Source organism: Peribacillus sp. NPDC097224 (genome assembly GCF_044761985.1).
Classification (GTDB): domain Bacteria; phylum Bacillota; class Bacilli; order Bacillales; family DSM-1321; genus Peribacillus.
The window spans coordinates 1-53,169 of record NZ_JBIWDK010000017.1 but is presented as its reverse complement, the minus strand read 5'-3'; the positions used below and the strand labels follow the sequence as shown (position 1 = coordinate 53,169).

The window sequence follows — 53,169 nt, the reverse complement described above, 5'->3', positions numbered from 1 at the left end:
AGAAATGTTTGACTTGCTCATTTTGCTTTTTTATAGTGTGTGCTCACTCAAAATTTACGTTGGCGCTTTGTTTTGTTCAGTTTTCAAAGAGCAATACCTTACGACAGCTTATTTATTATAACATCTTGTTAACTCAGAGTCAAGAACTTTTTAAAACTTTTTCGAAGTTTGTAATCCGTGTGAAACTCGTTCGTAACAACAGATATAAATATAACATCATTACGCAAACTGCGCAATACCTTTTTTAAAGTTTTTTTGAAATAGCAAAAGTTTTTATTTAAAAGCTAAAAATCAAACCCTAACAACCTAACAAAATTATAATCAAAAAACAAAAAACCGATTTAGAACAGTGTGCCATGAGTCGCTGCTCATATACACACTTCCTAAATCGGTTCTGATTCACCGGTTTTCCTTATGGCTTAACGATGTCTCATTAACGGGAATAACAGAACATCACGAATCGAAGGCGAATTCGTCAGCAACATAACCAGACGGTCGACCCCAATTCCCAATCCTCCGGTTGGCGGCATACCATATTCTAAAGCCTCCAAGAAGTCCTCATCCATTTCATGAGCTTCGTCATTTCCTTGCTCACGCTCTTTCAATTGTGCCTCAAAGCGTTGGCGTTGATCAATTGGATCGTTTAATTCCGTGAATGCATTCGCATGCTCTCTTCCCACTATGAACAATTCAAATCGATCAGTAAATCGATCATCCTCTGGGTTTTTCTTCGCTAAAGGTGAAATTTCTACTGGGTGTCCATAGATGAATGTAGGTTGGATTAACTTATCTTCTACTTTTTGTTCGAAGAATTCGTTAACGATATGACCAAATTCCATGGACTCTTTCACTTCAATCCCATTTTCCTTCGCAAGTTGTTGCGCTTCTTCTTTGCTCATAGTAGTCCAAAAGTCTACACCAGTATATTCTTTTACAGCATCAACCATATGGAGTCGTTTCCACTCTGGTTTTAAATCGATCTCATATTCTCCGTACTGGATAGTTGTGGTTCCAAGAACCTCTTGTGCAATATGGGCAACCAAGTTCTCTGTCAAGCTCATGATATCCTTATAATCCGCGTACGCCTCGTATAATTCAATAAGAGTGAATTCCGGGTTATGTCTAGTGGAGACCCCTTCATTCCTAAATACTCTACCGATTTCATAGACTTTCTCTAAGCCGCCGACAATCAGGCGTTTCAAGTGAAGTTCAATGGCAATCCTTAAGTTTAAGGGCATATCCAATGCATTATGGTGAGTCAGGAATGGGCGTGCAGCCGCTCCACCTGCTACAGAGTGCAATAGCGGTGTTTCCACTTCCAAATATCCTTGATCGTCTAAGTAACGTCTCATAGCCTGCACAATACGACTGCGCATGATTAAAGTGTTTTTACTTTCTTCATTTGTAATTAAGTCAACATAGCGTTTCCGGTAACGCTCCTCTACATCCTTCAAACCGTGGAACTTATCGGGAAGTGGGCGCAATGCTTTAGAAAGGAACACATATTCTTTAGCTTTAATGGAAAGTTCGCCGACTTTCGTTTTAAAGATGACACCCGTGATTCCCACAATATCACCAAGATCCGTTTGATTGAAAATTTGGTATGACTCTTCTCCAACCTTATCTAAGCGGACGTATATTTGGATTTGGCCACTTATATCTTGTATATTGGCAAAACCAGCTTTCCCTTTACCACGTTTGGTCATGACACGACCTGCAATGGTAACTTCTATTTCTTTCTCCTCTAACTCTTCTTTTTCCAATGCACCATATGCATCAACAATCTCCTGCGAAGTATGGGAACGCTCGAACCTACTGCCGAACGGGTCTTGTCCATTGTCAATCATAGCCTGCATTTTGTCGCGTCTTACCTGCAGTTGGTCATTCAATTCTTCATGACTCACGAAAATCATCTCCATCTCTATTAATCAAAGCCTCATATAACTATTTGAACTTTCTAATTGCATACCTATTTATTCTTACATAAAGTAAAGGATTTCAACAGCTTTTTATCTTAAATTCTAATATATGGACAGATAAAAACTGCCAGGTTCACTGGCAGTTTTCGATAAACGTATTATAGAAAAACAGGAAGGTAATGTCAAACATCAAACCATTTGGATGTTTTGTTCCCTCGCTTCACATTCATCAACGAGTCCATACAGAAGTCGCGTAACATCTTCTCTAGTCTCACATTCATTAATACCTTTACGTGCTTTTGCATTGCCTTTGACACCTTTAAGGTACCAGGCAGCATGCTTGCGCATTTCACGGACAGCAACATGCTCATTTTTCAACGCTATCAGACGATCCATATGAAGAATGCATACATCCATCTTTTCACGGACTGTCGGCTCATCCATCAATTGTCCAGTTTCCAAATACTTCACTGTCCTGTATATCATCCACGGGTTCCCTAAGGCCGCCCGACCAATCATGACTCCATCAACGCCAGTTTCCTTTAGCATTCTTTCAGCATCTTGCGGGGTTTCCACATCACCGTTTCCAATCAAGGGAATGTTAATGGAATTTTTCACTTCTCGAATAATGTCCCAATTAGCTTTCCCTTCATACAATTGAACCCGGGTTCTGCCATGAAGGGAAATTGCCTTGCCCCCTGCACGTTCTACCGCTTTGGCATTCTCAACAGCAAATACATGTTCATCATCCCAGCCAATGCGCATTTTAACAGTAACAGGTTTATCTACGGCATCCACAACTGCCGAAACCATCTCATATATCTTATTTGGGTCAAGTAACCATCTTGCACCGGCATCACATTTAGTGATTTTCGGGACAGGGCATCCCATGTTGATATCAATGATGTCTGCCGTTGTATTTTTATCTACAAACTTCGCTGCCTCAACTAGATTTTTCTTTTCACCACCAAAGATTTGCAAGCTTAGCGGTTTTTCTCTTTCATCTATATAAAGCATATTCAGCGTTTTGGCATTTTGAAGAACGATTCCCTTGTCACTTACCATCTCTGCGCATACCAATCCTGCACCGAACTCTTTGACAGTCAAACGAAAAGCCGAATTACATACCCCCGCCATCGGAGCCAGAACTACCCGGTTCTTCATTTCAATATCGCCTATTTTTAACACATCGTGACCCCCTATACCACTCTTTCATTTATCCTCAAGTGGTTGCAGATCCTCAATTGAAACTTTAAGAACATCCACCACTTCTAGTAAAAATTCCTCTGTGGGATTTCGGTTCCCTCTTTCAACTTCACCCAACAAAGAAACAGAAACACCCATCTCTTTTGCGAACTCCTCTTGGGTAAAACCTTTTAACTTTCGAAAAGCGCGAATACGCCTTCCCCATTTTTCAGCTTCCATAATCGAACTCCTTCTTTATCCGGAATCTTTTCAAGCAGGTCGCTCAAGGATGTATTCATTTTCGGAAGAATTATATCTGGTTCCAATTCCATTAAAGGAATAATCACAAATGCTCTTTCATGCATCCGAGGATGAGGGATTGAAAGAATCTCCGTCTCAACATTTTCATGATTATATAACAAAATGTCAAGGTCTAACGTACGAGGACCCCATCTAACATTCCTTTTTCTTCCTAATTCTTGTTCAACTTGCATGCATGCTCGCAATAAGTCCTCTGGTGTTAAATCGGTTTCCACCTTAATGACAGCATTCAAAAAACAATCCTGGTCAGTATATCCGACAGGGTCCGTTTCATATAATGATGAACAAGAGACAAGTTTAATATGTGGATCTTCACTCAATAATTGGAAAGCCCTTTGAAATGTATCGAAGCTCTCCCCCATGTTCGAACCAATTGATAGATACGATATATTTTTCATTTTAGCGTCCCCTTACAATCTCTATGGCAACCGATTCATAGTGTCCTGCTATAGGAGGGTCTGGTTTATATATCTTCACTGTACACACCATGATCTTCGGAAACTTGGTGAGTAACTCCGATGCAATCCTTTCTGCAACAGCTTCCACCAGCTTGTACGGTTCCCCTTCAACAATACCTTTACAGACTTCATATAATTCACCATAATTAATGGAGTCTTCGAGATTATCGCTCATGCCCGCTTTGGCCAAATTCGCTTCTACAGTCAGATCCACCCTAAATCGCTGGCCAAGCTTTGTTTCTTCCGGAAATACACCATGGTATCCGTAGAATTCCATCTTATTCACAAATATCTTATCCATTAAACTCACCTTTTCCTATAAGAGCATCCATCATTTTAGCTGTACGTCCCATTTCCTTTACATCATGCACCCGGACCATTTGGCAGCCCTGAAGAATCCCATGACATATCGTTGCTGCCGTCCCTTCCAAACGTTCATGTGCCGGTAGATTAAGAACTTGTCCGATCATGGATTTTTTCGATGTAGCGAGCAGTACTGGATACCCTAATGATACCAGCTTATCAAGATTCCTCATCATTTCCAAATTCAGTGTCAAATCTTTTGCAAACCCGATACCTGGATCTAGAATGATATTCTCATCCAAGACTCCCTCTTTCTTCACAATCCTAATGCTTTCGAATAGATCTTGCAAAGAATCACGGATAAATTGTTGGTACTCCATATTGTCTCGGTTGTGCATTAAAATAATCGGAACTTGGTACATAGCCGCTACCTTTGCCATATGTGTATCTGCTTTTGCTCCCCAAATATCGTTCAGGATGTGCGCTCCTGCTTTCAATGCCGCTTCTGCAACTTTGGACTTGTACGTATCAACGGAGATAGGAATTTCAAAAGTACGGGAAATCGCTTCAATGATAGGTACGACACGTTCTATCTCTTCCTCATCCGTTATCCGTTCATAATTAGGCCGGGTCGACTCACCACCGATGTCCAAGATATCCGCACCATCTTCAACCATCTGCTCAGCATGTCTTAATGCAGCATCTACCCGATTATATTTTCCTCCATCGGAAAATGAATCAGGCGTAACATTTAAAATCCCCATAATTAAAGTCTTTTTGCCGTAATCCAATTCTAATGAACCGCATTTGATCTTCGATGTACTAGCTAATGACATAGGACGTTCTCCTTCATTAAAAAATCTACGTATATATATGAGTTTACCTATATACCCAGGCAAAGCGCAAGCACCTTAAAATCCAGAACCTCATTACTACACAAAAAAGAGAAGCAAAGCACCCTAGAGGTGCTTTGCTTCTCGGTTAACTTTTACTCTTATTCAAAGTTATACAAAGGTGTACTTAGGTAACGCTCACCATTACTTGGAATGATTACAAGGACTTTCTTGCCTTTTCCTAGTTTCTCAGCAACTTTAACAGCGGCAGCGATAGCCCCACCGGATGAAATACCACCTAGGATACCTTCTTCTTTTGCAGCACGACGGGCGTATTCAAAAGATTCATCCGTGTTTACTTGAATAACTTCATCATAAAGATCTGTGTTTAAAATGCTAGGAACGAATCCTGCACCGATTCCTTGAATTTTATGTGGGCCGGGGTTTCCTCCTGACAATACAGGTGAATCGGCAGGCTCTACAGCGTAGATCTTAATATCAGGATATTTTTCACGAAGTACTTCACCTGCACCAGTAATCGTACCGCCCGTTCCAATTCCTGCGATAAATGCATCCAGGCCATCTTCACCAAACGCTTCAATGATTTCTGGACCGGTAGTATTACGGTGAACTTCAGGGTTCGCTTTATTTTCGAATTGTTGTGGAATGAAGTATCCGTGTTCTTTAGATAACTCAGTCGCTTTAGCAATGGCACCCTTCATTCCTTCAGGTCCAGGCGTTAGAACTAAATCAGCTCCATAAGCACGAAGCAAGTTGCGACGTTCCAAGCTCATCGTTTCAGGCATTACAAGGATTGATTTATACCCTTTTGCTGCAGCTACCATCGCAAGGCCAATCCCAGTGTTACCACTTGTAGGCTCAATGATCGTATCGCCTTGTTTAAGATCTCCACTTTTTTCTGCGGCTTCGATCATAGCAAGAGCGATTCTGTCTTTAACGCTGCTCCCTGGGTTAAAATATTCAAGTTTCAAATAAATATCTGCACTATTTTCGTTTTGAAGCTTGTTTAATTTTACTATAGGCGTTTGCCCGATTAATTCCGTTACTGAATTAACTATACGTGCCATGTTCTCCACTCCTTTTATTAATACCGAGTATGTTTATTGGTTTTATTAATTTAAAGTTACCAGTTTCACTAGTTCGTTGTCAATGTTTATCTTCAATTTTCTAAATTTTCTTTTATATCCTTTTACCTACTTTTGATCTTCTGATCCATATACCCAATCTACATCAAACTCATCCCAGAAAATCTTACCGGATACCGGCGCCTGGATTTGTTCCAAGGCTTTTTGGCGGCGTATTTGCTCTTTTACTTCCTTATACGAGTATTGCCTACCGTCAATTTTCTCATGTAAATAGAGAACAGCCCATCCTTCATCCGTCTCAACCGGTTGGCTCCAATTTCCCACCTTTAACTTTTCGGCAGCGGAAATATATGCTTTCGAGATTTGTTCATTATCCTGCGATATATACCCCATGTCTCCCCCTTGATTTGCTGTGAATTCATCAAGAGATTTCTCCATGGCTAACACAGGAAATGAAACGCCTTTATTCAGTTCTTTTATTATTTGCTCTGCTTGAGCCTTAGTCGATGTAGTTATTTGAGAAATATGATAGGTAGTGGGTATTCGATAGATGTCCTTATTATTCTCATAATAGTCCTCCATGGTCGCTTCGGAAACTGTGACATCCTTTGTAAGCAGCTTCTCGAGCAGGAGATTCGATTGAATTTCCTGCTTCCATTGGGCTTTGCTTTTACTTAGATTCTGACCAGCAGTTCCATACATCGTTTTCATCATCTTCAGTTCCCGATCCACTTCATCTTCGGATATGGTCACTTTGTATTTTTTCGCTGCTTGTCCCACTACTTCTTTATCAACCATTTCCTCAAGCACGTCTTTACCATATCGTTTTTCAAGTTCATTGATCCATGCTTCCCGGGAAATATCTTTAGAGCCAATCTTCGCTGCCGTTTCCTCTCCTAAAGTGATTTTGGAAGCGATGAATGGCCAGATGACAAAGATTAGGATTGTCAATAGGTTCAACAAGGCAAGACCAGCAATGATTGCCCTAAGCTTTTGTTTAGACAAAACCCTTTTCTCCCGTCTTTTTTTATTTTTGTGTTTCCTTTTCTAGTTCTTCAAGGTCCTCTTTGGAAAATTGGTATGTCTCATTACAGAAATGGCATTGGGCCTCTGCCTGTCCTTCCGTCTCGATGATATCCCTGATTTCCTCTTGCCCAAGGCTTATTAAGGCATTAGAAATCCTTTCCCTTGAACATGGGCATGAGAATTCTACATCTATTTTTTCTAGAACCTGTACATTTCCTTCCCCTAATAGTTCTGTTAGGATTTCTTCCGGAGTTAAACCATTTTGAATCATTTTAGAAACAGGAACGATGGTGCTTAGACGTTGTTCGATTTTCGTAATTGTTTCGTCAGAAGTACCGGGCATTAGTTGGATGATGAAACCACCTGCGGCTAGAATCGAGTTATCAGGATTCACTAATACGCCCACTCCCACCGAGGAAGGTACCTGCTCTGATGTTGCAAAATAATACGTGAAGTCTTCACCTAATTCTCCCGAAACTAGAGGAACCTGCCCAGAAAAATTATCACGTAAACCAATGTCTTTCACGACGGTTAATAACCCCTCGGTTCCAACCGCTCTTCTGACATCCAATTTTCCTTGTTCATTTAAATCAAAGTGAGTTTGTGGGTTCGTTACATATCCACGCACTTCCCCCTTTGCATTACTATCAACAAGGATGGAGCCTATAGGTCCTCCGCCCTCGATTTTAATCGTAAGCTTTTCTTCACCTTTCAACATGGCACCCATCATTACTCCGGCAGTCATAGCACGCCCAAGTGCAGCCGATGCTGTCGGCCAGGTATAATGCCTCCGTTGCGCTTCCCCTACAGTTTCTGTTGTGGAGACCGCATACGCTCGCACTTGACCTTCATATCCTAACGCCTTTATTAAATAATCTTTCATTTATATGTCCTCCCATGCTGTTTTTTTAGGTTTACTTCTTTACTTGCTCTCGGTTCCTTTTGTAAATTAGCTGTAGGCCTTTTAATGTTAAGAAGGGCTCCACAACATCGATAACTGTGGATTCATTGGCAATCAACGTGGCCAATCCACCAGTGGCAATGACTGTCGGCTCTAAATTACTTTGTGCTTTCATGCGGTTTACGATTCCTTCGACTTGGCCTACATACCCGTATAAAATACCTGACTGCATGGCCGAAACCGTATTTTTACCTATTATTCCGTCTGGACGGCTAATTTCAATTCTCGGTAGCTTGGATGCTTTCGAGTAAAGCGCTTCTGTAGAAATTCCGATCCCCGGGGCGATTGCTCCCCCCATGTACTGCTTTTCCTCATTTATATAACAATATGTCGTTGCGGTTCCAAAATCGACGATGATGAGAGGGCTTCCAAATTCCTGTATGCCTGCTACGGCATTCACAATTCTGTCCGCTCCCACTTCGCGAGGGTTTTCATACTTTATATTCAATCCCGTTTTAATACCAGGTCCAACGATAAGTGGTTTGATTCCAAAGTATTTTTTGCACATGCGTTCAAGCGCAAACATTATAGGCGGTACAACCGATGATATAATGATGCCGTCAAATTGGTCGAATGAGAGACCTTCATGTTGCAGTAAAGACTTTATGACCATTCCATACTCATCTTCTGTTTTATTGCGGCTTGTTTCAATTCGCCAATGATATTTCAGTATTTCTTCATCGTATACGCCTAATACAGTATTCGTATTCCCAACATCTAGTACAAAAATCATTGTTTTCACCACTCCGCTAAATTATTCTCCCACATCATACCATACTGTTATTTTCGATGCTATTAGTCGCGCTTCTCAAAAGGTAAAAATATGCCAGCTGAAAATTTTGTAGGCTTTCTCATATTTATAGTGTAAAGAAAAGGGTATTTCCGAGGAGGAAATACCCTTTTGGTTTCAAGTCAACTTACAACTTTTTATTGTCATCTTCTTTTGGGAAAGAAAGTGGCTTATCTTGAGGTGTACCTTCTTCAATCGGAGGTGTATTCAATCCTTCCTCCGTTATCTCAAGGTCCTCAGGTTCTCTTTTATCCAATGGATCTAAAAGAGCCTCTTTTTCCTTTTTCGTATTGATGTTAACTTTTACGTTTTCATCAGTAGTCAAATTCCCATTAAGAGCTGTATAATCCCGTTCTGGTAATTTACCATCTTGGAAAAGCCCTTTGATTTGTTCTGCATCCAGCGTTTCCACTTCTAGCAGGGTCTTGGCAACCAAATCAAGTTTTTCACGATTTTCAGTAAGGATTTTCTTACATCTTTCGTAAGCTTCTCTAATGATGCGTTGTATTTCCAAATCAATCTCATAAGCGATTGCATCGGAATAGTTTTGGTCATTATTGAAGTCGCGGCCCAAGAACACCTGTCCTTGTGAATTTCCAAACTGAAGAGGTCCAAGTTTACTCATTCCATATTCCATAACCATACTACGGGCAATGCCTGTCGCACGTTGGAAGTCATTATGAGCACCCGTACTCACTTCACCAAAAGTAACTTCTTCGGCTACCCTACCACCTAAAAGACCAACGATCTTATCTTTTAGTTCAGGCTCGGTCATGAAGAAACGGTCTTCTTTCGGAAGCATGACGGCATATCCACCAGCTTGACCACGAGGGACAATCGTAACTTTATGAACCACTTCTGCATCATCGAGGACCAGACCGATAATTGTATGACCCGCTTCATGCCAGGCAACAATATTCCGTTCTTTTTTCGATATCACGCGATTTTTCTTTGCAGGACCTGCAATTACCCGATCCGACGCTTCATCCAAATCGGACATATCGATTTTTTTCTTATCTTGACGGGCTGCAACAAGAGCCGCCTCATTCAGTAAGTTTTCAAGATCGGCACCCGAGAATCCAGGTGTACGTTGAGCGATTGCTTTTAAATCCACGCTTTCTGCCAAAGGCTTGTTACGAGCATGAACTTTCAATACTTCTTCACGGCCTTTTACATCTGGGCGCCCAACTGTAATTTGACGGTCGAAGCGGCCAGGTCGTAGCAATGCTGGATCCAATACATCTGCACGGTTTGTTGCGGCGATGATGATAATGCCTTCATTTCCACCGAAACCGTCCATTTCAACAAGCAATTGGTTCAACGTTTGTTCACGTTCATCATGACCGCCGCCAAGGCCTGCGCCCCTTTGACGACCTACTGCATCGATTTCATCAATGAAGATGATACATGGTGCGTTTTTCTTTGCATTTTCAAATAAGTCACGAACACGAGATGCACCGACACCAACGAACATTTCTACGAAATCAGATCCACTGATTGAGAAGAAAGGCGTGCCTGCTTCACCAGCTACCGCTCGTGCAAGTAAGGTTTTACCTGTACCTGGAGGACCCACCAATAGGACCCCTTTAGGAATACGGGCACCAAGCTCAGCAAATTTGCGAGGGTCTTTTAAGAATTCCACGACCTCTACAAGCTCTTGCTTTTCTTCGTCTGCCCCGGCAACATCATTGAAACGAACTTTCTTCTTATCATCGTTATACAGCTTCGCCTTACTTTTCCCGAAGTTCATCACTCGGCCGCCACCGCCGCCTTGTGCTTGGTTAAGTAAAAAGAAGAATAGTATGAAAATGATTACAAATGGAATGATCGAAGTAAAGAATGTAACCCAGCCACTTGTTTGTTTTGGAGGTAAAACATCAACAACTTCAGTACCTTGTTTTTCTACAGCTTCGCCAATGCGACTCTGTGCATACTCACTAAATGGAACGTATGCAACAAAATACTTGTTTTCATCATATTCCTTCAGCTTCCCTGTAATTTCAAAAACACTGCCTTCGGGTTGCATCGTTAATGACTTGACGTCCCCACTCTCCAAATGCTTATAGAATTGATCTTGGGTCAATTTTTCCTGAGGTTCATTGTTATTGTTAAAGATGCTCACAATCCCAATGATGACTAAAAATATCAGTAAATAAAATATGGTATTACGGAAGATCCGATTCATCCCTTACCTCCTCCCACGGGTAAACAAACTATAGTAAATATTATCATACAAAATTAATGAATTACAATAATTTAACACCGCTGTTTTTATCTGGCCATCTCTTTTAACTGAATACTATTATTTCGTGTAAATCTCAGGTTTCAATATGCCGATGTATGGGAGATTACGATATCTTTCCGCATAATCCAGGCCATATCCTACAACAAATGCATCAGGGACGATAAATCCAACGTAATCCGGAGTAATGTCAGCCTTCCTGCCTGTTGGTTTGTCTAACAATGTAACAATTTTAATGGATTTTGCTTTGCGGTAGCGGAAGAGCTCTGCAAGATAGCTTAGAGTTAAACCACTGTCGATGATATCCTCAATGATTAGTACGTCACGGCCTTCTACTGATGTATCAAGGTCTTTGATGATTTTCACTTCACCAGATGATACAGTGGAGTTTCCATAGCTCGAAACATCCATGAAGTCCATTTCAAGGTGTGTATCAACACGTTTCAATAAATCTGACATAAATGGCATAGCGCCTTTTAAAACACCGATAGCCAGTGGGAACTTATCTTTGTAATCAGCTTCAAGCTGTGCTCCCACTTCTCTGATTTTCTGTTGAAGTTCTTCCTCAGATATTAACACTTTTTCAATGTCATTTTGCATGGTCATTGTAATTAATTGCCCCCCAAGAAGATTAAGCTTTATTATATTCTAAGTAGATTAAAGATGATTCATCAGAAACCTGGTCCGCCTCAACATCCGATTTCTTTAAACCGGGAAGCCAAATGACCATCCCTGCTTGATCGATGATAATCGGCCATGCATTTCTTTCTAGCATCGGGACTTTCTCATTGATAAAAATCCCCTTCAACTTTTTCGTTCCACCCAATCCCTTAACATCCATTCTATCGCCTTCCTGCCTTGTGCGGGCAATCAATGGGAGTCGAACAGCCGATTCAGGGAGTATAAAAGAATCATTTCCTTTACTATAGGGAATTTCATCTTTTATATAGTGTGCTTTAATTTTATATCCATTCGGAAGAATAGTCTCACCGGGAATTTGTACTATAATAGAATATTCTTGGCTTTCTTGGCGAAAAAAACTAAAGATGCATGTTTGATAGGATTTTTCTACAATAAGGCCTTCCGGGAGATGCAGTTCTGCTGAAGGTTGAGGATTTAAAAACAAAGCTAAAAGTTGATCGATATGTAATGCCGAAAGCGATGAAGGTCTCTTCAAATAAAGATAGTTTAATATTAGTTGAATAGATCTTCTTTGTAAAGGTTTAGGCATCGCAAGTACCTTATCTATCCGAATTACAGAATGTTTCCTATCCTGTTGAACCCATATCTCGGACATTTCTTTCCTGACCAGATCCTGTAAGAACTTCTCATCTTCCATTACCTCTTCACTAAAGCGCTGGAAGTGTTCATGAACAAGCCTATTTTCTTTCTTTAGGAACGGAAGGACTTCGTGCCTGAAACGATTTCTCAGGTAATCATTCTTTTCATTACTTGGGTCGTATCTAGGCTCAAGATGATGAACGGTTGCGTATTCGATGATTTCATCCTTGGTAACTTCCAAAAAAGGCCTGATTAGCTGACCGCCATGGAAAGGTCTTTTCAGGGAGATTCCTGCTCTCGCTTGACCTGTCGCCCCTCGAGTCAAACGCATGAGAATCGTTTCGACTTGATCATCGCCATGGTGTCCCAAAACGAGCGTATCTGCCTGATGTTTATCCATCATTTCTTCAAAAAAAGCAAAACGCAGCATTCTTGATGACAATTGAGAACTCTGACCGGTTTTTTCAATATATGCTGGCACATCAATCCTTTTGCCTTCAAAAACAATATCCCACTGTTCGCACATTTGTTTGACATACTGATAATCGGCAAGGGATTCGTCGCCCCGAAACATATGGTCAACACTCGCAACAATGAGCTCATAATGAAAAATAGGTTGGGCTTCCTTAAGGAAATGTAAAAGTGCCAATGAGTCAGGCCCTCCAGATACACCTACGAGCAATTTCGAACCTTCCTGAATCAAGTGGTTCCTATGAATGGTCTTTAGAACTTTTTCCTTTAACATGGGATCTTCCTTCTTTATGTACAGGTATTAGTTTCTACGTTTAAAAAGTGTAATGGGTTTCAAATATTCCACCTCTACACTTTATTAACTATATCATAACAACTGTTCATATATGTAAAGAACATAGATTATCGAGATGACGGCCACCACTAAAAAAGTCTCTACAAATCCCCCCTTCTTTTTCTTCGGCTGCCTCTGGCTTCTTCTTGCTTGTCTCGTAGTAGCTTGACTCGACGTCTTTTTCTTTGAATGATTCTTGTCACTAAGTAAGACAACTAGGTCCTCACGCATCCGTAAGGCGGAGTCATACTTCCCGAGAAGCGCCTTATCCAGCATCTTTCTATATGGTTGCAATTCCTTTTTCTGTTTAATCACGTCTGTTAGTTGACTATACCCTTCCCCTTTTTTCTGAAAACGCGCTGGATAGGCCGAATTGATGATAATCATGGCAACAGCGAACAAATCATATTGTAGGTCAGCCTTTCTTGACCCCAACCCCCAGTATCCCCTATCGAAGAATTCGGTGAATTCCTTCACCGATCTCCCAATCAAGGTCGTTCCGCCGACATCTACACATCGTACTTTATAGTCCTGGGAAGTCACGATCAAATTCTCTGGCTTTAGATCGCCAAAGACCCACCCATTTGCATGCAAGGCAGATAAACTAGTCAATAATTGAAGGGCCAAGACCCCAATCCACGAGAACCCTTTCTTCTCAATGAAATACAAGAAATCATGACCGTGAATATACTCCATTACATAAAACGGGAGTTGCTTTCCTTTGGTCATAAAATCATCCGCTTCCAAAAATGAAGGTCCAAGGGTAGACCCCTGGACCTTGGAAAAGGATTTTAGAATATTCATCTCTGAAATGATCGATGTCCCATTATCACTGAGCTTCAGAGCATAATGACGGTTTTTGCTTTCTACTAGATAAACAAATCCGTTAGCACCGCAGCCCAACTCCTTGATAATTGTGTAATGGTTCTTATTCCACTTTCCAGTAATGATACTTCCAGGGGGGAGCTTACATAGATTCCTCAAAGTATTGTTCATCATCATTCGATAACAATCCCCTCAACGAACGTTTTTTATTGAAATAAGAAAGTGCTTCCCGTATTGCTGGTCCTGTTGGTGTGAGCCCTCCCGTACTAAGCTTGGAGAATATTTTCGTCAACGCTTCCAAGTTCGGCGTCCAATCAAGCAGTTTTTCCACATCATTCCTTTTCCCGGGAAATGCAAAGACGGAAAACCGGCTATCGCCCATTCTTGCATTCATACTGAGGGAAAGGTCTAACAAGGAATCCTTCACGGTCGGAAGCTTATGTTTCATACTCGCACTTGTATCGACAAGGATTAGCACCTCAAGCTCGCTCGTTTCTCCTAGCTCGTCGACCACCTCCATCACTTCTCCTCTTTTATCTGGCGGGAGATCTTCCATCGTTCTAGAGTCACCTAATATTTGTTGAAGTTCACGATTAATAACTCCTTGTATAGTTTGCGTCATGGCTTTTTGAGTCACCATCTGAACGGTTTGTGATAATTGTTGAGCATAAACGATTTGGCTGACGCCGCCCCCGGCACCCGCAATTTTCTCGATCTCTTTCAGGCCCTTTTCATCTATTACATCGTTTTCCAATACTCCTATGACATTGATGGTGACGCCCTGCTCCCTTGCTAGTGCAGCTACTGAAGCAGGCTCCTCACCATGATTCGAGCAGCCGTCCGTTATAAGCAAAACCTGTCTTAATGTACCTGCTTTCATGTTTGGCTCTCCCTTCCTTTCAATCTGTTACCATACTTGACTAAAAGGGAGGAATTTATACAATAAAATACATAGGCAACCAGTCAACATTCTATGACTGGTTGCCTATGTAAATCTTAGTTCCTGCGAACTTGTTATATCGGGTGAAAAGGTACCAACTTGGCACATTGATTCCTCCTTATGGTTTTTATAGGCACTCCTCCTCTATTGGGCTTTTTTTCGTTTGGCCGAAACGGGAATCGATGCCCATTTCGGTGTATTATGCTTGATTTTCGAAGTGACCACTGTCATGTCGTCATCTATGACTCCTTTTGTCCGTATGACTTCTTCTAGGATTAGATCAGATATTTCCTGTGGGTCGTCCGTTTCCATTTCCTTGATTTTCCGTTTAAGCCAAAACTCAATGTTTTCCACATGAGATGGGCCATCGAACACTCCATCACTCATCATGATCAATATATCGCCATCCCTCAGTTCCTCGGATACGACATCTACATCAACTTCTTGAATAATGCCCATTGGCAGGTTACTGGATTCTATTTTAATGATTTTATCCCCCCTCTTAATAAAGCTTGGTATGGAACAGATTTTTAAAAATCTAGCCTTTGCATCTTGAAGGTCAATCATTACTAGGTCAAGAGTAGAAAATATTTCATCAGTCGTTCGCAGAGATAATACGGAGTTTACAGATTTTATGGCTATCTTTTCTTCTATTCCGGATTGTAAAAATTTCTGAAGTAACTTCAATGTTTCCGTGCTTTCATAATGAGCCCTCTCCCCATTGCCCATCCCGTCGCTTATGGCAATCGCATATTTCCCGGCGCCAATTTCCATTGTCGTATAACTATCCCCTGATACAAGCCCTCCTCCCTTTGCAGCATGTGCTACACCCGTTTCAACCGTGAATTTTTTTGCCGACCTGAATATCACCTCACATTGGCCTTGTGGATACTTGGCACATTCCTCAGAATGAACAACAATCGTTTCCCCTAAAATATCGGAAAGCATAGGAGCAATCAATTTCTCGCATTCCCCCCTTCCTTGACAGTAAGGGACGCTCATTTCTATATCGACACCTCCCTGTTCAAGGCTGTAAATCTCCACATACCCAATATTTAGACCAAAATCCTGAATGGCCTCCATTATAGATTCCTCATGCAGATGATGATTTTTCCTTTCCCTTTGAATTTCCTTGGCGAAGTCCTCCATTACGGCTGATACACCCCGTAACTGATCAGCTACTAGTCTCCTACTCTCTTTCACCTGCCTTTTCAGTTTTTGATTGGCTTCGTAATAATTAAGTTCCTGGGCTATCGCCCCTACGACCTGCGGACCTCTCGTACAGTACTTATCCCACTCCTTTGACGTTTTTTGGGGAAGCTGTCCATCATTTTCACTCAATTGAATCATAATTTCCTGCATTCCATCATAGGTTGTATTAAAGTTCTTGGCCCAGCATTGATCCTTCTTAAAACAGATCTGACAGGTCTTTTCAGTAACATTGCTTAAAAAGTAATCAAACTCTTTTTCATCCTCCTCCACTCTTCCTCTTTCATCGACTTGTGAGAAACTATTGGAAAGCGCCTCGAATACATGTGAGAACTGTTCTACCCTTTGGGCGGTCACGTCCCTCACTTTCCGGGCATACTGCTGCTGTTCATCTGAATTTTCAGCGGTTCCGGGTATATGCTTGGCAATTTTATTTATGATGGATGACGGTGTTAATACGAATAATAAGACGGCAATAAGCGATTCATATAGTGTGACCATGATATTGTTGGTTCCTTCTCCGTACAGGCCTATTAATAGCGTTGCAATTAATAGGCCTGCGGCAACGCCGACCTTTCTTCCCTCCTTCAGTAATCCCCCAAGCAAGCCCGAAAAGGCAAGGAGGCTCATTTGATAGAGACTCGCGATGCTTGCCAGGCTAAATATTAAACCGGTGACGACGCCGACAGTGGAGCCTATGGCGGCCCCTCCTGCCAGCCCGAATAGGAGGACCAGATATCGTGAAAATATATGGTCGAGAGATAAATCATAAATCATCCAGCCTATTGTCCCGGTCATCACTGATGCAAGCAGGATGATTATACTGACGATTTCCTCCGTCCTTAATGATTGCGATTTTTTACGTATGGATAGCAGCGGGATGGACTGTATGAATATTAGGGTAAGAATCATTGCGAGTCCCGCCTCCACCCCGATCATCATCATGTCGTATAGCTGAATCGTTCGGAAGACCAGATATTGCTGGGCCAGGTTGACCAGGAAGAGTGAAGCGAACACATACATCGACATCGTCTTGAACTGTCCTTCAACTCCCGGTCTCTTAATCTTATTAAAAAGAAGGAGCAGGAACGCGGATGCAAAGATCACTAAACTATTGGAGTAATGAATGGTCAGCCCCCCTGCGATTAAACCGAATAGTGCAAGTGGCGCTCGATCACGACGCATGAGAAACACAGCAGCGAAAAACGGAAGGGCAAATGGTGATAATTGTGAAAGAATCAAGGCTCGTCCTAATAAAAAACCGATAATGGCTAATGAAATTCCCTTCTTTATAAATATGTCATCCGTTTTTGCCTGAAGCGTCTGAATCCAATTGATCGCCCCATCCTTCGCTTCCTTTAACTGAACATCTCCAAGCGGTTCCATCATAGGTCTTTCGATTTTCTCCATTTCAACACCCCATTCGTATTATTGATTTTTATTATATAGAGGACATCTCTATTTTTTTGTCAGAATTTTATAAGTCATACTAAAAAACGTTCGACGAAATTCTTCTTGAACGTTCATTTGTATACAGGTTTTTAAACGCTTTTCTTAAATAGAGAAACGGGTGTTCTTTTATTTCTGAAGAAAAGCAAAGTTTTTAGGTTATTTTTGTGGAAAATGCCCTGAATATTTAAGTTAAATTTGGAAAGTGACATTTTTTCTTTTTTCTGTTGACAATCCTCTAGCACGACTGTAAGATATAACTTGTGCTTCAGTAGCACTTATCATTATGGCGGCGTAGCTCAGCTGGCTAGAGCGTACGGTTCATACCCGTGAGGTCGGGGGTTCGATCCCCTCTGCCGCTATCTTTTTACTAATTCTGGCCCGTTGGTCAAGCGGTTAAGACACCGCCCTTTCACGGCGGTAACACGGGTTCGATTCCCGTACGGGTCATCCCATAAAAAAAAGCGCCTCGGTTCCCTCTTCATTAGGAGAGTAAACCGAGGCGCTTTTTAGTTGGCATAAGTCTTTTTGCCATAGCTAAGATCAGTTTTTTGAACCTATCACTATATTAAAAGAAGGCAAGCCTAGTAGGCTTGCCTTTATCCATGATCTATATTTGTATTCATACTATGAATTATTAACAGAAACGTTGCTAATCCATTTCAGCAGCAAGTTTATCCGCGTCTTCCTCCGCGCCCTCCACGCTTTGTTTCGGTGCTTCGCTTGAGTGTCGTTAAGCGGTCTTCGCTATCCTTTAAGAATTTAGCCATTTTTTGCTCAAAGTTTTCCTTAGGTTGAAAACCATTCCCTTTAGAACGAGAGTCTTTCGAACGATTATCATTCCCTCTTCCCTGGCGCGGACGTGGTGTATACGCAGGTTTTCTCTCTCCCTCAGGTCGGTCTATTGCTTTTTTTATGGATAAGCCAATTTTACCGTCCTTTTCCACATTGATGACTTTCACTTCAACTATGTCCCCAACCTTCAAATGGTCATTAATATCTTTGACATAATTATCCGCTACTTCACTGATATGGACAAGACCCGTAGAACCCTCGGCTAACTCTACAAATGCACCAAAATTAGTAATGCCCGTTACTTTTCCTTGTAACTTGCTGCCTACTTCGATTGACATAAAAAAAATGTTCCTCCTTAGAAATGTTAAAAAATCTCTTCACTTATATTATAGCTAAAGTAAAAAAATAGTGTCAATATTAGTCGCTATCTTCCTTCGCCTTTGGAAGGTTGAAGATGACTTCACCCTTATCTGATAGGAAGTAATCCCTTCTCGCGATCTTTGCGATGTACTCCTCATCATTCAGTTTTACGATCTCTTCTTTAAGAAGTGACTCTTTCTTTTCCATTTTCGCTAACTTTCCTTCTAGTTCTTCCTTTTGCTGTACTTTTTCATCTAAGGCAATATTCTGCGTAACGAGAGTGGACACAGCCACAATCAAAAAGATAGCAGCGAAAACGGAATATAGCGTTAGTCGGCGGACTAAACCACGTTTCTTTTTTTTGACTGTTTGTACCTTTTTCTCTTGTTGAGCGACATAAGGATTTTCGATTTTTGCTACATTCCTTTTCTTGAGGCTGCTCATGGTCCTATCACTCCTCATTTTCTTCTTTTTCTCCATTTATGGATTGTCTCACTAATAGAATTCTTCATTTTCAATAAAATCCCTTTGCCTTTATTATAAAACTTCTCGCCATTTTTTGTAACAAAAACCGGAAATAAATTCCACATTTTTAAAAATATCCATTTTAGAGGCTTCCAGAATATATTTAATACAAAGAGAATCACTTTACCTATCCCTTTTAAAAGCGTTCCGACACCCTTGCCTATCCCCATGATGAATACAAATATGGTCATGATGATCCATTTAATTGGCTCAAATAGTACCAGGCGGACCAGTTCTGTTAGAAATCTAAACAGCTTGACCACCAAAGAAATGACAAATGACAATAATCGAAGATACAAATCTTTAAAAAGAGCTTGGTAGGCAGAAAATCCGCATAATAAGGCCAAAAATAAATAGAGGCGTAGCTCACCCTCATTCACTAAAAACAGGACATAAAAAATGACTAGGCCTTGAATGATCCAGAAAAGAAAGTCATGGAGGAAAACAATCCACTTATTCCTCTCTGAACGCTTCAAGAAATGGTTATACGTATCTAGGGCAGCACCAAACAAACTGCCCATTCCAATCATCGCAAGCAACGTATAAAATTGAATCGTCAGGGTCATTTGAACAATTTGCCAAAGAAGCCTTTAGCTTTCTCCCCAGATTGTTCATCTAAGTATACGAGGTCAAATACCTTCCCCTTGATTGAAACAATCCCTTTATCCACATCTAGATTCTTCATTTGTAAATTTTGTCCACGAATAGATAAGAAGCCCATGGATGTTTCAAGCAGAAACTCTTCGTTATCGAAACTTTCCACTTGTTTCACCCCGGTAATATCCAATAAACGACGGCCCTTCATCGTGACATCATGTTCCTGAATCGTTCCTTTTGTATAACCAGCATTTGGATCAATATATTGGCTCATTTCCATCCCTCACAATACCATTGATTTTGTACAAGTGTATGTGCAGATGGGATGAATTAGAACAAGCCTGTCCCTACTCTTCTGCCAGCTTTTCTTCCTTAATGATTGAAAACATCTCGGCGGCTGCTTCTTTCTTCGTCGTTTCCTGGATTTTCTCTACGCGGACGGTAACCAACTTTTGACCAAAACGCACCGTTAATTCGTCACCCTCTTTTACATTTGAACTCGCCTTTGCCTGTTGCCCATTGATGGTGATACGACCTTTATCCGCAACTTCTTTCGCAAGGGTCCTTCGCTTGATTAATCTTGATACCTTAAGGAATTTATCTAATCTCATTGGCATGTTTACATCCCCTTATAATTTAAAGTCCTTTTGCTTTGGCTTCATTCCAATAGGAATCCAATTCCTCCAGTGTATAATCAGAGAAATTCTTTTCCTCCTTTTTGATACATTCTTCTATATATGTAAACCGTTTATAAAACTTAAGATTTGCCTTATGGACAGCTTCTTCCGCTTGTATGTCATAATAGCGCGAAACATTGACAAGCGCAAAAAAGAGGTCGCCCAATTCGGACTTTATCCGATCTTTATTTGGGTTAGGATCCTTCATTTCGTCTTCAAATTCTTGCACTTCTTCTATAACCTTTTTCCATGCTTCGGAAACCTCTCCCCAGTCGAACCCGACCTTCGCTGCCCTTTTCTGATAATCCTCGGCACGAAGCAAGTTTGGCAGTGATTTCTCCACACCATCTAAAAGGGAGACATCCCTGTCTGCGTCTTGTCCGTTTTCTTCTTCTTTGATTTTCTGCCAGTTCACTAAAACGTCTTCCTCGCCACTCACTTCTACATCTCCGAACACATGAGGATGGCGCCGGACCATTTTAGCCGAAATCCCGCCAATTATATCATCTATAGTGAACATGCCTTCATCTTCACCAATTTGCGCGTGAAGCATCACTTGTAGCAGCACGTCCCCCAATTCCCCAATCATTCCTTCATCATCTTCTTCATCGATTGAGTCTATCAGTTCATAAGCCTCTTCTATTAAATATTTTTTTAGGCTATCATGTGTTTGTTTCTTATCCCACGGACATCCATCAGGTCCTCTAAGCTGCGCAATGATTTGACGAAGCTTGGAAAATTCCCGGTACTGCAAGGCCTCTTCTTTAACGGGCGGTACATAAACACTCGTTAGGTTGCTCAGTTCCATTTGCCGATCTAACTCATAAAGCGCACATTGGGTAACCTTTTCCTCGCTACTTCCTGCCGCTGTTACGATATACACTGTATAGTCATCAGGAAGCTTCTCCATCAGCGTCAATTTCACGTTAGAAGCACTGAAGGCATCGTATACCTGCCCGATGATCATGTGTTGCCGGATATGTAAGTCGTCCGGGGAAAGATCCGTTCCATCCAGAAGTTGAAATCCTTCAATCGGGTCAATCTTCACGGCCTGGAATAGAGGATCAAGGAAGCTTTGACCACCTTCAAGCTTAATGGCAACTCCACGGTCCGGTCCTTTCTCCAGTAAGAGCTGGACCGTCTTCTCGGCAACCATCGGGTGGCCTGGTACAGCGTATAGAACAGGACCATTCATGGCTTCGCTTAATAACGTCTCTGATATTTCCTCGTATACAGCTTCGAACTGGTCATGTTTTTCATATATTGAATCAAAAGAAAGGAACTTAGTTCCTAGCGCCGTCAAATCCGTGATGACCGGGTGGTCCATTGTCCGGACGAAGCATTCCTTTGTTTGAGTCAGTTTCTTATAGATTCCATATGGGAGCTGGTCTAAATCGCCCGCACCAAGACCTATAATCGTTATCTCATTCGTCAACATTTTCAGTACCTCGATTCTTCTTTTTAATAAGCCGTTTAACTTTTAACCCTGCTGGTATCAAGGCAAGCTCCTCTTCCGTGAACAACCCAGTACGGATGATCATGAATAAGAAGATCACCGCTCCCATGCCCACTCCGCCTAATGCTTGGAATGTAGCAAGCATCCTACTTTCTTCAGGTGGCATCACCCAGCGGAATGCTTCATTGAATAGCAGGACTGCCAATCCCATGCAAGCCGTACTTCCTAAAATAATATACAGGTGCCTCTTTTCAAATAAAGGCTTTTTGATATGTACCTTTACTACTATATAAAACAAAATCGTCATGATAAAGAAAGCCAGAACGGTAGCACATGCCGCCCCTGCAATGTGATAGCGAGGGATAAGGGCAAGATCTAATAGCCACTTGCTCCCTACCCCGATTAGCGTGATGATTACCGGGGCTACCGAATGACCCAGACATTGTATCACCGCAGCTTTTGCCATGATTAGTGACGTAAATAATATCGATATGGAATAGATGGCTAAGGTGACTGTACCTTTTGAGTCTGTGAACAACATGTAATTGACCGGTCTCATCGTTGCCATCAAACCCACGGCGGCAGCCAATCCAATCGTTGCACTCACACGCAACACCAATCTAACCTTTCCTAGAATTTCTTGATCATTACGGTCCCGGACAAACCCGGAGATAACAGGGACAAGCGCCAATGCAAAAGAGTTCGCCACGACGGTCCCCAACTGAAGCAAAGGTTGTCCCCGGTCATAGACCCCTTTCCACCCTTTGGCTTCTCCTTCACCCATCCCGGACCCTCTCAATAGCGAGTAGAGGTGAAAGGAATCCACAAATTGAAACAGGATGAGTATAAGCCCGGTCACACAAAAGGCGAAACCTTGAAAGATTAAGCTCCTGGAAATACGAATGAAGTGGGGCCTCTTAACACCCATTGGCTTAAACAGCTTCCACTCCCGTCTCAAAAGCACGAAGGCAAACAACAGAACAAGCCCCGATATCCCTCCCGTAATCGAACCGAAGACCGCGCCCTTACCGACATCATACAGAGAATAGCCCATATGCACAAACAGTGTCGATAATACAAGGATGGTTACAACCCGGATACTTTGTTCAGCGACCTGGGAGCCAGCCGTTGGAATCATATCATTTTTCCCTTGAAAGAATCCTCTTAAAACGGATGAAAACGGCATGAGTAAATAGGAAAATGCTATGATTTTCAAAAGCCCTGATAACTCTGGGTCTCTCATGATCCCCGCAATCCAATCTGCTCCGAGAAATAGAGCCATGAATAACAATAAACCGATGGAACCTAAAACAACCAAAGCAGTCGACAGAATGTCTTTTATCGTGTAGTCATTTTCGGAAGAGCCCCGTTCTGCAATGAGTTTTGATATAACAACGGGAAAACCAAGCGTAGAGAGTGTCAAAGCCACTCCGTAAAAAGGATATACCTGTTGATAAATATAGAACCCGATATCCCCGGCGACATTTTGATATGGAATGCGATAGGCTGCACTCAAAATTTTCACGATAATGGCCGCAGCACTTAAAATCAAGGCTCCTCGAAAGATGTCCCTTGAAGTTTTATAAGGCTTTTCAGCCATTCTTTTTCCCCTTTTCACTTATATGTGGTTGTTATTATAGCACAATTTGTAGAAGTTATTTTACTTACAGGGTCCCCTCCTCTTAACACGATCCTCCAGCAAAAGCACGACTCCATTTATTCATGGGACTCCCTGTTATGATCTTTTTTTAAAAGAACAAAAAGGACAGCGATCGCTGCCCTTTACACATCCATATATATAATTGCATTTCCTGACTTACTGTTCCATTTGCCTTGCAAGGAAACTAGCTGCTGTTTCAACCGACTTCTGTTCAACTTCACCTAATGCGCCATCTTTAGAGAAAATCAGAACCGCACCTATCGGGTCACCACTGGCTATGATCGGAGCTGCTGCATAAGATTGAACTTCTTCATCATTTGAATCCACGAAGGAAATTTGTCCATTCGGTGATTCAAGGACAGGATTTCTTTCCTCCATGATTTTTTCTACCAAGTCACTGATGCTTTTATTTAAATAGTCCTTTTTAGACCCGCCCGCTACAGCAATGTAAGTATCACGATCACATATCATAACTGGATTTCCTAGGCTATCATATATTGCTTCTGCATATTCTCTTGCAAAATCACCTAGTTCACTAATAGGGGAGTATTTCTTTAGAATGACTTCTCCATCTCTGTCCACGAAGATTTCTAATGGGTCACCTTCACGGATGCGGAGAGTCCTTCGAATTTCTTTTGGGATGACAACTCTACCTAAATCATCAATTCGCCGAACGATACCAGTTGCTTTCATCTAATGTTGCCTCACTTTCATCTAATTGATTTGATATATCCTCTTTTGTAAAGCAAAAACATCACCAGCTATTGAACTTAGTATTTTTCTAATGGTAAGTTCTATACACTTTGAAAAAATATTTCTTTTTGATGTATTTTTTATAAGTGTGCCAGAAGGCTTCTTCAAGAGAACCATCTTCTCATTAATTTTTTGTCGCTTGTATTTCTTTTTTGACGAACTGGAGGCCTTTGGTCATCTCGAAAAGTATAGGTAACCACTTGGTTTGTTCTACACCTTTTATGTGCAGAACAAGTTTCATTCGATTACCGTCCATACCGAAGCCAACCATACGGCCGTATTTCGAGCCAAGCTCAAAGACCTTTTGACCGTCCACGATGCTGCTTACTTCTTCCCTAAGGAGGATGGTGATTTCCTGTTTAAGCTGTTTGATGCTCTCAATACCAGCCGTATTAGCAAACACCTTCATTTCAGCGATTAAAAATAGATAAGCAACCTCTTCCGGGTACTCGCCAAATCGATCGAGCATCTCCTCTTTTAATTCCTCAACTTCTTCTAGAGAAGCAACGCCTCTGAACCGTTTATACATTTCTATTTTCTGATGTCCGTCCATTATGTAGGCATCTGGGATGTATGCATCAATTTCAACATCAATTTCAAGTGTAGACTTTTCTTCGATTGGTTTATCCGAACGTTTTGCCTCAACAGCCTCTTGTAACATTTGAGAATATAAATCAAAACCAACTGAATCGATGAATCCATGCTGTTGAGCACCTAATATATTTCCTGCTCCCCTGATGGATAGATCCCGCATGGCAATTTTGAATCCTGATCCTAGTTCGGTGAATTCCTTAATAGATTGGAGACGTTTTTCGGCAACTTCAGTCAACACTTTATCTTTTCTATAAGTAAAGAATGCATAGGCCACCCGATTTGAACGTCCAACTCGTCCCCGTAGCTGATAAAGCTGGGAAAGGCCCATTCTATCTGCTTCATTAACGATGAGCGTATTAACATTGGGAATATCCACACCGGTCTCTATGATGGTTGTGCTTACTAAAACATCATATTCTCCCTCTAGAAAACCAAACATGACGGCTTCTAGCTCCTGCTCGGACATTTGTCCGTGAGCAAAGGTAACGCGGGCATCCGGTACTAACATGGAAATTTCTTCTGCTTTTCTTGCTATATCATCTACCCTATTATATAAAAAATAAACCTGTCCATCTCTCGCTAACTCACGTTCGATTGCTTCTTTGACCAAGCCCCCGTTATACTCCATTACATAGGTCTGGATTGGAAAACGATTTTCCGGAGGTGTCTCTATGACGGATAAATCACGAACACCCAGCATCGACATATGAAGAGTCCTTGGAATAGGCGTAGCAGTCAAAGTCAATACATCGACATTGGTTTTCAATCGTTTTATTTTTTCTTTGTGAGTTACACCGAAGCGTTGTTCCTCATCAATCACCAGCAAGCCTAAATCACGATATACCAAATCCTTAGATAGAATTCTGTGTGTGCCGACAACGATGTCCACTGTGCCAGCTTTTATTCCCTTTATCGTTTCCGTTTGCTGTTTTTTTGTACGGAAGCGACTCATTAGCCCTATGGATATTGGATACTCCTGGAATCTCTCCCTCAATGTTTCATAGTGCTGTTGAGCAAGAATCGTGGTCGGAACAAGGAAAGCGACCTGCTTACCATCCATGATTGCTTTAAAAGCGGCACGAATGGCCACCTCCGTCTTTCCATAACCCACATCACCACATAGCAAACGGTCCATCGGCCTTTCACGTTCCATATCCTTTTTAATCTCGGTAATGGATCGCAGTTGATCTTCCGTTTCATTATAGGCGAATGAAGTTTCGAATTGCCGCTGCATATCGCCGTCAGGGGAAAAGGCATAGCCTTTTGCTGCTTCTCGTTCTGCATAGAGTTTAATTAGATCATCTGCAATGTTCTCCACAGAAGACTGAACCTTACTTTTTACACGTTTCCATTCTGTTCCGCCTAACTTATAAAGCTTCGGTTCTTTACCTTCTGAACCAACATACTTTTGAACAAGGTTAATTTGATCAACAGGAACATATAATTTGTCATCCGCTTGGTACTTGATATGCAGATAGTCCTTATGTACCCCGTTTATCGTTAGCGTTTCAATTCCTAAGTATTTACCAATCCCGTGATTGACATGAACGACGTAATCACCGATTTTCAACTCGGAATAGCTTTTGATCCGTTCCGCATTTGATAGTTTTTGCCTGCGAATCGACTTTTTTGTCTTCTTATTAAACAATTCAGTTTCCGTAATAATGCTGAATTTCTGCATTGGCAATTCAAAACCGCTATTAAGGCTGCCGCGTAATATCTGCACCTTTCCAGGAAGGATGCTGTTTGCATCCAGGAGTTCTGCCGCTTCGATATCATAATCTGCTAATATGGAATGGAGCTTTTTTACTCGTTCCTCATCTTGCCCAAGAATGATCACCGTAAAATTCCCTTTTTTCCAACGTTCCAGTTCTGCCTTGAATACATTCATCTGTCCATGGAAATTCTGCATTTGCTTACTGGAAAAATTAAGGATGTTTTGAGGGTTCGTATGCGGCACATGACGTAAAAACAAAGAAAGGTACACAAACGGCCGATTTGATTTTGCAATTAATTCATGCATTGGATGGGCCATTTGTATATCATGGATAATCTGCCCCCGACTTATAAGGTCTGTATACCATGTCGCCTCTTCCTTTTCCAAAGAATCATTAAGTTCTTGGATTCTACTGATTTCATCCAGGAACACCAATCCATTTACGGGAAGATAATCTATTAAACTAGCTGGTTTATCATATGCTAAACTTAGGTATTTGAAGATTTGATCAGGCTTATTACCGTCCTTAAGCTGCTCAAGTTCATAGCTGATGGTTTGGACCAATTGTTCTTTCGTTTTTTCATCTTTTACCTTTTTCAAGCTCTTACTTAATCCGCTTTCAAGTTTCGAAATAATGGATTCAATATGAATCGTTTCCAATAAAGCTTCGCTAACCGGGCCGATTGTTACGGTCTGAAGCTTTTTAATGGAGCGCTGATCTTCTGATGAGAACGTTCTAATAGAATCAATCTCCGTATCGAATAACTCAATCCGAATAGGGTCCGGGTCCGTTATCGGATAGATATCGATGATACCGCCCCGGATGCTGAATTCCCCAGGGGAAGACACCATTTCAGCCCGATTGTACCCCATAGCGATGAATTTACCCAATGTGGATTCCAGATTGATTTCTTCACCTAATTTAAAGGAAAGCTGATGCTTCTTCCAAACATCTTTCGGAGGAAGTATTCTGCGGACACCAGGAATCGGTGCAATGACAATTCCTTTCTTACCTTTTGCCCAGAAATTCAATGCTTCTACGCGTTGTGCCCGTAATTCAGGACTGGCCACACTCATGTCTGCAGCAATTAATTCATTGGCTGGATATATAAATAGCTCATCTTCCGGGATAAAACTCGATAAATCCTCCTGGAACTTTTGAGCTTGTAGTAAGTTATGGGTCACTACTAAGATTGATCTGTTCGTCTTCTCATATACAGATGCCAGCAGAAGTGATCTTGAAGAACCAGTCAAGCCAGATACCATTTGTTCTTTTAATCCTTCGTCTATGCCTGCTATTAACGAATGAACATCATCTTGTTTAGAGAACAAGTGTTGTAATCCATCCACAGTCTGTCCCTCCTCTCTTGATCATGCGTAAATCCTTTTGATTGTATTTACTCTCTCTATAACCGAATCAAACCTATTCTCTATTTTTCAATCCATATATACTAAAATGAACGGAAAAATGCTTTGGATTTTTGTCCAAAGCCCTCTCCCGCTAATGAATAATATAATCGCTTTCATAATATTCTGGGTTATTTTGCAGTGAATTATAACATTCTTCACATATTGCCTTCACATGCATATCCCCTTCGGAATCATAAACGATCATCTCTTGACGGTCTTCATCAGTAAGTTGATTAAACCCCAACTGCTCCGCGGTCAATGCGTCATGCTCAAGTGAACCTAATTTAGTTCCGCAATGCCGGCAACGATAATGGAGAGCCATATTCGATAACCCCCTATTTAATAATACCGTTAGTATGTACTAAAATAGGGGAGATTTATTCAGCGAAACAGAAAGAAATTTCTCCTTATCTTATATCTACTCTAACCTTATTGGTTATATTCGTTCATGACCTGAGTAAATGGTTTTTCTAGCCATGTTTCACAGGCGGCTGCACTTTTTTCGATTGTAGCCCCGACATGATCCCAATCTTCTTTAGAAAACCGGCCCAAGACATAATCAGGCACTGGAATACGACCGACTGGACGGCCAATCCCTATTCTAATTCGATTGAAGTCCTGGGTACCTAAATGGGCAATGGTTGATTTAATCCCATTATGTCCGCCTGCACTTCCTTTTTGACGAAGCCGTACTTTTCCGGGCGGTAAGTCAAGATCATCATAAATGATGATAACATCCGATACGTCCACTTTGAAAAATTGCATGACGGCCGATATGGATTCTCCCGACAAATTCATGTAGGTTAAAGGCTTAAGTAGTAAGACCTTCTCGCCCCGCACCATTCCCACACCATAAATGCCTTTATGCTTGGCTTGGTCAAGTGAAATGGACCAATTTTTAGCTAACTCATCTATCACTTCAAACCCGACATTATGCCGTGTTTTTTCATATTGCTTACCCGGGTTTCCTAACCCTACAAAGATTTTCATGATTCACACTCCGTCATTCCTGATATTTAGAGAGTTACGTTTGACCGAAGATTCTAAAAATCATAAGTGACCTTAGAAAAATAGTACCTCAATTTTAAGTATTTCCGCAAGCGACCGGAGAACTAATTAGAAATTATTTCTAATTAAAAGCAATAACTCCTTAACGAATGCAGAGAAGCAAAAAAAGACGCAACTCATAAAGAGCTACGCCTATTATACCATGATTAACTTCTATAATCCCGGCATCATGACTCTGGTGAAGGCTTAGTCTCCCTGCCTTCCTCATTTTCTGGGATTCCACCATCTTGCTGTTCACCTGTACTAATTTCCTCTTCTTGACGAGGTGGTAATACAGAAGCAATGACTTCTTCCCCACTGTTTTCAATTGTGACTTTTTGGTTTGATTGGACGTCAGATATGTAGATTGTTTCACCTACTTGAAGCTCTGTGACATCAACGTCGATTGATTCCGGGATATCATCAGGTCTAGCTGAAACAGTTACCTCATGTAGTGACTGCTGTAGGACGCCACCATCTTTAACCCCTTTGGATGTACCTACGAGATTGATGCGTACCTGTGCTTGTAGTTCTGCTTTCATGTCCACGATTAAGAAATCGGCATGAAATACATGGTTTTTCAACGGATCCTTCTGATAATCAGAAAGCATGACCTGATGTTTAGTTCCTTCTAAATCTAACGAAATAATTCCGTTACGGCCCACTTCTTTTATTGTTTTTTGGAAATCCGCGTTGTTGACTGAAATGGCTGTGCTGCCATTTTTATTCCCATATACGACGGCCGGAATTTCTCCGCTTTCCCTTAAGTCCTTTAAATTAGAATGTTTAGTCCCCTTACGTTCTTTAGCTACTAATAGATTACTCATACATCCTCCGCCTTCCTGAATATAAAATATTACAGTTTCACTATATATTTAAATCTTCCCTTATCAGAGAAAGATTAAACATATATTGGCACGCTAGAAATACGACTCCAAAAAAGAATAAGGGGGAGTAGGGAGAACTTTTTTAAAAACCAGAGAATAAAAAAATGGCGGACCATAAGGCCCACCATGTTTTTTAAAACTGACTATTAATCGAACAATGTACTAACAGATTGTTCTTCATGCACACGAATGATCGCCTCAGCAATCAATGGAGCCACAGACAATTCAACAATTTTATCAATTTTCTTTTCTTCAGAAAGGACAATTGAGTTTGTGATGACTAATTCTTTGATTGATGAATTTTGAATGCGCTCAATAGCTGGACCTGAAAGGACCGGGTGAGTACAACATGCATACACTTCTTTAGCTCCATGCTCTACAAGGGCATTCGCTGCAAGTGTAATGGTTCCTGCTGTATCGATGATGTCATCAATCAGAATAGCTGTTTTTCCTTCTATGTTACCGATGATGTTCATTACTTCAGCCACATTTGGTCTTGGACGGCGTTTATCGATAATAGCAATCGGTGCTTTTAAACGATCCGCCATTTTACGGGCACGTGTCACACCACCATGGTCAGGAGAAACAATGACGATATCTTCAAGATTTTTTTCTTTGAAGAAGTCAGACAAGATTGGAACCGCTACTAGGTGATCAATTAAAATATCGAAGAAACCTTGAATTTGCGGTGCGTGAAGATCTAATGTAATAACTCGGTGTGCGCCAGCTGTTTCTAATAGATTTGCTACTAGCTTAGCTGTGATCGGCTCACGTGCGCGTGCTTTACGATCTTGGCGTGCATATCCATAATAAGGCATAACGATGTTAATCGTTTTTGCCGAAGCACGTTTTAAAGCATCAATCATGATTAAAAGTTCCATCAAGTTCTCATTTACAGGCTGGCTCGTTGATTGAATGACATAAACGTCACACCCACGAATACTTTCTTCTATGTTAATTTGAACTTCACCATCACTGAAACTCGTTACGGTACATTTTCCAAGTTCAACGCCAATTGTTGCGGCAATTTCTTGGGCTAAACCAAAGTTTGAATTCAAAGAGAATACTTTTAAATTAGGATCTAAATACTGATTTGACATGATGACCTCCGTGGGTTAGTTATTGAATTTTAATTTTTTCACATAATCTTCTTTGTTAACTTGACGTGCCCGGGCAACTGACAGAGCTTCCTGCGGTACATCCTTGGTGATTGTTGACCCCGCAGCAACATATGCTCCTTTTGCAATCGTTACAGGCGCAACGAGATTTGAATTGCAGCCAATAAAGACATCGTCTTCAATTTTCGTCAAATATTTGTTTTTACCGTCATAATTCACGGTAATAGATCCACAGCCTATATTAACATTCTCTCCAACCTCAGCATCCCCTATATAACTCAAATGAGAGGCTTTGCTTCCTTTTCCGAATACGGACTTTTTAATTTCGACAAAATTTCCGATTTTCACGGAATCTTGTATATCCGATTCCGGTCTGATATGCGCAAACGGGCCGACTTTCACAGAGTTACCAATTTGGCTATCCTGTGCAACCGATTGGCGAATTTCCGTTCCATTCCCGATTACACAATTTATGATTTCCGATTGTGGGCCAACCTGGCAATCTGTTCCGATAACACTTCGCCCTTTAATCATTGTACCAGGATAAATGATTGAATCCTGGCCAATTTTCACATCGGATTCAATATACGTCGTAAGCGGATCAACGATTGTGACGCCATTTCTCATGTGCAACTCATTGATGCGTTTCCGTAATATTTGTTCCGCCTGTGATAAAGCGACGCGGTCGTTTACACCTAAAGTTTCGTCGAAGTTACTTGATTGAAAGGCCGTAACTGTTTCGCCTGCTTGTTTTAAGATTTCAATAACATCCGGTAAATAGTATTCACCTTGGACATTTTCATTTGAAACTTTTTTCAGTGCGCTAAATAAGGCCTGATTGTCGAAACAATATGTTCCCGTATTAATTTCCTTAACATATCGTTCTTCAACAGAAGCATCCTTATGCTCGACAATTTTTTCGACAAGTCCATTTTCACTACGTAAGACTCTGCCATATCCATCTGGCTGATCTGCATACGCTGTCAGAATGGTTGCCTTCGCCTGGCTTTTTTCATGTAAAGCGATAAGCGCTTCCATCGTTTCTGCTTTGATTAAGGGCGTATCCCCACAAATAACAAGTGTTATTCCACTTTTACCTGCTAATACGCTTTCCGCCTGCATAACAGCATGTGCCGTACCTAATTGTTGCTCTTGCAAGGCGTACTTGCATGAATCCCCAAGTTGTTCTTGTACTTTTTCTGCTCCATGCCCAATAACTGTTACAATATCTTCTATTTGAAGTTGATTGACTTGATCGATAACATGTTGTACCATTGGTTTTCCGCAAACAGGGTGTAAAACCTTGTAAAGCTTAGATTTCATCCTAGTGCCTTGCCCAGCGGCCAAAATTATTGCATAGCGATTACTCATAACAGGCCTCCATTTTCACCTTTTTATCCATTAAAAATATTATCTTAAATAAGGATTCTTTTCAAGGTAACATTTGAAAGTAGATGATAATGTTAACCTCTGTCCATCAGACCTTTGACCTTAATATGGGAATAAAAACTAATTAAAATTCCCCCATTCATTATAATCCCCTTTGCAAAATGAGCTGCATTTCTCTCACCCATGTACGTGAAAAGCGACTATCAAGTAGCAGGTCCATTCCCTGAAATGCTATAACACCCGCGTTTATACAGTGATTCCATTCCTTATTTCCCTATGTAAAAGTAATGCTTTCAATGCGGCGAATGCCCTTGTAATGACCATCAATCACAATTGATCAATTTTTACTTTAATGGTAAGTAATTATTTTTCTTATAAAAAATAAAATTTACTAAAAAAAATGTTTATACATAAAACAAAAGGGGTATTTGTAATTTTGAAGATAGTACCAGTTACTTTTCTAGATTCAATATTTACAAGTCATAAAAATAAAAAAGAGCACTACTTAAGAAGTAGGCTCTGGTTGCACTTATTTATAATGGACCATGTAAAACACTTAAGAAGCTCCTGCTCCTGCTTCCTCTAATTCGGTTTCAAGTTCTCCTAAACGATGATATTCTGTCAAGACAGCTTCTTGAATTTTCCCGCGTGTGGAAGAATTAATCGGATGCGCAATATCACGGAATTCCCCATCTGGAGTACGTTTACTTGGCATAGCCACAAATAAACCATTATTTCCGTCAATTACTCGAATATCATGAACCACAAATTCATTATCGAGTGTAATTGATGCGATTGCTCTCATACGACCATCCGTATTCACACGGCGTAATCTTACGTCAGTAACTTCCATTTAAGCTCACCATCCCTTTTAGTTGTTAAATCTTAAAGTACATATTCAACAAATAAACGGGAAATCCTTCTATTATCTGTAAGTTTTTTAGAAAATTAAGCCTAGTTTTGAAAAAATATTAAAAACATCCTGAAAATACTGGAAAAGTACCCACTACAATCCCCCTAGAAAAGGCAAAAAAAAAGAGCCCGTTTATTTAACGAGCGCAATCACTTCTATTTCCACAAGAGCATCCTTAGGCAAACGTGCGACCTCTACGCAAGACCGCGCCGGTTTATGTGTAGAAAAATACTCTCCATATACCTCATTAATCGAACTGAAGTCATCCATGCTTTTAATGAATACCGTCGTTTTAATGACTGTGTCTAAAGTAGCACCTGCCTCTTTCAATACAGCCTGAAGATTCCTAAATACCTGATGCGTCTGTTCTTTTACGTCTCCATTCACCATTTCCCCGGAAGCAGTAAGAGGAATTTGACCCGAACTATAGAATAAACTTTCCACAATGATACCCTGTGAATATGGACCGATTGCTGCTGGTGCTTCATTCGTGTGTACTTTTTTCATGAAAAATCCCCCTTAATCCCTTTTAGTAAAATAGTTTCCACGACTAACGTTTATCTTTTTATCTCTTTCAACAACCTGCGTCAGCTTGATTAATGACACATAATCCTCCACGAGACACTCTTCCGTATGTTCGGACTCTACGAGGACAGCAATCCCGGCAACAGTCGCCTTAAATTCATCCAGAAGGCTTACCATCCCGTTGATTGTCCCTCCTGCCTTCATGAAATCATCCACAATCAGCACATTCGATCCCTCAACCAAGCTTCTCTTTGAAAGGACCATTGTCTGGATTCTTTTAGACGAGCCAGAGACATAGTTGATACTAACGGTAGAGCCTTCTGTCACCTTATTATTCCTTCTTACTATGACGACGGGAACATTCAAATAGTTCGCCACCGCGTATGCTAATGATATCCCTTTAGTAGCCATCGTCATTATAACCGAGACATTTTTCTTGGCATACATGGAAGCGATGATCCGGCCGACCTTATTCACAGTTTGCGGGTGACCTAAGATATCGGTCATATATAGGTAGCCGCCCGGTAATAGTCTTTCAGGACTAGCGATTGTTTCACAAAGCTCATCTATAAAGGTATCGGCTTCCTCCCGTTTAATGGAAACGATATACTTTACGCCACCCGCGGCACCCGGTACGGTCGTCAAAGAACCTATTCCTCTTTGCTCAAAGGTATCCTTGATGATCGTCAAATCCTCACTTATTGAAGACTTGGCAGAACTGTACCTCTCAGCAAAATAGGTCAGTGAAACGAGTTCCCCTGGATGTTCTAATAAATAATTGGTCATATCGACTAGCCTCTCGCTGCGACGAAATTTCATTTGTAACACACCCTCTGTCATTTCCGAATATTATAATGCAACTATAACATCATTGTCCGCATTTATTCAAGGTCGCTACGGTCACCTAACATGCGGACAGCATAGACTTGATCACAAAATCCTCGTAGTCCGTTATAGATCCTTTGCATACGGGAGTCATGTTCCACTAGTCCAAAGACTGTCGGTCCGCTTCCACTCATCAAGACAGCATCTGCGCCGAACGTCTTCATTTGGTCTTTAATGTTGGCCACCTCTGGATACAATTGCAATGTAACCTGCTCCAGTACATTTCCCAGACCGTCGCATACACGTTCATAACTATTATCCCTTATGGCCGAAATCATACCGGGAATATCAGGATGATCCATTTTGGCAACCTGCAATCGTTTATATATATCAGCGGTAGATACGCCAATAGTCGGTTTGGCTAAAATAACCCAGCATTTGGGCGGTGTAGGAAGATGCATGATTTTTTCCCCACGTCCTGTAGCCAAAGCCGTCCCTCCATATACACAAAACGAAACATCAGAACCGATTTCTGCCCCTATTTCAGCAAGTTCATCCATGGAAAGTCCTAACTTCCACAGTCTATTTAATCCTCTTAATGTAGCAGCGGCATCACTGCTTCCACCTGCAAGTCCGGCTGCTACAGGAATATTTTTCTCTATTGTAATAGAAACACCTTTATTAATTCCATAACGTTCCTTTAAAATGAATGCAGCTTGATACGCCAAGTTCCGATGATCATCCGGAACGAATCGATTATGAGATAGAATTTGAATGTGGTTCCCTTTTATTTCTTTTAGCTCTATTCTATCGGCAAGATCGACTGTCGTCATGATCATCTCCACCTCGTGATACCCATCAGGCCGTTTGAAAAGCACATCCAAAGCTAAATTAATTTTAGCCGGGGCTTTTTCCATAAGCTTCAATATGTCCACCTACTTTAACGTTCTTAAAAGTTCTTGTCCTATTCTATCATATTTGTTTCTATTCTAAAGGTTTTTTCATCGTATTTACAATGTATTGAAGTGGAGAATACCTTAGAGGGGAGAAAAGGACTGCGGGGAGAGGGGGCCGTTGCTCCTTCTTGAAGGACTTGCCATGCAACTTAGTGCCCGTTATTCGCTTATGTTTCTTTATAATAAAAGGCCAGACTCCTGTATCTACAATGTAAGCATAAAAGGATATCGCTATACATTGAAGAAAGAGCCTGGCCCATTTCGTAAGGACAGCATGATTCATTTTAGTGAGATTTTATTCTTTATCCACCATTTGACGTTGTGCTTTTTCGATTGCAAGTTTTACCATGTTTCCTGCGTCGCGGGCTCGAATTCCGCCCCAACCCTCTTTTTGGACAACATCGTAAAATCCAAGTTCTTTTGCCAATTCCTCTTTAAAGTCCTCGGACATAATCCCTTTTTTTCTACTCAAGCGAAACAACCCCTTTCACATGCTGTCACATGCCTATTGTTTGTTACATACGCTATTTCATGCTTACTTATTCCACCCTGAACTGGTCACACCTGGATTTTGGACAAATCAAAAAGTAGCAAACATATTGTCTGCTACTTCCTCTAAGTTAAATCTCTTGTTGTTTGTTTAAAAAGGTTAGTTCCACGGCTTCCGTTAATACATCCGCATAGCTGTAAGATACTCTTTCAAACGCATTTTCATCTTGGTCGAGTTCAATTACAAAAACAGCCGGATAAGTTTCCGCCAAAATTCCAAAACGTTCTACAGTCTTTCTTCTTCCACCGTTTGCTTTCAAAAGCAATCTTTTACCTAGGTTTGAATCAAGTGCAGTTTTAATATCAGCTAGAGTTTTTGGCATTTTCGGTCCACCTCACTAATTATAGTATATCACAAATTGTTAATATACGCAAACAAAATAATAAATTATATCAGCAGTTAAAAATGTAGTCAATATATTTTTACCTTAATTCCGCAAAAATCGTTAACATTTTTATTATCTCCTAGTAATTGAAAATATATGTAAGCGAACTATTCATTATCAAAAAGGAAAAATTTTCGCTACTGAGTCCTCTGCTCCCTTTTTCGATTAAAAAAATCCTGTCAGAATTATTGATATCCGAAATTTCAAGCAATAAATTAAGCTGCATTCTTTCAAAATGCAGCTCATCATTCTTCCTGGAAAGGTTTAAAGGGGAGTCCTGTTCGAAGCATGCCTTTTGTTTCAATCCCGCCCAATCCTTTTTCGCCTGTTAACGTATTGCGAAGAACATCCCAAACATGAAGATTCTCCATATAGGCCGTGAAACTTACCTTACCGACAATATATACGGGATCAAGCGCATGAATATTCACGCGCGAAGGGGAACTTGCATAATTAGCCCCTGCTTGGATGATCGATTCAAAGTGGGATTGACAAGCACCAGCGAATATAACTAGTTGATCTAGATGTGATACCTTCTTTCTCGCCTCACGGACGGTTTGCACGAAATCCTTGGAGTGACGATAGGCGTTGATATCGGACATCGGTCCATTTGATTTAGAATAGGCGTCATGACCCGTGACGACAAGGATATCTGGACGGTAATGGTCCAGTAGGCTGCCAATTCTCTGGGGCATTTCTTTTTCGTTACAATAGACGCCATTCACCGGTATGCCGAATTTCTGGTAAAGGTCCAGGCATTTTCGAAGATAGGAAGCATCCCCGTCTACATGTAGCACTCTGCCTGGTATTTGAAAGTATTCTCCGCTATAGCGGTACCCATTACTTGATTGATATCCGCTTTTTTGCTGCTGAAGCTCTAAATCTTGCGTTAATAGGCGGTAGGATTGTTCTTGGAGTGCTTCATTGGACTTTTGACGGACACTTCGCTCATTATCGTTTATAATCATCAAATCCTGAAAAGGTGCATCTGCGATTAGCCGAATATCTTCCCCGTAAAGAACCGCTTCACGTTTGCCGTAATTATCACGGATATCAATTACCCGAAATAGTACGTCGCATTTATAAGAGAGCCGACCGACAATATCATTTATCTGAACATTCATTGCTCCACCCCATGAGAAGACTTATTTTAAAGCCCACCCTAGATTGTTTTCTTTCTTAAGTTATGCTAACGCTCCACGAATGGTGAAAGTGAAAATTGGGGTATATCATATGCGGGAATCGGTTCACTACCCGCTCTAATCCAAAAAAAAAGCCGGATGAGGGAGAATAGAACCCCTTTCCGACGTTAGATTGGTAATGGTTATTTAAAATTCGGCAGTAATGCATCACTCAAGCGTCCAAATTCCTCAATGCTCAATGTTTCCCCTCGCCTAGTCGGGTCGACTTCTACGGCCTTAAGAGCAGCAAGAATCAATTCCTTTTTCGCTTTTCCTTCCGGCAACTGACTTGTTAAGTTATTTAATATCGTTTTTCGGCGCTGTGCAAAGCTCGCCCGGGTCACGACGAACAAAAAGTCCTCATCTTGTACTTCGACAATCGGTGTAACCCGTCTTGTGAGGCGAATAACAGCCGAATCGACATTCGGTTGCGGCATGAACACCGTTTTTGGAACGATCATAACCGTCTCTGCTTCCGTATAATATTGAATGGCAATCGATAAAGAACCATATTCCTTCGTGCCTGGCTTAGCTGCGATTCGATCGGCGACTTCCTTTTGCAACATACATACGATGCCTCTAATCGGTAAGTCCTCTGACAAAAGCTTCAAAATGATGGGAGTAGTAACATAGTAAGGAAGGTTGGCTACGACCATTATATCCTTGATATCCTTGAACTCTTCCTCGATGGCCTGCTTGACATCCGCTTTCAAGACATCCCCATGGATGATTTTCACATTGTCGTATGGAGACAGTGTATCGGCTAGTATCGGAAGTAAGCGCTGATCTATTTCGAAGGCTGTGACCTTTTTGCTGCTTTTCGCTAATTGTTCAGTCAGCGCCCCTATACCTGGCCCAATTTCAATCGCTCCACTTTCCTCTGTCAACTCCGCATGCTCGACAATCCGCTTCAGGATATTCGTATCGATTAGGAAATTTTGCCCTAGGCTCTTTTTAAACGAAAATCCGTACTTCTTTAGGATGTCTTTCGTTCTGACAGGGGTTGCTATATCTTTATTCATGATTTTCCTCCTGATTTATCTGTACAATCGCTTCGCTAAAAGCCTCAGTTGATATTTGAAACATTTTTAATCGCTTGTATAATTGCTTACCATTTGTAAAACCGATCTTTAAGATGGAACCAAGTCTTTCTCTTCGCTCTCTAGCTCCCGCACCACCGATTAAACCTGCATCTATTAAATCCTGCTGGGATATTTCCTCTTGGGCTTCCTCATCCATGAGTTGTGCGTCTTTCAAGGCATTACGAATCGCTTCAGGTGAAGCGTGCTCCACGCCTATTCCCCTGCCTGACTTAGGCAACGCCTCTTTCTTCGTTAAAAAGGCATGTTTACAGCCCTTTACTTGTTCTGAAATGATATTTCTGATTTTTTGTCCTGGAAAATCCGGATCCGTAAAAATGATAACACCACGTGTGACTTGTGCCAACCTTACCTGATCTATACAGGATTGATTCACGGCGGAACCGTTCGTTTCTATGGTATCCGCATTGACCGCCCTTTTTATCGCTACTGTATCATCTTTACCTTCAACAACAATGATTTCTTTAATCTTTTTCATGTTTTCCTCCATACAGAAAAGCGCAAGACTTACTATGTAACAGACCTTGCCACGACTTTTCCATCGGGATGGCTTCTCACGCCATCACTCGATTCACTTTTAGTTTACACTGAAATTTTATAACTTATTGAATCGTCTCTTTTATTAAAGCAGGTTTATACTGTTGGTTTCAACAAATGGTAAAATAAAACGTCAAAAAAGCAGGAGACAATTTATCTCCTGCGAGAGAAAACTTATTAATCCAGTACTCGGATTTTCACTTTCTTTACACCCCAACGATAAGCGTCGTTTTTCGATGAAAAGAATACATCTATTCTGTTTCCCTTAATCGCTCCGCCCTTATCGGCAGCAGTAGCATAGCCATAACCCTCGACATAGACCTTCGAGCCCATGGGAATCACGCTTGGATCGACTGCTATGATTTTGGCATTAGGATTACTTTTCAGATCCACTCCTGTTGAAGTAACACCTGAACAGCCGTGGCAACTTGCTGTATAGGCCGTTGATGAGACGTAAATTTCTTTTCCGCTGGTAGAATTCACATTCGTTGCTCTCGGTGATTCTTGGGTTTCAAGCTTCTTAGTTCCGACCGCTACGACCTTATCCTGCTTTTTATTCACAACTTTTTCAGAAAGCAATTTCCTTTTGACTTCTTTTCCATTTTCTTTGATCACTTCGTATTCCTTGGAAGTGATACCCTTTTTTCCTTCTTTTTCGATCTTTTCTTTCCCTTTTAATAAAGAATCATCATTTTTAGTAATGACAGCATAATCGACAGGTTCTTCCACTACATCGGTGACTTTTTCAATTCGAATAACGTTTACCGTATTCTTTGCTTCAACTTTTTCCACTAATCCTGGTTCAACTCGATCTAAATCATTGAGTTTGACACCTTGTTGCTTTAAAAAGTCAGCGACCGTAGTCGAAGTTGACCAAACCTGCTTTTCTTTTCCACCTACCACCAAGTTCAGTGAAAAGGCTCTATCGATGCTAACTTCCATATCTGCTTTAAGCTTCGTGTCTTTTGAAGGAGTAACTTTATCCTTCTCATCTACTCCGAGCTCCTGCTCCTTGATAAATTCCTCTACGGTATCGGCGGTTGACCAGACTTCCTCTTGCTCACCATCTTGTACCATGACAATTTTTCGAGCCTGCTTGTACACTACCTCTAGATCATCAGCTACTTCACTGTCAACAGAAGGATGTACATAATCTGCGGCTTGAACCGTAATCTCTAAATCTTTTAACATATCATTTACAGTAGCCGCGTGTGTCCGCACTACCTCTTTTTTCCCGTCAAGCATGATTGTGACTGTATGCATTGTTCCTTTATGGATCAGTATTCCCAGCGCCGTAGTGACGAGAATTGCCGTGCATATCGCAACCGCTATTCGCTTCTTACCTACAAGTCTGGAAATAAGGTTTTTCATAGTTTTTGATAGAATGAAAAACTCCTCCTTCCTCCCGGTGATTATATAGACATACTTATCGAGCTGTCAACCCATCCACTTCTCATTTAGGAAATTATTACCTATTATGCATATTCCTCATAGAAAAGGAAAGGGTGACTTATCGACATAAAACACCTATGTAGGGAGAGAGATTTGTAGAAACTTCAAAAAATGCTTTCTAAATAGCAAATCCCGGGAGAACGTGACCCAAAATGATGTCAATTAATGCCGAATAATTTCTTGGCATTACTCGTTGTCGCCTGGGATACTTCTTCCACGGAAAGTTGCTTGATGTCTGCAATTTGCTCGGCGACGAGTTTCACATAGGATGGTTCATTACGCTTTCCTCTAAAGGGATGGGGTGCTAGGTAAGGACAATCCGTCTCAATTAATAGACGATCCAATGGCACAGCTGCTGCTACTTCTTTTGGTTTCTTCGCATTCTTGAAGGTAACGGGTCCCCCCAATGAAATATAAAAGTTCATATCGATACATTCCAAAGCTGTTTCGGCACTACCACTAAAGCAATGCATGATGCCTCCCACTTCTGAAGCACCTTCTTCCTTTAATATGCTCACGGTATCTGCGGTTGCTTCACGATTATGAATGATGATAGGCAACTTTACCTTTTTTGCTAGGCGTATTTGTTTTCTGAAAACTTCCTTTTGAATTTCCTTCGGCGATTTGTCCCAATGATAGTCAAGGCCCATTTCCCCTATAGCAACTATCTTAGGATGTGCGGAGAGTTCTTCAATCCACTGGAGATCTTCTTCCGTCATATCTATTGCATCAACAGGATGCCAACCGATTGCCGCAAACATAAAATCATATATTTCCACTAGTTCCATTGCTCTAGTGATGGTAGGGCGGTCAAAGCCGACGACAACCATGTTTTTTACGCCCGCTTCCTGCGCTCTTTCTATGACTTCTTCAAGATCTTCATTGAATTGCTCTGCATTTACATGTACATGTGTATCGAAAAGCATGTTTATTCTTCCTTTCTAGCACTATTTTATTTCGTAATGAGAGTTTTATGTTTCTCAATTAGGTAACAAAAAGATTACATAGTCCCTCCCTGAAGGCAGGGACTAAAGAATGGTCTCAGTAGATGCCTGCTGCACTGGGGCATATAAATAAAAAACATAAAAGTGTTTCATATGAAACACTTTTATGTTTTTTTTAGTTATTTCACTTTCGATCCATTAGGAATGGAAGCATCTATTGTAGCAACAGATAGGACGCCATCTTGGCTGCCAGCCAAAATCATTCCTTGAGAAAGCTCCCCACGTAATTTCACTGGTTTAAGATTGGTCACGCATATCACTTTTTTCCCTACTAATTCTTCTGGTTTGTAGTGCTGAGCAATCCCGGATACGACCTGCCGCTTCTCGTACCCAAGATCCAACTGTAGCTTAAGCAGTTTGTCGGCTTTTTTTACGGGCTCGACTTCCATTACCTGCGCTACACGCAACTCAACCTTTGTGAAATCATCGATTGTGATTTCATCAACTTCCGGAATTTCGACTTCTTCCTTTTCTTCCTCTTTGGACGTGCCACCCTGCATTTGTTCTTTAATATATTGAACTTCCTCTTCCATATCTAAACGCGGGAAGATAGGGTCCCCTTTTAACACTCTTGTATCGGAAGGAATTAATCCAAACTCGCTGAGACTATCCCATGTCTTCAAGTTCTCATCCTGAATGCCTAGCTGAGTAAAGACTTTTTCCGGTGCCTGCGTTAAAAATGGTTTCAATAGGACGGCTGTCCGGCGTAAAGATTCAGCCAAATGGACCATAACACTTGCAAGTTCCCCTTTTTTGGCTTCATCTTTAGCCAACATCCACGGTTGGGTTTCATCGATGAACTTATTGGTCCTGCTCACAAGCTGCCAAATGGACGTAAGGGCAACGGAGAATTCCATTTTTTCCATGGCTTCTTCATATTTATGTACCGTATCTTGATTCATTTCAAGCAAGTTTGTTTCAAATTCGCCATTCGACCCTTGATAGTTTGGAATCACACCGTCGAAATACTTATTGACCATGGCTACGGTTCTGTTCAATAAATTACCTAGATCATTCGCTAAGTCAAAGTTAACCCGTTCTACAAATCCCTCTGGAGTAAATACCCCGTCAGAACCGAATGGGACTTCACGAAGAAGGTAATAACGTAAGGAATCCAAACCGTATCGATCAATCAATGTAACCGGATCGACCACGTTCCCTTTTGACTTCGACATTTTGCCGTCTTTCATAAGCAACCAGCCGTGGGCAAATACCTTTTTCGGAAGCGGCATATCGAGAGCCATTAACATGATCGGCCAGTATATGGTATGGAAACGAACGATTTCCTTCCCTACTAGGTGAACGTCCGCCGGCCAGTAATTCCTGTATTTAGAATCATCATCCGTCCCATACCCTAAAGCTGTAATATAGTTAGTCAACGCATCAATCCAGACATAAATGACATGCTTCGGATCTCCCGGTACTTTAATTCCCCAGTCAAAAGTTGTACGAGAAACGGCCAAATCTTCTAATCCCGGTTTGATAAAGTTATTGATCATTTCATTTTTTCTTGATTCAGGCTGGATGAACTCAGGGTTTTCCTCATAGAACTTCAATAAACGGTCAGCATACTTACTCATCTTGAAGAAATATGACTCTTCCTTAACCTTCTCGACTGGTCGGCCACAATCTGGACATTTCCCATTACCTTCTTCGACTTGGCGTTCCGTAAAGAAAGATTCACATGGTGTACAATATAATCCTTCATATTGATCCAAGTATATGTCGCCCTGATCCAGCAGCTTCTTGAATATTTTTGCCACAACCTCTTTATGGCGGTCTTCTGTCGTCCTTATGAAGTCATCATAAGATATATCAAGCTTATTCCAAAGCTCTTTTATTCCAGACACGATATTGTCCACATACTGTTTAGGTGTGATGCCCTGTTCAGCTGCTTTGCGCTGGATTTTCTGACCATGTTCATCCGTTCCCGTTAAGTACATAACGTCAAAGCCACGCATCCTTTTGTAACGAGCCATGGCATCTCCTGCCACCGTCGTATACGCATGCCCTATATGTAAATTACCACTTGGATAATATATGGGTGTTGTAATATAAAATGTATTTGATTTTTCCTGCATTTTATTGCCTCCTCATCATTTGCAAAACTGGCTAAGGACTTGCCCCTGCCAATTAGAGCACAGTAAAACTATTATCTCTATTTTAACCCTATCTGTCATTCTATGCGACAAGAATCAACAATCATTTCATCCTGAAATTCGAATGAAAGGCAAAGAATTTCTAATCAGTGCTTAATGCTTGCAAGGTTGTCTTCACCCTATTTTCAGCATTTCCTCTTACCTCAACAAAATATACCTTACTATTCATATTTTGCGCAACATCTCCCATTCTATTTGGACGTTTTACAGGAATATTATCCTATATTCCGAATTTTTGATTTGAAACTAAAATAACATTACTCTTATAATAGGGAAGAGATAGAGCTCCATTATCATAGTTTGTCGAATCTTGGTGAAGTAAATGGTTCCGCAGACAAGCTAGGACTAAGGCTTTTTTGCTTTATTACTTTTCGTATCCTTTATAAAAAGCGATAATGAGCTCTTACAGAAAAATGAAAATAAATCATTGACGAATATGGGAATGGCTGGTATTATAAATTTATAAAAAAAATTGTCGAATAATGACGAAAAAAATAGAAAAAGGTACTAAATTGTATTTTGAGAGGGGAATTTTCAATGAAATCTACAGGAATCGTTCGTAAAGTTGATGAGTTAGGCCGGGTAGTTATTCCAATCGAGCTTCGCCGTACATTAGGCATCGCTGAGAAAGATGCTTTAGAAATCTATGTGGATGATGAGCGCATTATCTTAAAAAAATATAAACCTAACATGACTTGTCAAGTAACTGGTGAAGTTTCTGATAACAATCTTACACTTGCTAATGGTAAGTTAATTCTTAGCCGTGAAGGTGCAGAAATGTTAATTAAAGAAATTCAACAAAACTTTGCAACTTCTAACTAATATAGATAAAAAACTTCCGAATATCGGAAGTTTTTTTTGTCCATTTAGTTGGCATCTATATGAAATGCCTGGTATACGTCGCGTTTTTGCATATTTCGATCTTTTGCAACTTGCTTTATGGCATCCTTTGAAGGCATTTTCTTCGTTTCGATATAATAGTTGACATGCCCAACAATGTCGAAAGCTGACCACCATGCTTCTTCTGGGTCTTCTTCCTGTTCTTGAGCACCCTCTATTATCAAACAGAACTCACCGCGCACCTCATTTTCAGCCGCCCAATTCATTGCCTCACTTAATGTACCGCGAATAAACTCTTCAAACTTCTTGGTTAATTCACGACATAGGACTATTTTTCGGTCTCCTAGGATTTCATGCATATGTTTCAAGGTTTCCTTTAAGCGGTGAGGCGATTCATATACAATCCAAGTAGCTTCCATTTTTTTTAACTTTTCCAACTCTTGTTTCTTTTCTTTTGCTCCCCGCTTTAGGAAACCATAGAAATAAAAGGGTTGAGGGGAAAGCCCTGAGGCAATCAACGCCGTTAATGCCGCATTGGCTCCTGGCAAGGGGATAACCTTAAACTGTTCAGCAATTGCTTCCCTCACAAGTTCATAGCCTGGATCGGAAATCGTTGGTAAACCGGCATCACTGACGAGAGCGATCACTTGGCCTGAACGAAGTCGCTCAAGCATTTGCCGTCCGCTGTTTTCCTTATTATGCTCATGATAACTGACGATAGGTGTAGAAATCTCAAAGTAATTACATAGTTTTTTTGTATTTCGCGTATCCTCGGCAGCTATGACATCTGCTTCCTTTAAAATCCTAAGAGCGCGGAAACTCATATCTTCAAGATTGCCTATAGGAGTAGGGACTAGATATAAAGCCGGTTCCAACCCCTCTTTTTCAAAACTCTTTTGCTGCCACATAGATTATGTCTCCTCCTTTGCCATCCACTTTTCTTTTTGTTTTCTGGTTAGTTGCTTGAACTGGTATTCTGCCTTCATGGCCAAAGTCTGGTTTTCAAACGTTTCATGATAAATCAGTTCCACAGGGGTCCGTCCACGCGTATATTTAGCGCCTTTCCCCTGATTATGCATATTGATCCTTCGTTCTAAATTATTGGTGTATCCCGCGTAATAACTATCATCGCTGCATTTTAAGACGTAGAAATAGTGCCTATTCGTCTCCATATAAAATCTTTCTGATTTCAGGATTATATTCATTCTGTTCATTGTACACAACGAGTGGAGGTAGGATTTTCAAATCCGGGTTTCCGTCTTTAATTCCTTCAATGAGAATCGTATTGGCCTCTTTTGTACTTTTTGGATAAACGAATTGCAACCTCTTCGGTTCAATCCGATACTCCCTCATCAGTCGTAGGATATCCATCAAACGACCAGGTCTATGGACGAATGCCGCTTTTCCACCCTGACGAAGTAACTGACTTGAAACACGCATGACGTCTTCCAATGTGCACATGATTTCATGACGGGCAATCGCAAAGTGTTCATTTTTATTGATTTCCTCAATGGACGGAGTCGGGAAGTACGGTGGGTTACACGTTACCACATCATATTTACTGTATCCTATTTGCTTTGGGATTTCTTTTATATCAGCATGGACCATTTCAATCTGCGAGGAAACCCCGTTATACTCCATGGTTCTTTGAGCCATGTCATATAGGCGATCCTGGATTTCGATGCCCGTAATGGACCCTTTAGTCCTTGTGCTTAGCAACAAGGGTATGACGCCATTGCCTGAACAAAGATCCACTAGCCTTCCCTTTTGGATCGGTACGCTTACAAACCTGGATAATAAAACGGCATCTAATGAAAAAGAAAACACCGATGGACTCTGGATGATCCGTAAATCCTCCGCCAACAGGTAATCCAGCCGTTCATCCCCTTTTAGTTCTACCATTGCTATTAACCCTCCTATATATGTAGAAAAAGCAGGATTAAGCCCTTACTTTAACCCTCACTCGTAACAAAAAGGGCCTGACTCATAGTATGCGTCAGACCCCGAATCACTATATATTGTAAACGGTCTATCTATCACGTAAAAGAGATGGAACATTCTTTTATATTATTCCATTTTCACTTCTTGTTTAAAAAAGATAAACAGAACAGGCAATCTCCTTCTTTACGTAAACTGCCAAAATGCAGATTACAAATATGGAAGCCTTCTTGATAGATACGGGCTAGATTATCATAGCCTTCCCCTATATCCATAACCTTATTCGTACTCTCAGTACGGTTCTTCGTCTTTTGTTTCTCTTTTATAGAAACAGGTTCACTCTCGGCATCCGCAAGGCCCAATCGATGACGCAAGTGCTCATTTTCTAACTTGAGCGATTGATTTCCTTCGAGGATTTCCGCAAGATTCTCCTTCAATTCTCCAAGCTGTTTATATAATTGGCCTATCTGGGCTTCCATATTGGTAACCGACTCAAAAATATCTTTCTTATCCACGCTCTCCCACCACCTTAATAATCTGTGGCTTGAATAGAAACGGCTCCCTCTTTTAGAATCTCATCTAAAGTATACTCTAATACTCTTTCCTGCTCGATTAGTTCAATCTGAAGTACGCGTTCTAGAATATTAAGCCCCACTACCTTGCCTTTGCCACCAGGCGTATCAATCATCTCACCTAAATCAGGAAGCATTTCCTTCGCACTCTCATACTCGTCATTTTCATATTTCAGACAGCACATCAATCGACCACATAATCCTGAGATTTTTGTAGGATTTAGTGATAAATTCTGATCTTTCGCCATTTTAATGGAAACAGGTTCAAAGTCTCCCAGAAATGTCGAGCAACAAAGCATTCTGCCACATGGTCCAATGCCACCAAGCATTTTAGCCTCATCCCTGACTCCAATCTGTCGAAGTTCAATCCTGGTTCTGAATATGGCTGCTAAATCTTTGACTAAATCACGGAAATCCACGCGACCATCCGCAGTAAAGTAAAACACTACCTTATTTCTATCAAAGGTATAGGACACGTCAACGAGCTTCATATCCAGCTTATGCTCATCGACCTTTTGACAACATATATAATAAGCTTCTTCTGCAGCAGACTTGTTTTCCTCAACAATTAGCTTATCTTTCGCATCTGCAACCCGAAGTACTTTTTTCAATGGCAGGACAACATCATTTTCATCTACTTGTTTACGGGCTGTAACAACCTTACCGAATTCAACACCGCGGACAGTCTCCACTATAACAAAATCGTCCTTGGGAATGGCGAATTCGCCCGGATCAAAGTAGTATATTTTGCCCGCTTTTTTAAAACGGACACCTACAACATCATACAAATCATGATCCCTCCTGCAAATTCAGCACAAGCTGTTCCATCAACAGCTGTGGATTTGTGTTGGACATCAACTTCCTTTTCGCTTCCAAAATAAACTCCATATGTTCAGCGAGTCGTCTCGGAGAAAGATGAAGAGCGTGAGTTTCAAATTCCTTCAGTTTATTTTGAAATACAATCAGGTCCTTCTTGTCCAACTGAATATATAATAAATCCTTATAAATAAGAAGTAACAAATCAAGGCCTCTGTCTACCTGTTCTCTATCTTTAAAGTGCGAAAACCAATCCGTCTGAAGGAACAATAAGGCCTTCAGGGAATTCTGTTTTAACACTTCATACAATTTTACCACTATTTTTTGGCCTTGTACAAACCATTCATCATGACTCATGTCAATTCCGTCTACCACATTCTGTGTTAAATGAGCGACGACAGCGGCCATCTGTGGGTCCACGTCCTGTTCCATCAGCTTTCGTTTGACATTCTCCGGTGATAACGGTTTAAACGAGATCAATTGGCACCTCGACAAAATGGTCGGTAGAATGCGCTGAACTTGTTCGGTCATCAGTATGGCTACCGTATCTCCTACAGGTTCTTCTAAAAACTTCAAGAGACTGTTCGCTGCCCCGACTGACATCTTATCCGCATCGGTAATCATGTACACTTTCCGATTGGCTTCCACACTTTTCTTTGAGAATTCCTCTTGAAGACTCTTAATTTGTTCCTTTTTAATGGACAGTCCATCTTTTTCAATCAAATGGATATCCGGATGGTTTCCACTAGAAATTCGTTTGCAGTTCTTACACTGTCCGCATGGCTCAAAGCCTTCGACCGGGTTCTCGCATAGTAAGCTTTTTGCAAAAGTTTTGCTTACCTCTTTCTTACCTGTACCTGTATCCCCTTCAAATATATACGCATGAGCCACTCTGTTCTTCGTGATGCTATTTTGCAACATCGTCATAACCTGCGGCTGAATTTGTCTCATTTCCTGCCATGTTTTATCCAACATCATCACTCACTTACGTATATAAATTAATCAGCAGTCCTTTAATTTCGCCTATCATTTCTAATATCTCAAGCGAACTCTTCTCTTTATTTAAAATTTCCTCGCTTAACTCGATCAGTTTCGCATCAATCGTTTCCACGGTCTTCAATGGTCGACTCTGTCCGTATTGATTCCAGCTCGTGGACTGCTTCAGTTCAAGACCATACTCAACAGCTTCGCGCACAAACCGCTTCACTAATGCCTTATATTTGGCTAGTTCCCTAAAGGTCCGGGATCGGACTAGGCGCTGACCTGCCCCTTCAATGTCCCCGATTAAACGATTCAAAGTTTGAACCTGCATCTTCTGGTCCTGTGTTTGAACCAGTTGTTGAAACCTTCCATTACCTGATTGCATTTGTTTATTATCCTGCCGGGCTTTATCCAAATTAATAGGTATGTCATGGTTGATTTTCATAAAGAACCTCCATATATCTAGCCGTTAAAATTGCAGAAAATTTTCAACCGGCAGGACAAATATGGTTGCACCGCCTACTTGAATTTCCACCGGATATGGTACATACGATTCGGCATTGCCACCCATTGGTGAGACCGGGGAGACTAATTGAGAACGCGACTGACAACTCCGCTTGATTATCTCAATCGCCTGATCGACACGTGTATCCTCCGTGCCAATCATAAAGGTTGTATTCCCTGATTTTAAAAACCCACCCGTACTGGCGAGCTTGGTTGTCCTGAAATTATGATCCACTAATTCATTAAGCAGCCGATGGCTATCCTTATCTTGAACGACAGCAATGATCATTTTCATTCTCATCATCCTCCGCTTACTATGAATTTTCACTACCTTACTCCCATTATAACAATTTGTGCTTACATGGAATAGGGTGCAGTTGAATAATATGGAAATCCCAGCGTACCGTTATCTCTTCTTCAAAGCTATCATTAATTGATTCTTCGCTTCTTGGAAAACTTCCTCGATTGATTGATCGGCATCAATGATAACGTAACGATCCTTCCATCTGCTAATGGTTAGCTGATAACCCTCATATACCTTTTCATGAAACTCCAGAGCTTCCAAATCCAGTCGATTCACTTCACGGTCCCCGTTTGACTGTATCCGTCTTAAACCCTCTTCAGGTTTTATATCGAAAAAGAACGTCGCATCAGGCATCATGTCACCAATTGCAAATTTATTAATATTGTATACATCTTCTATATCTAAGCCCCTTGCATAGCCTTGATAGGCCAAAGAGCTATCAATGAATCGGTCACAGAGGACGATGGTCCCCTTTTCTAGTGCAGGGATGACTTTTTCCACCAAATGCTGCCGCCTTGCAGCAGCATATAGTAAAGCCTCCGTTCTTGAATCCATTGCTGTATTGTCTTTATTCAAGATAACTTCTCTTATTTGTTCGGATATCGGGATGCCACCTGGTTCCCGTGTTAGCAAAACTTGATAACCTTCTTGTTGGAGGGCGTACCCGAGCATGTGAATGATTGTTGTTTTCCCTGCTCCCTCAGGCCCTTCCATTGTTATAAAAATCCCACGATTCATTGGTGTACCTCCAAGGTTCTTTGTTTGTAGTATATCATTTTATCCAACCTGGCTGCCCTCATAAACAATCAGCTTCCCGCTTGAAAGGAAAGAACCTCCATGGAATCTTGAATCCAATGCTAACAGTCTCCCTAAATTATCGATATGCTCTGATGTAATCATTTCCCCGGTCATAATCAAGGGGATGCCAGGAGGATAAGGAATGACCATTTCCGCAGATACCGCACCGATTGCTTTTCCAAACTCAACTTGGACCGTACTTTTTTGTTTCATGACAGAGTATGGATAGGCAAGGCTCGTCATGGCGTTTTTACCGAGTGCACTTTGTGGAACAACTTCTTCATCTTGTTCTCCTGATCTATCTTTCATCGCACTTGATGCTCGTTCGATTTTTTTGATGATTTCCTTAAAAGGAAAATCCTGTTCTTCCTTTACTAAAGGAAGAGTCATCAAAAGATTGTAGGGATCCGCAAGTTCCGGATATAGGTTTTCCCCTTCAAATAACTTCTGTAACTGAAATCCACTTAAGCCTGTCGTGGACTGGATGACGACTTTCAAGGGGTCGGCAGACGTTCCCAATGGTGCCTCCAGTACTCGTATCGTGCCGAGCTTGCCCAACTCCCCTCTGAAGTCTGAAATCCTTTTGATGAGCTGGTTTTGGTCTTCTATTGTAAATGATGCTAGATATCCGCGCGCTAAGTCAAGAGACCCCATGATGGGATAAGAAGGACTGCTCGATTGTAGCATTTGTAAATAGAAAGTCATCTTGTCCAAATCCAACAAATCAGAATGAATATGAAGGTAGGACCCCATCGTCATGGCTGGCAATGTTTTATGGGCTGAGTGTACAACTGCATCGGCTCCCACCAGTATCGCGGAGTCGGGAAAAAGGCTTCCCAATTGAAAGTGAGCACCATGTGCCTCATCTACCAACACGGGAATACCTCTTTCATGTGCCATTTTTACAAGGCCAGACAATCCTTTTTCAGCAAGTCCATAGTAATTCGGGTTGGTCAATATGACAGCCTTGGCATCCGAATGTACATCCAAGGCCTCACCCAATAGATCTGAACTGATGCCACCCGCTACTTCCCATTCCCGATAAAATATAGGTTGTAAAAAAACAGGCCGTACATTTGCCAACATCAGGCCATGCAAGATGGATTTATGACAATTCCTTTGAACCAGTACCTTGTCTCCCTCCCCACAGGCCGCAAGGATCATGGCTAGGTTACCTACAGTTGTTCCATTGACCAAAAAATAACTCTTCTGGACTCCATATAAGTCAGCAAGTAGTCTCTCAGCTTCCAATATGACACCTTCTGGAGCGTGTAAATCATCCAGGCCACTTATTTCTGTAGCGTCTATTCCAAGTAGGGGCTTATAGAGTGCACGACCTTTTTCATTGAACACTTGACCATTTTTATGGCCCGGGACATGTAATGAAATGGGTCCCTTTTTATATAAATTGCTCATCGCATCGAACAATGGCGTATGTAATTGATTCATTTCCCTCTTCCTTCAACATCATAATGTTCTTCATTTTATCAAATTTGTCCAAGATTATCTTATCTAAAAGGTAAAAGTTCAATCAAGCGGTTCATTTCCCTCCTCATGGAAAAAGAGTTAGAGAATAAAGAAATCGCCATTTCTTTATTCTCTAACTCTACAACTATCTACAACTACTTACATTATGAACAAATTTCCGGATTCGTAATTTTCCTTAACTGTTTCAAATAGTACTTATACCTGGGGTCATTCGTATCCGTCCCAATCATATCCCTTTCGCATTCTTCACAGATGAAAGTCGTATATAGGTGTATCCCCATGCCTTTTACTTGTTCACATACCACGCACGATTCCCCTGCTGTTGTTTTGGTTGTTGTTTTCCCCAACATCTCCACCTCCATAGCTGCATTCTCCCCAAAAACCATTGTCCGCATACATAGAATTAAAATAGTTTAAGAGAACTCGGGGCTGCTTTTAATAATGTATGATAATGGCTTACATTAGGTGTATGTCTATATAAAAATTCCCCGTCTCCGAGATTGTTTTCATAAAAAACAATTTCTCATTTGAAGTTCAATGATCAGATTCCATAATGCAACTCGTTCTTTCTGCACACAAAAAAAGGCCAAGCCTAATGGCTGACCTTTGAAATGGCTTGGCGGCGTCCTACTCTCACAGGGGGAAACCCCCAACTACCATCGGCGCTGAAGAGCTTAACTGCCGTGTTCGGAATGGGAACGGG

54 protein-coding genes, 2 tRNA genes and 1 rRNA gene are annotated in these 53,169 nt (G+C 41.1%); 3 read left to right on the top strand and 54 right to left on the bottom strand.

Translation table 11 applies throughout. From position 1 onward, the window contains the following. Nucleotides 1-419: 419 nt before the first annotated feature. The 16 genes from lysS to spoIIE form a co-directional block, all read right to left on the bottom strand. Complete coding sequence (gene lysS / locus ACIQXR_RS20065) at nucleotides 420-1,913, bottom strand: lysine--tRNA ligase (protein WP_402875958.1); 1,494 nt, start codon at nucleotides 1,911-1,913, stop codon at nucleotides 420-422. Between the two features lie 195 nt (nucleotides 1,914-2,108). Continuing rightward, nucleotides 2,109-3,107, bottom strand: coding sequence for a tRNA dihydrouridine synthase DusB (gene dusB / locus ACIQXR_RS20060; RefSeq protein ID WP_402875956.1), 999 nt, complete (start codon nucleotides 3,105-3,107; stop codon nucleotides 2,109-2,111). Nucleotides 3,108-3,131: 24 nt separating this feature from the next. Then, a complete protein-coding gene (locus tag ACIQXR_RS20055; protein ID WP_402875955.1) occupies nucleotides 3,132-3,344 on the bottom strand; it encodes a helix-turn-helix domain-containing protein in 213 nt (70 codons plus the stop codon). Continuing rightward, a complete protein-coding gene (gene folK, locus ACIQXR_RS20050; RefSeq protein ID WP_402875953.1) occupies nucleotides 3,296-3,823 on the bottom strand; it encodes a 2-amino-4-hydroxy-6-hydroxymethyldihydropteridine diphosphokinase in 528 nt (175 codons plus the stop codon). The genes ACIQXR_RS20055 and folK overlap by 49 nt, the downstream gene beginning before the upstream one ends. Before the next feature lies 1 nt (nucleotide 3,824). After that, nucleotides 3,825-4,184, bottom strand: coding sequence for a dihydroneopterin aldolase (folB, locus tag ACIQXR_RS20045; protein WP_402875951.1), 360 nt, complete (start codon nucleotides 4,182-4,184; stop codon nucleotides 3,825-3,827). Next, entirely contained in the window at nucleotides 4,177-5,022 is an 846-nt protein-coding gene (gene folP / locus ACIQXR_RS20040) for a dihydropteroate synthase (RefSeq protein WP_402875949.1), read from the bottom strand. Before folP ends, folB begins: the two co-directional genes overlap by 8 nt. Before the next feature lie 158 nt (nucleotides 5,023-5,180). Then, nucleotides 5,181-6,107, bottom strand: coding sequence for a cysteine synthase A (cysK, locus tag ACIQXR_RS20035; protein ID WP_402875947.1), 927 nt, complete (start codon nucleotides 6,105-6,107; stop codon nucleotides 5,181-5,183). A 126-nt stretch (nucleotides 6,108-6,233) separates the two neighbouring features. Continuing rightward, nucleotides 6,234-7,130 carry a peptidyl-prolyl cis-trans isomerase gene (locus ACIQXR_RS20030; RefSeq protein ID WP_402875944.1) on the bottom strand — a complete coding sequence of 299 codons (897 nt, stop codon included), beginning with the start codon at nucleotides 7,128-7,130 and terminating at the stop codon, nucleotides 6,234-6,236. Nucleotides 7,131-7,152: 22 nt separating this feature from the next. Continuing rightward, the gene (gene hslO / locus ACIQXR_RS20025) at nucleotides 7,153-8,034 is read right to left on the bottom strand and encodes an Hsp33 family molecular chaperone HslO (protein WP_402875940.1); all 882 of its coding nucleotides are present in this window, start codon (nucleotides 8,032-8,034) and stop codon (nucleotides 7,153-7,155) included. 31 nt (nucleotides 8,035-8,065) lie between these two features. Beyond that, nucleotides 8,066-8,845 (bottom strand): type III pantothenate kinase, encoded by a 780-nt coding sequence (locus ACIQXR_RS20020; RefSeq protein ID WP_402875963.1) that lies wholly within the window; start codon nucleotides 8,843-8,845, stop codon nucleotides 8,066-8,068. Nucleotides 8,846-9,029: 184 nt separating this feature from the next. After that, on the bottom strand, nucleotides 9,030-11,087 hold the full coding sequence (ftsH, locus tag ACIQXR_RS20015; protein ID WP_402875938.1) for an ATP-dependent zinc metalloprotease FtsH: 2,058 nt from the start codon (nucleotides 11,085-11,087) through the stop codon (nucleotides 9,030-9,032). A gap of 117 nt (nucleotides 11,088-11,204) precedes the next feature. After that, the gene (hpt, locus tag ACIQXR_RS20010; RefSeq protein WP_402875962.1) at nucleotides 11,205-11,744 is read right to left on the bottom strand and encodes a hypoxanthine phosphoribosyltransferase; all 540 of its coding nucleotides are present in this window, start codon (nucleotides 11,742-11,744) and stop codon (nucleotides 11,205-11,207) included. A 31-nt stretch (nucleotides 11,745-11,775) separates the two neighbouring features. Continuing rightward, nucleotides 11,776-13,170, bottom strand: a complete 1,395-nt coding sequence (gene tilS / locus ACIQXR_RS20005; RefSeq protein WP_402875937.1) for a tRNA lysidine(34) synthetase TilS — start codon at nucleotides 13,168-13,170, stop codon at nucleotides 11,776-11,778. Nucleotides 13,171-13,263: 93 nt separating this feature from the next. Next, complete coding sequence (locus ACIQXR_RS20000) at nucleotides 13,264-14,232, bottom strand: protein kinase domain-containing protein (protein ID WP_402875935.1); 969 nt, start codon at nucleotides 14,230-14,232, stop codon at nucleotides 13,264-13,266. After that, on the bottom strand, nucleotides 14,198-14,935 hold the full coding sequence (locus ACIQXR_RS19995) for a VWA domain-containing protein (protein ID WP_402875934.1): 738 nt from the start codon (nucleotides 14,933-14,935) through the stop codon (nucleotides 14,198-14,200). The genes ACIQXR_RS20000 and ACIQXR_RS19995 overlap by 35 nt, the downstream gene beginning before the upstream one ends. Before the next feature lie 204 nt (nucleotides 14,936-15,139). Beyond that, nucleotides 15,140-17,614 (bottom strand): stage II sporulation protein E, encoded by a 2,475-nt coding sequence (spoIIE, locus tag ACIQXR_RS19990; RefSeq protein ID WP_402875932.1) that lies wholly within the window; start codon nucleotides 17,612-17,614, stop codon nucleotides 15,140-15,142. 327 nt (nucleotides 17,615-17,941) lie between these two features. Here spoIIE and ACIQXR_RS19985 point away from each other — a divergent pair. Then, nucleotides 17,942-18,015: transfer RNA gene (locus ACIQXR_RS19985), tRNA-Met, on the top strand. A 16-nt stretch (nucleotides 18,016-18,031) separates the two neighbouring features. Further along, nucleotides 18,032-18,103: transfer RNA gene (locus ACIQXR_RS19980), tRNA-Glu, on the top strand. Nucleotides 18,104-18,327: 224 nt separating this feature from the next. On the opposite strand, the gene ACIQXR_RS19975 is transcribed toward ACIQXR_RS19980, so the two are convergent. From ACIQXR_RS19975 to metG, 26 genes are all read right to left on the bottom strand, one after another. After that, on the bottom strand, nucleotides 18,328-18,786 hold the full coding sequence (locus ACIQXR_RS19975) for a S1 domain-containing RNA-binding protein (RefSeq protein WP_402875930.1): 459 nt from the start codon (nucleotides 18,784-18,786) through the stop codon (nucleotides 18,328-18,330). 79 nt (nucleotides 18,787-18,865) lie between these two features. Beyond that, nucleotides 18,866-19,252 (bottom strand): FtsB family cell division protein, encoded by a 387-nt coding sequence (locus tag ACIQXR_RS19970; protein ID WP_402875928.1) that lies wholly within the window; start codon nucleotides 19,250-19,252, stop codon nucleotides 18,866-18,868. A 14-nt stretch (nucleotides 19,253-19,266) separates the two neighbouring features. Beyond that, nucleotides 19,267-19,899: a spore cortex biosynthesis protein YabQ gene (gene yabQ / locus ACIQXR_RS19965; RefSeq protein WP_402875926.1), complete on the bottom strand. Its 633-nt coding sequence runs from the start codon at nucleotides 19,897-19,899 to the stop codon at nucleotides 19,267-19,269. Further along, complete coding sequence (gene yabP / locus ACIQXR_RS19960; RefSeq protein ID WP_402875924.1) at nucleotides 19,896-20,204, bottom strand: sporulation protein YabP; 309 nt, start codon at nucleotides 20,202-20,204, stop codon at nucleotides 19,896-19,898. Before yabP ends, yabQ begins: the two co-directional genes overlap by 4 nt. Nucleotides 20,205-20,277: 73 nt before the next feature. Next, nucleotides 20,278-20,541 (bottom strand): RNA-binding S4 domain-containing protein, encoded by a 264-nt coding sequence (locus ACIQXR_RS19955; protein WP_402875960.1) that lies wholly within the window; start codon nucleotides 20,539-20,541, stop codon nucleotides 20,278-20,280. Between the two features lie 25 nt (nucleotides 20,542-20,566). Continuing rightward, on the bottom strand, nucleotides 20,567-22,045 hold the full coding sequence (gene yabN / locus ACIQXR_RS19950; RefSeq protein WP_402875922.1) for a bifunctional methyltransferase/pyrophosphohydrolase YabN: 1,479 nt from the start codon (nucleotides 22,043-22,045) through the stop codon (nucleotides 20,567-20,569). After that, nucleotides 22,032-23,663: a putative polysaccharide biosynthesis protein gene (locus ACIQXR_RS19945; protein WP_402875920.1), complete on the bottom strand. Its 1,632-nt coding sequence runs from the start codon at nucleotides 23,661-23,663 to the stop codon at nucleotides 22,032-22,034. The genes yabN and ACIQXR_RS19945 overlap by 14 nt, the downstream gene beginning before the upstream one ends. A 216-nt stretch (nucleotides 23,664-23,879) precedes the next feature. Next, nucleotides 23,880-24,416 (bottom strand): stage V sporulation protein T, encoded by a 537-nt coding sequence (gene spoVT / locus ACIQXR_RS19940; RefSeq protein WP_402875918.1) that lies wholly within the window; start codon nucleotides 24,414-24,416, stop codon nucleotides 23,880-23,882. A gap of 184 nt (nucleotides 24,417-24,600) precedes the next feature. Beyond that, nucleotides 24,601-28,137 (bottom strand): transcription-repair coupling factor, encoded by a 3,537-nt coding sequence (gene mfd, locus ACIQXR_RS19935; protein ID WP_402875916.1) that lies wholly within the window; start codon nucleotides 28,135-28,137, stop codon nucleotides 24,601-24,603. Nucleotides 28,138-28,288: 151 nt separating this feature from the next. Next, nucleotides 28,289-28,519: an anti-sigma-F factor Fin gene (fin, locus tag ACIQXR_RS19930; RefSeq protein ID WP_402875914.1), complete on the bottom strand. Its 231-nt coding sequence runs from the start codon at nucleotides 28,517-28,519 to the stop codon at nucleotides 28,289-28,291. Nucleotides 28,520-28,626: 107 nt separating this feature from the next. Further along, a complete protein-coding gene (gene pth, locus ACIQXR_RS19925; protein ID WP_402875912.1) occupies nucleotides 28,627-29,187 on the bottom strand; it encodes an aminoacyl-tRNA hydrolase in 561 nt (186 codons plus the stop codon). 245 nt (nucleotides 29,188-29,432) lie between these two features. Next, entirely contained in the window at nucleotides 29,433-30,071 is a 639-nt protein-coding gene (locus ACIQXR_RS19920) for a 50S ribosomal protein L25/general stress protein Ctc (RefSeq protein WP_402875909.1), read from the bottom strand. 206 nt (nucleotides 30,072-30,277) lie between these two features. Beyond that, nucleotides 30,278-31,231, bottom strand: coding sequence for a ribose-phosphate diphosphokinase (locus tag ACIQXR_RS19915; protein ID WP_402875907.1), 954 nt, complete (start codon nucleotides 31,229-31,231; stop codon nucleotides 30,278-30,280). Nucleotides 31,232-31,246: 15 nt separating this feature from the next. Further along, on the bottom strand, nucleotides 31,247-32,620 hold the full coding sequence (gene glmU, locus ACIQXR_RS19910; RefSeq protein ID WP_402875905.1) for a bifunctional UDP-N-acetylglucosamine diphosphorylase/glucosamine-1-phosphate N-acetyltransferase GlmU: 1,374 nt from the start codon (nucleotides 32,618-32,620) through the stop codon (nucleotides 31,247-31,249). 574 nt (nucleotides 32,621-33,194) lie between these two features. Then, entirely contained in the window at nucleotides 33,195-33,491 is a 297-nt protein-coding gene (gene spoVG / locus ACIQXR_RS19905) for a septation regulator SpoVG (RefSeq protein ID WP_034316332.1), read from the bottom strand. Nucleotides 33,492-33,683: 192 nt separating this feature from the next. Next, nucleotides 33,684-34,058, bottom strand: a complete 375-nt coding sequence (locus ACIQXR_RS19900) for a RidA family protein (RefSeq protein ID WP_402875903.1) — start codon at nucleotides 34,056-34,058, stop codon at nucleotides 33,684-33,686. Between the two features lie 12 nt (nucleotides 34,059-34,070). Further along, nucleotides 34,071-34,895 carry a pur operon repressor gene (gene purR / locus ACIQXR_RS19895; RefSeq protein WP_402875902.1) on the bottom strand — a complete coding sequence of 275 codons (825 nt, stop codon included), beginning with the start codon at nucleotides 34,893-34,895 and terminating at the stop codon, nucleotides 34,071-34,073. Nucleotides 34,896-34,957: 62 nt separating this feature from the next. Further along, a complete protein-coding gene (gene ispE / locus ACIQXR_RS19890) occupies nucleotides 34,958-35,827 on the bottom strand; it encodes a 4-(cytidine 5'-diphospho)-2-C-methyl-D-erythritol kinase (RefSeq protein ID WP_402875900.1) in 870 nt (289 codons plus the stop codon). A 325-nt stretch (nucleotides 35,828-36,152) separates the two neighbouring features. Continuing rightward, nucleotides 36,153-36,329 carry a small, acid-soluble spore protein, alpha/beta type gene (locus ACIQXR_RS19885; RefSeq protein ID WP_402875898.1) on the bottom strand — a complete coding sequence of 59 codons (177 nt, stop codon included), beginning with the start codon at nucleotides 36,327-36,329 and terminating at the stop codon, nucleotides 36,153-36,155. A 148-nt stretch (nucleotides 36,330-36,477) separates the two neighbouring features. Beyond that, nucleotides 36,478-36,729: a biofilm formation stimulator Veg gene (veg, locus tag ACIQXR_RS19880; RefSeq protein WP_402875897.1), complete on the bottom strand. Its 252-nt coding sequence runs from the start codon at nucleotides 36,727-36,729 to the stop codon at nucleotides 36,478-36,480. Between the two features lie 308 nt (nucleotides 36,730-37,037). Further along, nucleotides 37,038-37,916: a sporulation peptidase YabG gene (gene yabG, locus ACIQXR_RS19875; protein ID WP_402875895.1), complete on the bottom strand. Its 879-nt coding sequence runs from the start codon at nucleotides 37,914-37,916 to the stop codon at nucleotides 37,038-37,040. Nucleotides 37,917-38,116: 200 nt separating this feature from the next. Next, complete coding sequence (gene rsmA, locus ACIQXR_RS19870; protein WP_402875893.1) at nucleotides 38,117-38,995, bottom strand: 16S rRNA (adenine(1518)-N(6)/adenine(1519)-N(6))-dimethyltransferase RsmA; 879 nt, start codon at nucleotides 38,993-38,995, stop codon at nucleotides 38,117-38,119. Next, the gene (rnmV, locus tag ACIQXR_RS19865) at nucleotides 38,988-39,551 is read right to left on the bottom strand and encodes a ribonuclease M5 (RefSeq protein WP_402875892.1); all 564 of its coding nucleotides are present in this window, start codon (nucleotides 39,549-39,551) and stop codon (nucleotides 38,988-38,990) included. The genes rsmA and rnmV overlap by 8 nt, the downstream gene beginning before the upstream one ends. Before the next feature lie 236 nt (nucleotides 39,552-39,787). Further along, complete coding sequence (locus ACIQXR_RS19860; RefSeq protein WP_402959599.1) at nucleotides 39,788-40,873, bottom strand: ubiquitin-like domain-containing protein; 1,086 nt, start codon at nucleotides 40,871-40,873, stop codon at nucleotides 39,788-39,790. A 347-nt stretch (nucleotides 40,874-41,220) separates the two neighbouring features. Further along, a complete protein-coding gene (locus tag ACIQXR_RS19855; protein ID WP_402875888.1) occupies nucleotides 41,221-41,988 on the bottom strand; it encodes a TatD family hydrolase in 768 nt (255 codons plus the stop codon). A 197-nt stretch (nucleotides 41,989-42,185) separates the two neighbouring features. Then, nucleotides 42,186-44,147 carry a methionine--tRNA ligase gene (gene metG / locus ACIQXR_RS19850; protein WP_402875886.1) on the bottom strand — a complete coding sequence of 654 codons (1,962 nt, stop codon included), beginning with the start codon at nucleotides 44,145-44,147 and terminating at the stop codon, nucleotides 42,186-42,188. A 615-nt stretch (nucleotides 44,148-44,762) separates the two neighbouring features. On the opposite strand from metG, the gene ACIQXR_RS19845 reads away from it, so the two are divergent. Further along, a complete protein-coding gene (locus ACIQXR_RS19845) occupies nucleotides 44,763-45,047 on the top strand; it encodes a transition state genes transcriptional regulator AbrB (protein WP_402875885.1) in 285 nt (94 codons plus the stop codon). A 44-nt stretch (nucleotides 45,048-45,091) separates the two neighbouring features. Here the strand turns inward: ACIQXR_RS19845 and rsmI are convergent, their stop codons facing one another. The 12 genes from rsmI to rrf form a co-directional block, all read right to left on the bottom strand. Then, on the bottom strand, nucleotides 45,092-45,973 hold the full coding sequence (rsmI, locus tag ACIQXR_RS19840; protein ID WP_402875883.1) for a 16S rRNA (cytidine(1402)-2'-O)-methyltransferase: 882 nt from the start codon (nucleotides 45,971-45,973) through the stop codon (nucleotides 45,092-45,094). 3 nt (nucleotides 45,974-45,976) lie between these two features. Next, nucleotides 45,977-46,237 carry a GIY-YIG nuclease family protein gene (locus ACIQXR_RS19835; RefSeq protein ID WP_402875881.1) on the bottom strand — a complete coding sequence of 87 codons (261 nt, stop codon included), beginning with the start codon at nucleotides 46,235-46,237 and terminating at the stop codon, nucleotides 45,977-45,979. Further along, nucleotides 46,224-46,967 (bottom strand): tRNA1(Val) (adenine(37)-N6)-methyltransferase, encoded by a 744-nt coding sequence (locus ACIQXR_RS19830; RefSeq protein ID WP_402875879.1) that lies wholly within the window; start codon nucleotides 46,965-46,967, stop codon nucleotides 46,224-46,226. The genes ACIQXR_RS19835 and ACIQXR_RS19830 overlap by 14 nt, the downstream gene beginning before the upstream one ends. 176 nt (nucleotides 46,968-47,143) lie before the next feature. After that, entirely contained in the window at nucleotides 47,144-47,518 is a 375-nt protein-coding gene (gene yabA / locus ACIQXR_RS19825) for a DNA replication initiation control protein YabA (protein ID WP_402875877.1), read from the bottom strand. A gap of 14 nt (nucleotides 47,519-47,532) precedes the next feature. Continuing rightward, complete coding sequence (gene ricT, locus ACIQXR_RS19820; RefSeq protein ID WP_402875876.1) at nucleotides 47,533-48,363, bottom strand: competence/sporulation regulator complex protein RicT; 831 nt, start codon at nucleotides 48,361-48,363, stop codon at nucleotides 47,533-47,535. A gap of 1 nt (nucleotide 48,364) precedes the next feature. Further along, nucleotides 48,365-49,363, bottom strand: a complete 999-nt coding sequence (holB, locus tag ACIQXR_RS19815) for a DNA polymerase III subunit delta' (RefSeq protein ID WP_402875874.1) — start codon at nucleotides 49,361-49,363, stop codon at nucleotides 48,365-48,367. A gap of 13 nt (nucleotides 49,364-49,376) precedes the next feature. After that, a complete protein-coding gene (locus ACIQXR_RS19810; RefSeq protein ID WP_402875872.1) occupies nucleotides 49,377-49,817 on the bottom strand; it encodes a YaaR family protein in 441 nt (146 codons plus the stop codon). A 24-nt stretch (nucleotides 49,818-49,841) separates the two neighbouring features. Then, nucleotides 49,842-50,171: a cyclic-di-AMP receptor gene (locus ACIQXR_RS19805; RefSeq protein ID WP_402875870.1), complete on the bottom strand. Its 330-nt coding sequence runs from the start codon at nucleotides 50,169-50,171 to the stop codon at nucleotides 49,842-49,844. A gap of 111 nt (nucleotides 50,172-50,282) precedes the next feature. Further along, nucleotides 50,283-50,918, bottom strand: coding sequence for a dTMP kinase (gene tmk / locus ACIQXR_RS19800; protein WP_402875868.1), 636 nt, complete (start codon nucleotides 50,916-50,918; stop codon nucleotides 50,283-50,285). Nucleotides 50,919-50,957: 39 nt separating this feature from the next. Continuing rightward, the gene (locus ACIQXR_RS19795) at nucleotides 50,958-52,427 is read right to left on the bottom strand and encodes an aminotransferase class I/II-fold pyridoxal phosphate-dependent enzyme (protein ID WP_402875866.1); all 1,470 of its coding nucleotides are present in this window, start codon (nucleotides 52,425-52,427) and stop codon (nucleotides 50,958-50,960) included. Between the two features lie 182 nt (nucleotides 52,428-52,609). Further along, on the bottom strand, nucleotides 52,610-52,828 hold the full coding sequence (locus ACIQXR_RS19790) for a sigma factor G inhibitor Gin (RefSeq protein WP_402875864.1): 219 nt from the start codon (nucleotides 52,826-52,828) through the stop codon (nucleotides 52,610-52,612). 252 nt (nucleotides 52,829-53,080) lie between these two features. Next, nucleotides 53,081-53,169: ribosomal RNA gene (gene rrf, locus ACIQXR_RS19785) — 5S ribosomal RNA — on the bottom strand; the annotation flags it as partial.

Excerpts from the sequence above, each read along its gene's own strand:
- lysS (WP_402875958.1), bottom strand. The coding sequence starts at position 1,913 with ATGATTTTCGTGAGTCATGAAGAATTGAATGACCAACTGCAGGTAAGA.
- ACIQXR_RS20055 (WP_402875955.1), bottom strand. The coding sequence starts at position 3,344 with ATGGAAGCTGAAAAATGGGGAAGGCGTATTCGCGCTTTTCGAAAGTTA.
- folK (WP_402875953.1), bottom strand. The coding sequence starts at position 3,823 with ATGAAAAATATATCGTATCTATCAATTGGTTCGAACATGGGGGAGAGC.
- folB (WP_402875951.1), bottom strand. The coding sequence starts at position 4,184 with ATGGATAAGATATTTGTGAATAAGATGGAATTCTACGGATACCATGGT.
- folP (WP_402875949.1), bottom strand. The coding sequence starts at position 5,022 with ATGTCATTAGCTAGTACATCGAAGATCAAATGCGGTTCATTAGAATTG.
- cysK (WP_402875947.1), bottom strand. The coding sequence starts at position 6,107 with ATGGCACGTATAGTTAATTCAGTAACGGAATTAATCGGGCAAACGCCT.
- hslO (WP_402875940.1), bottom strand. The coding sequence starts at position 8,034 with ATGAAAGATTATTTAATAAAGGCGTTAGGATATGAAGGTCAAGTGCGA.
- ACIQXR_RS20020 (WP_402875963.1), bottom strand. The coding sequence starts at position 8,845 with ATGATTTTTGTACTAGATGTTGGGAATACGAATACTGTATTAGGCGTA.
- ftsH (WP_402875938.1), bottom strand. The coding sequence starts at position 11,087 with ATGAATCGGATCTTCCGTAATACCATATTTTATTTACTGATATTTTTA.
- hpt (WP_402875962.1), bottom strand. The coding sequence starts at position 11,744 with ATGCAAAATGACATTGAAAAAGTGTTAATATCTGAGGAAGAACTTCAA.
- tilS (WP_402875937.1), bottom strand. The coding sequence starts at position 13,170 with ATGTTAAAGGAAAAAGTTCTAAAGACCATTCATAGGAACCACTTGATT.
- ACIQXR_RS20000 (WP_402875935.1), bottom strand. The coding sequence starts at position 14,232 with ATGATGATGAACAATACTTTGAGGAATCTATGTAAGCTCCCCCCTGGA.
- ACIQXR_RS19995 (WP_402875934.1), bottom strand. The coding sequence starts at position 14,935 with ATGAAAGCAGGTACATTAAGACAGGTTTTGCTTATAACGGACGGCTGC.
- spoIIE (WP_402875932.1), bottom strand. The coding sequence starts at position 17,614 with ATGGAGAAAATCGAAAGACCTATGATGGAACCGCTTGGAGATGTTCAG.
- ACIQXR_RS19975 (WP_402875930.1), bottom strand. The coding sequence starts at position 18,786 with ATGTCAATCGAAGTAGGCAGCAAGTTACAAGGAAAAGTAACGGGCATT.
- ACIQXR_RS19970 (WP_402875928.1), bottom strand. The coding sequence starts at position 19,252 with ATGAGCAGCCTCAAGAAAAGGAATGTAGCAAAAATCGAAAATCCTTAT.
- yabQ (WP_402875926.1), bottom strand. The coding sequence starts at position 19,899 with ATGACCCTGACGATTCAATTTTATACGTTGCTTGCGATGATTGGAATG.
- yabP (WP_402875924.1), bottom strand. The coding sequence starts at position 20,204 with ATGAGCCAATATATTGATCCAAATGCTGGTTATACAAAAGGAACGATT.
- ACIQXR_RS19955 (WP_402875960.1), bottom strand. The coding sequence starts at position 20,541 with ATGAGATTAGATAAATTCCTTAAGGTATCAAGATTAATCAAGCGAAGG.
- yabN (WP_402875922.1), bottom strand. The coding sequence starts at position 22,045 with ATGTTGACGAATGAGATAACGATTATAGGTCTTGGTGCGGGCGATTTA.
- ACIQXR_RS19945 (WP_402875920.1), bottom strand. The coding sequence starts at position 23,663 with ATGGCTGAAAAGCCTTATAAAACTTCAAGGGACATCTTTCGAGGAGCC.
- spoVT (WP_402875918.1), bottom strand. The coding sequence starts at position 24,416 with ATGAAAGCAACTGGTATCGTTCGGCGAATTGATGATTTAGGTAGAGTT.
- fin (WP_402875914.1), bottom strand. The coding sequence starts at position 28,519 with ATGGCTCTCCATTATCGTTGCCGGCATTGCGGAACTAAATTAGGTTCA.
- pth (WP_402875912.1), bottom strand. The coding sequence starts at position 29,187 with ATGAAAATCTTTGTAGGGTTAGGAAACCCGGGTAAGCAATATGAAAAA.
- ACIQXR_RS19920 (WP_402875909.1), bottom strand. The coding sequence starts at position 30,071 with ATGAGTAATCTATTAGTAGCTAAAGAACGTAAGGGGACTAAACATTCT.
- ACIQXR_RS19915 (WP_402875907.1), bottom strand. The coding sequence starts at position 31,231 with ATGTCAAATCAGTATTTAGATCCTAATTTAAAAGTATTCTCTTTGAAT.
- glmU (WP_402875905.1), bottom strand. The coding sequence starts at position 32,620 with ATGAGTAATCGCTATGCAATAATTTTGGCCGCTGGGCAAGGCACTAGG.
- spoVG (WP_034316332.1), bottom strand. The coding sequence starts at position 33,491 with ATGGAAGTTACTGACGTAAGATTACGCCGTGTGAATACGGATGGTCGT.
- ACIQXR_RS19900 (WP_402875903.1), bottom strand. The coding sequence starts at position 34,058 with ATGAAAAAAGTACACACGAATGAAGCACCAGCAGCAATCGGTCCATAT.
- purR (WP_402875902.1), bottom strand. The coding sequence starts at position 34,895 with ATGAAATTTCGTCGCAGCGAGAGGCTAGTCGATATGACCAATTATTTA.
- veg (WP_402875897.1), bottom strand. The coding sequence starts at position 36,729 with ATGCCAAAAACTCTAGCTGATATTAAAACTGCACTTGATTCAAACCTA.
- yabG (WP_402875895.1), bottom strand. The coding sequence starts at position 37,916 with ATGAATGTTCAGATAAATGATATTGTCGGTCGGCTCTCTTATAAATGC.
- rsmA (WP_402875893.1), bottom strand. The coding sequence starts at position 38,995 with ATGAATAAAGATATAGCAACCCCTGTCAGAACGAAAGACATCCTAAAG.
- rnmV (WP_402875892.1), bottom strand. The coding sequence starts at position 39,551 with ATGAAAAAGATTAAAGAAATCATTGTTGTTGAAGGTAAAGATGATACA.
- ACIQXR_RS19860 (WP_402959599.1), bottom strand. The coding sequence starts at position 40,873 with ATGCATACAGTCACAATCATGCTTGACGGGAAAAAAGAGGTAGTGCGG.
- ACIQXR_RS19855 (WP_402875888.1), bottom strand. The coding sequence starts at position 41,988 with ATGCTTTTCGATACACATGTACATGTAAATGCAGAGCAATTCAATGAA.
- metG (WP_402875886.1), bottom strand. The coding sequence starts at position 44,147 with ATGCAGGAAAAATCAAATACATTTTATATTACAACACCCATATATTAT.
- ACIQXR_RS19845 (WP_402875885.1), top strand. The coding sequence starts at position 44,763 with ATGAAATCTACAGGAATCGTTCGTAAAGTTGATGAGTTAGGCCGGGTA.
- rsmI (WP_402875883.1), bottom strand. The coding sequence starts at position 45,973 with ATGTGGCAGCAAAAGAGTTTTGAAAAAGAGGGGTTGGAACCGGCTTTA.
- ACIQXR_RS19835 (WP_402875881.1), bottom strand. The coding sequence starts at position 46,237 with ATGGAGACGAATAGGCACTATTTCTACGTCTTAAAATGCAGCGATGAT.
- ACIQXR_RS19830 (WP_402875879.1), bottom strand. The coding sequence starts at position 46,967 with ATGGTAGAACTAAAAGGGGATGAACGGCTGGATTACCTGTTGGCGGAG.
- ACIQXR_RS19810 (WP_402875872.1), bottom strand. The coding sequence starts at position 49,817 with ATGAAAATCAACCATGACATACCTATTAATTTGGATAAAGCCCGGCAG.
- ACIQXR_RS19805 (WP_402875870.1), bottom strand. The coding sequence starts at position 50,171 with ATGAAAATGATCATTGCTGTCGTTCAAGATAAGGATAGCCATCGGCTG.
- tmk (WP_402875868.1), bottom strand. The coding sequence starts at position 50,918 with ATGAATCGTGGGATTTTTATAACAATGGAAGGGCCTGAGGGAGCAGGG.
- ACIQXR_RS19795 (WP_402875866.1), bottom strand. The coding sequence starts at position 52,427 with ATGAATCAATTACATACGCCATTGTTCGATGCGATGAGCAATTTATAT.
- ACIQXR_RS19790 (WP_402875864.1), bottom strand. The coding sequence starts at position 52,828 with ATGGAGGTGGAGATGTTGGGGAAAACAACAACCAAAACAACAGCAGGG.